Origin of the sequence: Asticcacaulis sp. (genome assembly GCA_024707255.1) — a bacterium.
In the GTDB taxonomy this organism is placed as follows: Bacteria; Pseudomonadota; Alphaproteobacteria; order Caulobacterales; family Caulobacteraceae; genus Asticcacaulis.
In genome coordinates, this window is sequence record JANQAC010000001.1 from 1,830,997 (window position 1) to 1,888,222 (window position 57,226).

The 57,226-nt window shown below is 61.1% G+C and carries 51 protein-coding genes, 1 tRNA gene and 3 pseudogenes (2 of these 55 running past the window's edge); 26 read left to right on the top strand and 29 right to left on the bottom strand.

Annotated features, from left to right (window positions below; translation table 11 throughout):
* Together NVV72_08980 and NVV72_08985 are read left to right on the top strand one after the other, a co-directional pair.
* Positions 1-1,566 carry the 3' portion of a response regulator gene (locus NVV72_08980; protein MCR6659463.1) on the top strand. 66 nt of this gene lie to the left of the window's left edge, so only the last 1,566 of its 1,632 coding nucleotides appear in the window; its start codon lies off the left edge, out of view; the stop codon is at positions 1,564-1,566.
* A gap of 34 nt (positions 1,567-1,600) precedes the next feature.
* Positions 1,601-1,966, top strand: a complete 366-nt coding sequence (locus tag NVV72_08985) for a response regulator (GenBank protein MCR6659464.1) — start codon at positions 1,601-1,603, stop codon at positions 1,964-1,966.
* Between the two features lie 145 nt (positions 1,967-2,111).
* Here NVV72_08985 and NVV72_08990 read toward each other — a convergent pair whose 3' ends face one another.
* Genes NVV72_08990 through NVV72_09000 form a run of 3 tightly spaced genes read right to left on the bottom strand, consistent with a single transcriptional unit; the run spans position 2,112 to position 3,904 of the window.
* Positions 2,112-2,501, bottom strand: a complete 390-nt coding sequence (locus NVV72_08990) for an ATP-binding protein (GenBank protein ID MCR6659465.1) — start codon at positions 2,499-2,501, stop codon at positions 2,112-2,114.
* Positions 2,470-3,357, bottom strand: a complete 888-nt coding sequence (locus NVV72_08995; protein MCR6659466.1) for a hypothetical protein — start codon at positions 3,355-3,357, stop codon at positions 2,470-2,472. The genes NVV72_08990 and NVV72_08995 overlap by 32 nt, the downstream gene beginning before the upstream one ends.
* A complete protein-coding gene (locus NVV72_09000; GenBank protein MCR6659467.1) occupies positions 3,347-3,904 on the bottom strand; it encodes a response regulator in 558 nt (185 codons plus the stop codon). Before NVV72_09000 ends, NVV72_08995 begins: the two co-directional genes overlap by 11 nt.
* Before the next feature lie 117 nt (positions 3,905-4,021).
* Here NVV72_09000 and NVV72_09005 point away from each other — a divergent pair, with 117 nt between their 5' ends.
* Genes NVV72_09005 through NVV72_09015 form a run of 3 tightly spaced genes read left to right on the top strand, consistent with a single transcriptional unit; the run spans position 4,022 to position 8,471 of the window.
* Positions 4,022-5,311 (top strand): efflux RND transporter periplasmic adaptor subunit, encoded by a 1,290-nt coding sequence (locus NVV72_09005; GenBank protein ID MCR6659468.1) that lies wholly within the window; start codon positions 4,022-4,024, stop codon positions 5,309-5,311.
* A 13-nt stretch (positions 5,312-5,324) separates the two neighbouring features.
* Positions 5,325-6,014 carry an ABC transporter ATP-binding protein gene (locus tag NVV72_09010; GenBank protein ID MCR6659469.1) on the top strand — a complete coding sequence of 230 codons (690 nt, stop codon included), beginning with the start codon at positions 5,325-5,327 and terminating at the stop codon, positions 6,012-6,014.
* Positions 6,015-6,026: 12 nt separating this feature from the next.
* The gene (locus NVV72_09015) at positions 6,027-8,471 is read left to right on the top strand and encodes an ABC transporter permease (GenBank protein MCR6659470.1); all 2,445 of its coding nucleotides are present in this window, start codon (positions 6,027-6,029) and stop codon (positions 8,469-8,471) included.
* 6 nt (positions 8,472-8,477) lie between these two features.
* Here NVV72_09015 and NVV72_09020 read toward each other — a convergent pair whose 3' ends face one another.
* Genes NVV72_09020 through NVV72_09040 form a run of 5 tightly spaced genes read right to left on the bottom strand, consistent with a single transcriptional unit; the run spans position 8,478 to position 13,373 of the window.
* Entirely contained in the window at positions 8,478-9,512 is a 1,035-nt protein-coding gene (locus tag NVV72_09020) for a Rieske 2Fe-2S domain-containing protein (GenBank protein ID MCR6659471.1), read from the bottom strand.
* Positions 9,509-10,912 carry an APC family permease gene (locus NVV72_09025; protein ID MCR6659472.1) on the bottom strand — a complete coding sequence of 468 codons (1,404 nt, stop codon included), beginning with the start codon at positions 10,910-10,912 and terminating at the stop codon, positions 9,509-9,511. The genes NVV72_09020 and NVV72_09025 overlap by 4 nt, the downstream gene beginning before the upstream one ends.
* 50 nt (positions 10,913-10,962) lie before the next feature.
* Positions 10,963-11,451, bottom strand: a complete 489-nt coding sequence (locus NVV72_09030; protein ID MCR6659473.1) for an MOSC domain-containing protein — start codon at positions 11,449-11,451, stop codon at positions 10,963-10,965.
* A gap of 30 nt (positions 11,452-11,481) precedes the next feature.
* A complete protein-coding gene (locus NVV72_09035) occupies positions 11,482-12,129 on the bottom strand; it encodes a response regulator (protein ID MCR6659474.1) in 648 nt (215 codons plus the stop codon).
* Positions 12,126-13,373, bottom strand: coding sequence for a Tad domain-containing protein (locus NVV72_09040; protein ID MCR6659475.1), 1,248 nt, complete (start codon positions 13,371-13,373; stop codon positions 12,126-12,128). Before NVV72_09040 ends, NVV72_09035 begins: the two co-directional genes overlap by 4 nt.
* A 223-nt stretch (positions 13,374-13,596) precedes the next feature.
* Between NVV72_09040 and NVV72_09045 the strand changes: the two genes are divergently transcribed.
* The 3 genes from NVV72_09045 to NVV72_09055 all read left to right on the top strand — a co-directional run bounded on the left by NVV72_09045 (position 13,597) and on the right by NVV72_09055 (position 19,167).
* Positions 13,597-16,404 carry an ATP-binding protein gene (locus NVV72_09045; GenBank protein ID MCR6659476.1) on the top strand — a complete coding sequence of 936 codons (2,808 nt, stop codon included), beginning with the start codon at positions 13,597-13,599 and terminating at the stop codon, positions 16,402-16,404.
* Positions 16,344-17,066 (top strand): EAL domain-containing protein, encoded by a 723-nt coding sequence (locus NVV72_09050; protein ID MCR6659477.1) that lies wholly within the window; start codon positions 16,344-16,346, stop codon positions 17,064-17,066. The genes NVV72_09045 and NVV72_09050 overlap by 61 nt, the downstream gene beginning before the upstream one ends.
* Positions 17,067-17,133: 67 nt before the next feature.
* Positions 17,134-19,167, top strand: a complete 2,034-nt coding sequence (locus NVV72_09055) for a TonB-dependent receptor (protein MCR6659478.1) — start codon at positions 17,134-17,136, stop codon at positions 19,165-19,167.
* On the opposite strand, the gene NVV72_09060 is transcribed toward NVV72_09055, so the two are convergent.
* Complete coding sequence (locus NVV72_09060; protein MCR6659479.1) at positions 19,164-20,096, bottom strand: sugar phosphate isomerase/epimerase; 933 nt, start codon at positions 20,094-20,096, stop codon at positions 19,164-19,166. The genes NVV72_09055 and NVV72_09060 overlap by 4 nt on opposite strands.
* Positions 20,097-20,234: 138 nt before the next feature.
* Between NVV72_09060 and NVV72_09065 the strand changes: the two genes are divergently transcribed.
* The 3 genes from NVV72_09065 to NVV72_09075 all read left to right on the top strand — a co-directional run bounded on the left by NVV72_09065 (position 20,235) and on the right by NVV72_09075 (position 23,008).
* Positions 20,235-20,441 carry a hypothetical protein gene (locus tag NVV72_09065; protein MCR6659480.1) on the top strand — a complete coding sequence of 69 codons (207 nt, stop codon included), beginning with the start codon at positions 20,235-20,237 and terminating at the stop codon, positions 20,439-20,441.
* A gap of 46 nt (positions 20,442-20,487) precedes the next feature.
* Positions 20,488-22,410 carry an exonuclease domain-containing protein gene (locus NVV72_09070; GenBank protein MCR6659481.1) on the top strand — a complete coding sequence of 641 codons (1,923 nt, stop codon included), beginning with the start codon at positions 20,488-20,490 and terminating at the stop codon, positions 22,408-22,410.
* A gap of 67 nt (positions 22,411-22,477) precedes the next feature.
* Positions 22,478-23,008 carry a cysteine hydrolase gene (locus NVV72_09075; protein MCR6659482.1) on the top strand — a complete coding sequence of 177 codons (531 nt, stop codon included), beginning with the start codon at positions 22,478-22,480 and terminating at the stop codon, positions 23,006-23,008.
* On the opposite strand, the gene NVV72_09080 is transcribed toward NVV72_09075, so the two are convergent.
* Complete coding sequence (locus NVV72_09080) at positions 23,005-23,235, bottom strand: hypothetical protein (protein MCR6659483.1); 231 nt, start codon at positions 23,233-23,235, stop codon at positions 23,005-23,007. The two genes, NVV72_09075 and NVV72_09080, sit on opposite strands and share 4 nt — an antisense overlap.
* A gap of 366 nt (positions 23,236-23,601) precedes the next feature.
* Positions 23,602-23,889, bottom strand: a complete 288-nt coding sequence (locus NVV72_09085) for a hypothetical protein (GenBank protein MCR6659484.1) — start codon at positions 23,887-23,889, stop codon at positions 23,602-23,604.
* A gap of 286 nt (positions 23,890-24,175) precedes the next feature.
* Between NVV72_09085 and NVV72_09090 the strand changes: the two genes are divergently transcribed.
* Both NVV72_09090 and NVV72_09095 read left to right on the top strand, forming a co-directional pair.
* Entirely contained in the window at positions 24,176-24,475 is a 300-nt protein-coding gene (locus tag NVV72_09090; GenBank protein MCR6659485.1) for an antibiotic biosynthesis monooxygenase, read from the top strand.
* Positions 24,476-24,482: 7 nt separating this feature from the next.
* Positions 24,483-24,779, top strand: a complete 297-nt coding sequence (locus NVV72_09095; GenBank protein ID MCR6659486.1) for a hypothetical protein — start codon at positions 24,483-24,485, stop codon at positions 24,777-24,779.
* Here the strand turns inward: NVV72_09095 and NVV72_09100 are convergent.
* The 3 genes from NVV72_09100 to NVV72_09110 form a co-directional block, all read right to left on the bottom strand.
* A complete protein-coding gene (locus NVV72_09100) occupies positions 24,776-25,102 on the bottom strand; it encodes a hypothetical protein (GenBank protein MCR6659487.1) in 327 nt (108 codons plus the stop codon). The genes NVV72_09095 and NVV72_09100 overlap by 4 nt on opposite strands.
* Positions 25,103-25,253: 151 nt before the next feature.
* Entirely contained in the window at positions 25,254-25,583 is a 330-nt protein-coding gene (locus NVV72_09105) for a RidA family protein (GenBank protein ID MCR6659488.1), read from the bottom strand.
* A gap of 124 nt (positions 25,584-25,707) precedes the next feature.
* On the bottom strand, positions 25,708-28,518 hold the full coding sequence (locus tag NVV72_09110; GenBank protein MCR6659489.1) for a TonB-dependent receptor: 2,811 nt from the start codon (positions 28,516-28,518) through the stop codon (positions 25,708-25,710).
* 259 nt (positions 28,519-28,777) lie between these two features.
* Between NVV72_09110 and agaR the strand changes: the two genes are divergently transcribed.
* Positions 28,778-29,572 carry a transcriptional repressor AgaR gene (gene agaR, locus NVV72_09115; protein MCR6659490.1) on the top strand — a complete coding sequence of 265 codons (795 nt, stop codon included), beginning with the start codon at positions 28,778-28,780 and terminating at the stop codon, positions 29,570-29,572.
* On the opposite strand, the gene NVV72_09120 is transcribed toward agaR, so the two are convergent.
* On the bottom strand, positions 29,569-30,654 hold the full coding sequence (locus NVV72_09120; protein ID MCR6659491.1) for an amidohydrolase: 1,086 nt from the start codon (positions 30,652-30,654) through the stop codon (positions 29,569-29,571). The genes agaR and NVV72_09120 overlap by 4 nt on opposite strands.
* 136 nt (positions 30,655-30,790) lie before the next feature.
* Between NVV72_09120 and NVV72_09125 the strand changes: the two genes are divergently transcribed.
* The 7 genes from NVV72_09125 to NVV72_09155 all read left to right on the top strand — a co-directional run bounded on the left by NVV72_09125 (position 30,791) and on the right by NVV72_09155 (position 39,877).
* Positions 30,791-32,857: an alpha-galactosidase gene (locus tag NVV72_09125; GenBank protein MCR6659492.1), complete on the top strand. Its 2,067-nt coding sequence runs from the start codon at positions 30,791-30,793 to the stop codon at positions 32,855-32,857.
* Between the two features lie 13 nt (positions 32,858-32,870).
* Complete coding sequence (locus NVV72_09130; GenBank protein ID MCR6659493.1) at positions 32,871-33,779, top strand: DMT family transporter; 909 nt, start codon at positions 32,871-32,873, stop codon at positions 33,777-33,779.
* A gap of 197 nt (positions 33,780-33,976) precedes the next feature.
* A complete protein-coding gene (locus tag NVV72_09135) occupies positions 33,977-35,275 on the top strand; it encodes a D-tagatose-bisphosphate aldolase, class II, non-catalytic subunit (GenBank protein MCR6659494.1) in 1,299 nt (432 codons plus the stop codon).
* Positions 35,268-36,431, top strand: coding sequence for an SIS domain-containing protein (locus NVV72_09140; protein MCR6659495.1), 1,164 nt, complete (start codon positions 35,268-35,270; stop codon positions 36,429-36,431). Before NVV72_09135 ends, NVV72_09140 begins: the two co-directional genes overlap by 8 nt.
* Positions 36,432-36,439: 8 nt before the next feature.
* Positions 36,440-37,423, top strand: a complete 984-nt coding sequence (locus NVV72_09145) for an N-acetylglucosamine kinase (protein ID MCR6659496.1) — start codon at positions 36,440-36,442, stop codon at positions 37,421-37,423.
* Positions 37,424-37,558: 135 nt separating this feature from the next.
* Positions 37,559-38,701: a glycoside hydrolase family 88 protein gene (locus NVV72_09150; protein ID MCR6659497.1), complete on the top strand. Its 1,143-nt coding sequence runs from the start codon at positions 37,559-37,561 to the stop codon at positions 38,699-38,701.
* A 9-nt stretch (positions 38,702-38,710) separates the two neighbouring features.
* Positions 38,711-39,877: a DUF4861 domain-containing protein gene (locus NVV72_09155; GenBank protein ID MCR6659498.1), complete on the top strand. Its 1,167-nt coding sequence runs from the start codon at positions 38,711-38,713 to the stop codon at positions 39,875-39,877.
* On the opposite strand, the gene NVV72_09160 is transcribed toward NVV72_09155, so the two are convergent.
* Both NVV72_09160 and NVV72_09165 read right to left on the bottom strand, forming a co-directional pair.
* Positions 39,874-40,821 carry a glucokinase gene (locus tag NVV72_09160; protein MCR6659499.1) on the bottom strand — a complete coding sequence of 316 codons (948 nt, stop codon included), beginning with the start codon at positions 40,819-40,821 and terminating at the stop codon, positions 39,874-39,876. The genes NVV72_09155 and NVV72_09160 overlap by 4 nt on opposite strands.
* Positions 40,822-41,013: 192 nt before the next feature.
* Positions 41,014-41,089: transfer RNA gene (locus tag NVV72_09165), tRNA-Ala, on the bottom strand.
* A 116-nt stretch (positions 41,090-41,205) separates the two neighbouring features.
* Between NVV72_09165 and NVV72_09170 the strand changes: the two genes are divergently transcribed.
* Positions 41,206-41,523 (top strand): YggT family protein, encoded by a 318-nt coding sequence (locus NVV72_09170; GenBank protein ID MCR6659500.1) that lies wholly within the window; start codon positions 41,206-41,208, stop codon positions 41,521-41,523.
* 8 nt (positions 41,524-41,531) lie between these two features.
* Positions 41,532-41,795, top strand: a complete 264-nt coding sequence (locus tag NVV72_09175; protein ID MCR6659501.1) for a DUF167 family protein — start codon at positions 41,532-41,534, stop codon at positions 41,793-41,795.
* Between the two features lie 311 nt (positions 41,796-42,106).
* Here the strand turns inward: NVV72_09175 and leuB are convergent, their stop codons facing one another.
* The 9 genes and pseudogenes from leuB to NVV72_09220 all read right to left on the bottom strand — a co-directional run bounded on the left by leuB (position 42,107) and on the right by NVV72_09220 (position 50,447).
* Positions 42,107-43,174 carry a 3-isopropylmalate dehydrogenase gene (gene leuB, locus NVV72_09180; GenBank protein ID MCR6659502.1) on the bottom strand — a complete coding sequence of 356 codons (1,068 nt, stop codon included), beginning with the start codon at positions 43,172-43,174 and terminating at the stop codon, positions 42,107-42,109.
* On the bottom strand, positions 43,174-43,767 hold the full coding sequence (leuD, locus tag NVV72_09185) for a 3-isopropylmalate dehydratase small subunit (GenBank protein MCR6659503.1): 594 nt from the start codon (positions 43,765-43,767) through the stop codon (positions 43,174-43,176). Before leuD ends, leuB begins: the two co-directional genes overlap by 1 nt.
* A gap of 3 nt (positions 43,768-43,770) precedes the next feature.
* Positions 43,771-45,179, bottom strand: a pseudogene (leuC, locus tag NVV72_09190) (3-isopropylmalate dehydratase large subunit).
* A 208-nt stretch (positions 45,180-45,387) separates the two neighbouring features.
* On the bottom strand, positions 45,388-46,332 hold the full coding sequence (locus NVV72_09195; protein MCR6659504.1) for a branched-chain amino acid transaminase: 945 nt from the start codon (positions 46,330-46,332) through the stop codon (positions 45,388-45,390).
* Between the two features lie 161 nt (positions 46,333-46,493).
* Positions 46,494-46,772, bottom strand: coding sequence for an ACT domain-containing protein (locus NVV72_09200; protein ID MCR6659505.1), 279 nt, complete (start codon positions 46,770-46,772; stop codon positions 46,494-46,496).
* Positions 46,750-48,436 (bottom strand): annotated as a pseudogene (gene ilvG, locus NVV72_09205) (acetolactate synthase 2 catalytic subunit). The gene NVV72_09200 and the pseudogene ilvG overlap by 23 nt, the downstream one beginning before the upstream one ends.
* Before the next feature lie 103 nt (positions 48,437-48,539).
* Positions 48,540-49,547 carry a ketol-acid reductoisomerase gene (gene ilvC / locus NVV72_09210; GenBank protein MCR6659506.1) on the bottom strand — a complete coding sequence of 336 codons (1,008 nt, stop codon included), beginning with the start codon at positions 49,545-49,547 and terminating at the stop codon, positions 48,540-48,542.
* 29 nt (positions 49,548-49,576) lie between these two features.
* Positions 49,577-50,188: a dihydroxy-acid dehydratase gene (locus NVV72_09215; protein ID MCR6659507.1), complete on the bottom strand. Its 612-nt coding sequence runs from the start codon at positions 50,186-50,188 to the stop codon at positions 49,577-49,579.
* Between the two features lie 109 nt (positions 50,189-50,297).
* Positions 50,298-50,447, bottom strand: a complete 150-nt coding sequence (locus NVV72_09220) for a hypothetical protein (GenBank protein MCR6659508.1) — start codon at positions 50,445-50,447, stop codon at positions 50,298-50,300.
* Positions 50,448-50,882: 435 nt separating this feature from the next.
* Between NVV72_09220 and NVV72_09225 the strand changes: the two genes are divergently transcribed.
* Both NVV72_09225 and ilvD read left to right on the top strand, forming a co-directional pair.
* Positions 50,883-51,734: an alpha/beta hydrolase-fold protein gene (locus NVV72_09225; GenBank protein MCR6659509.1), complete on the top strand. Its 852-nt coding sequence runs from the start codon at positions 50,883-50,885 to the stop codon at positions 51,732-51,734.
* A gap of 353 nt (positions 51,735-52,087) precedes the next feature.
* Positions 52,088-53,954, top strand: a pseudogene (ilvD, locus tag NVV72_09230) (dihydroxy-acid dehydratase).
* A gap of 3 nt (positions 53,955-53,957) precedes the next feature.
* Here ilvD and NVV72_09235 read toward each other — a convergent pair.
* Positions 53,958-54,227 carry a hypothetical protein gene (locus NVV72_09235; GenBank protein ID MCR6659510.1) on the bottom strand — a complete coding sequence of 90 codons (270 nt, stop codon included), beginning with the start codon at positions 54,225-54,227 and terminating at the stop codon, positions 53,958-53,960.
* 106 nt (positions 54,228-54,333) lie between these two features.
* Positions 54,334-54,654 carry a hypothetical protein gene (locus NVV72_09240; GenBank protein ID MCR6659511.1) on the bottom strand — a complete coding sequence of 107 codons (321 nt, stop codon included), beginning with the start codon at positions 54,652-54,654 and terminating at the stop codon, positions 54,334-54,336.
* 195 nt (positions 54,655-54,849) lie between these two features.
* Here NVV72_09240 and NVV72_09245 point away from each other — a divergent pair, with 195 nt between their 5' ends.
* A complete protein-coding gene (locus NVV72_09245) occupies positions 54,850-55,527 on the top strand; it encodes a DUF4197 domain-containing protein (GenBank protein MCR6659512.1) in 678 nt (225 codons plus the stop codon).
* Position 55,528: 1 nt separating this feature from the next.
* Here NVV72_09245 and NVV72_09250 read toward each other — a convergent pair whose 3' ends face one another.
* Positions 55,529-57,226 carry the 3' portion of an EAL domain-containing protein gene (locus NVV72_09250; protein ID MCR6659513.1) on the bottom strand. 201 nt of this gene lie beyond the right edge of the window, so 1,698 of the gene's 1,899 nt are visible here — the last part of the coding sequence; the start codon falls outside the window, past its right edge — the gene reads right to left on this strand; it ends in the stop codon at positions 55,529-55,531.

Here is a 57,226-nt window from a genome sequence, read left to right on the forward strand (position 1 = left end):
CTGGAAGCGGTGCTGCGCCGCGATGGACTGGAATTCATCAAGGCGCGGTCCGGCACTGAGGCGCTGGAAATCCTGCTGCGTCAGGAAGTGGCGCTCGCCCTGCTGGATGTCCAGATGCCGGAGATGGATGGCTTCGAACTGGCCGAGACCATGCGCGGGTCCGAACGCACGCGGCGCATCCCGATCATCTTCCTGACGGCGGGTGTCACCGACCGGGCGCGGCGCTTCCGCGGATATGAGGCCGGCGCGGTCGATTTTCTCGAAAAGCCGATCGAGGCCGATATCCTGCGCTCCAAGGTCGCGGTGTTTTCCGAGCTGTACCTGCAACGCCGGCAACTGGCCGTGCAGCGCGACAACCTGAAAGCCTTTGCCGAGGAAAACCTGCGCCTGCTGAAGGAAAGTCGTGATAACGCCCAGGCGCTGAAAGAGGCCGATATCCGCAAGGACGAATTCCTGGCCACCCTGGCGCATGAACTGCGCAATCCGCTGGCGCCGATCCGCAACGGCCTGCAAATCCTGCGCATGGCCCCGGAAGGCCCGCGTGCCGAAGAGGTGCGCGGCATGATGGATCGCCAGCTCACCCACATGGTGCGCCTGATCGACGACTTGCTTGATGTGTCGCGGGTGTCGCGGGGGCGCATCGACCTGCGCAAGGCCAGGATGAGCCTTCAGTCGGCGGTTCAGTCGGCGCTGGAAACCTCGCGGCCATTGATTGAGGATAACAGGCACAAACTGATCCTCGATATTCCGGCAGAACCGCTGTGGGTGGAGGGCGACCTGACGCGCCTGGCGCAGGTGGTTTCCAACCTGCTCAACAATGCCGCCAAATATACGCCGCCCGGCGGTGAAATCCGGCTGACAATGCGGGCGCATGAAGGGCAGGCCGATATCGAGGTCGCCGATAATGGCCCGGGTATCGATCCCGACATGCTGCCGCGGGTCTTCGACCTGTTCACTCAGGCCGACCGCCATCTCGATCGCTCGCAGGGCGGGCTCGGTATCGGCCTGGCGCTGGTCAGCAAGTTGGTGGAAATGCACGGCGGCGCCAGCCGGGCGGTCAGTGAAGGCGCCGGCAAGGGCAGCACCTTTACGATCAGCCTGCCCCTGATGGATACGCAGGAGGAAAGCGCCGATGAGGGGTTGCGGAAAAAACAAACAAAAGAAGCCTCGCCGCTCAAGGTGCTGATCGTCGATGACAATGTCGATTCCGCCCAGACCAGCCTGTGGATGCTTGACCTGATGGGGCACAGGGGTATGGTGGCGCACGAGGGCATCCGCGCCCTTGAGATGGCCCGTGAGCAGACGCCCGATGTCGTGCTGCTGGATATCGGAATGCCGGGCATGGATGGTTATGAGGTCTGCCGGCAACTCCGGCAGATGCCCGAAATGAAAAACAAAACCGTGATCGCCCAGACCGGATGGGGCCAGGAAAGCGATCGCCAGAAGGCGTTTGCGGCCGGTTTTGACCATCACATCACCAAGCCGGTGAGTCTTGACCTGCTGACCCAATTGTTGGCGGATATACGTCTCACCGCAGCAAAAGCCGGAGACCCGCAACATGGCTGACGGACCAGGTAAGGCAAATAACGGGAATGGGCCCATGCGCATCATGATCGTCGAGGACAACGAAGCCCTGGCGCAGACCACCGGCTGGCTGGTCGAAATGATCGGCTATGATTACCGGCTGGCGGCGAACGGCCAGGAGGCCATCGCCACCTATCCGGAGTACAGGCCGGATGTCTTCATGATCGATATCGGCCTGCCGGGCATGAACGGTTACGACCTCTGCCGCGAACTGAAATCACGCACCGATATAGGCAAAGCCGTCTTTATCGCCCAGACCGGCTGGGGTGAGGCCGAGCATCGTCGCATGACGGCGGAGGCCGGTTTCGATCATCACCTGGTCAAGCCACTTTACCTTGAGACATTGGAAGCCGTACTCAGTGAAATCGCCAAAGCCAGGTAGATTTCCATCCTTGGACGATTAGTACGCAGCCTGCGCTTGCGGACCTCGGCGGCCCCGTACAAGTGTACCCGCGTCGCTAGCCGGCTAGCACTGGCCTCAAGGCTGGAAATTTACCGCATCGGCGTGGAATACGGTGCGGAAAATATCAGCCCACCTTAATCTGAAAATGGAAACAGGCGCCGCCCAGCGGATCAGGGCGATGTGCCTGCGGCGGGGCCAGCACAAGCGCGCTCCCGTGGCCGGCGATAATCTGCTTGGCCAGGCTGAGGCCCACGCCGGTGCCAGTCGCCTTGGTGGAATAAAACGGCATGAAGACCTGATCGGCGCTTTCCGCCGGGATGCCCTTACCGGAATCCTCTATCTCGAACAGCACGGTCTCGCCGTCATGTTTCAGCCGCAGGCGGACGCGCGGATCGGGCTTTTCCAGCGCGGCTTGCGCGCCATTGTTGAGCAGATTGCAAACCCCCAGCCACATCTGGTCCTCGTCCATCATCAGCGACAGGTCATTTTCGACGACTTCGGTCTCGAAGCGCACCCCCTTGTCGCTCCACTGCGCCTCGAAACTTTCGCACAGCACTTCGAGCCACAGTTTCAGGCCGCAGGACCGGATGACGGGCGGCGGCAGGCGCGTCAGGGCGCGATAGGCGTTGATGAAATCGGTCAGGCCCTCCGTGCGCGCCACTACGCGTTCCAGCGCCTTCATCGCTGCCGCACGCGAGTCCGGCGTGTCGTCGCCCAGCAGGTCGAGCGCGCTCTTGCTCATCGAGGGCCACGGGCGTCAGGGCGTTCATCAGTTCGTGGTTCAGCACCTTCAGCAGATCGCGCAGGGCATTGGCCTCGGCGGCACGGACATCGGCCGAGATATCGGTCAGGACCGCGAGATGCGACAGGTGATCCGCCTCTTCCATTTCGGCGATATGCACCGCGAAGGTCTGGCCCTTCCATTTGATCTGTGAGGCCATGCCGGCCGTGCCCAGCGGAGCGGCGCCGGAGGTATCGTCCAGAAGCGCCCGGCGCGCCGCCACCGGCAGGGCGTAGGAGACATCGAACAGATTACGAGCGGCCCGGTTGACCGCGATGAGCTGGCCGTTATCCGGTTGCAGCAGGAGCGGGGCAGGTGTCTGGTCCAGCAGCACCTGCAGACGCCGGCGGCTCAGTTCGGCGGTGAAAATCGCGCCCGGCTGGCTGCGTTTCAGCCGGTCGCGGCCAAGCACAAGGGCGCTGTGGCTGAGGCCAAGCCAGGCGAGGGTGACCGCCCCCAGTCCGCAGACCAGCGCGCTGGCATAAAGACCGCGCGTCAGGGCCAGCCAGCCGAAGCCGCCCAGCACGAAGACGCCGGCCTGCGCCATCAGGGGCCAGATAACCGGCGGCATGGCGCGTTTAAAGACCATGCTTTTCCATCCGCCGGTAAAGCGCGGCTCGTGTCACGCCCAGATCCTTCGCTGCCTGCGAGATATTGAACTGATGGCGGTTGAGCGCTTCGCGGATCAGTTCCTTTTCGGAGCGCTCCAGGTTCAGATCCTGCGGGGGCGGCGGGACGGCAACGACGCGTGGCGCCTCCAGCGCGGCCCGGATAGAGGCGATGAAGCGGTCATTGTTCCATGGTTTGACGACGAAATCCTGCGCCCCCATCCGCATGGCCTGGATAGCGATATTCATGCCGGAATGGCCGGTCACGACCACCACGGGCAGGGCGGGGGTCAGCGCCATCTGCTCGGCCAGGAATTTCAGGCCCGCCTCGCCTGAGGTGTCGCCGCGCCGGTAATTGAGATCGAGCAGCAGGATATCGACCGGCGTGGCCGCCAGCTTTTCGCGCGCCTCGTCGGGTGTCTGCGCCTTGACCAAGGTAAATCCGTGACGCAGCAAAACCAGCTCAGCCGCATCGAGAATATCGGCGTCGTCATCGAGAAACAGGGCGGTCAGGGGCGGCTTGGTCATGTTCGGAATCGGACACTTTGGGGCGGGCGATTTCGGGAGTATGGGGTAAAAAATCACGAAAAGTCAAATAAAAATAGTAGTTTATGTCTATTGAAAAACCTGTGTTAGCTTCTTATCATGCCCGATAGACCTCTGAATCCCGCCCGCACTGACCGCATCATCGCCAAACCGTGGTGGCGCCGCCGTCCGTTCCAGCTCGCCCTGGCCGCCGGTATGGTGGTAGTGGTCGCCCTTGGTGCCTTCGTCCTTTTGCCGCCGCCCAATACCGTCACGGTCGCCGCGGACAGCCTCGATACCGGCGAGGTCACCCGCGCGGCGTTCCAGGACTATGTTGCCCTGCGCGCCGCCGTTGAGCCGCTGGATATCACCTATATCACCGCCGAGACCAATGGCCGGGTCATCAGCGTCGCGGCATCGGACGGCGTCATGGTCACGCCCGGTCAGCCTCTGGCCATGCTGGGCAATCCGGACCTGACGCTTCAGGTGTCGTCACGCGAGGCCGATATCTCCGCCCGCCTCAGCGATACCAATAACCAGTTGATGAATCTGCAAACCCAGCAACAGGCGAATGAGCAGGCCGTGGCCGATGTCGCCTACGCCCTGCACAGGGCCGAGGAGGAGCTGTCCAAGCGCCAGATGCTGCGCGAGCATGGCGTATACAACGATGCCGCCGTCCAGACCTATGTCGATGAAGTCGCCTACCAGAAGCAACGCCTCGCTGCCTTGAAGAGCCAGCAGGCGCAGCAGTCGCAATTCTATGTCAGCCAGCGCCAGCAGATCCTCGCCAGCGCCAGTGACCTGCGCCAGAGCCGCGAAGAAGTCCGCCGCGGGCTGAACGCGCTCAATCTCACCGCACCCATTGCAGGGCGCCTGACCGATTTCAACCTCAAGCCGGGTCAGGCCGTGAAGATGGGCGATCCACTGGGTGAGGTCGATTCCGAAGGCACCTACAAGCTGAAGGCCGAGGTTGATGAATTCTACCTCAGCCGTCTGTCGGTCGGGCTGAAGGCCACCGCAAATGTCCACGGCAAGGACTTTGCTGTCCACATTAGCAAGGTATTCCCGCAGGTCAATAATGGCCGGATCACCGTCGAACTCGAATTCGACCGGATGCCCGCCGACCTCAAACGCGGCGAAACTGTCGATGTCCGCCTGTCGCTCGGCGCCACGGAAATAGCGCTCCTGGCGCCTTCCGGCTCGTGGCTGAATGACAGCGGCGGTACTTCGATCTTCGTTCTGAACGCCAGCGGTGACAAGGCCAGCCGCCGCGCCGTCACCGTCGGCCGCCGCAATCCGGAATATGTCGAAATCCTTTCCGGCCTCAAGCCCGGCGAACACGTCGTCACCGGCGGCACGCAAAACCTCACCAAGGCCCAACACCTTCGTCTTACCCATCGCCTTCCCTAAGCAAGAGCGCAAAATGACCAACCTCATCGAACTCCAGGATATCACCCGCCTCTACCGCTCTGATGAGGTCGAGACCACGGCCCTTCACAATATCTCGCTGCACATCAAGCGCGGAGAGTTTGTCGCCATCATGGGGCCTTCCGGCTGCGGAAAATCGACCTTGCTGAATATCCTCGGCACGATCGATCGCCCGACCTCCGGCGCATACCTGTTTGATGGTGCCGACCTGGCGAAGATGAGCGAGAAAAACCTGGCAAAGCATCGCGCCCGCCATCTCGGCTTCATCTTCCAGAGCTTCAATCTGGTCGATGACCTGACCATCTATGAGAATATCGAACTGGGCCTGCTCTATCGCGGCGGCATCAAGGGCGGCCGCCGGCAGGCGATCGAAGGTGCCATGGACAAGGTCGGCATTGCGCATCGCGCCCGCCATTTCCCGCACCAGCTTTCCGGTGGCCAGCAGCAGCGCGCCGCCATCGCCCGCGCCATTGTAGGCGCCCCCGACCTGATCCTGGCGGATGAGCCGACCGGCAATCTCGATACCGAAAACGGCGCGCAGGTGATGGAAATCCTGAAGAGCCTGAACAAGGCGGGCGCTACCATCATCATGGTCACCCACTCGCAGAGCCATGCCGACCAGGCCAGCCGCCAGGTCGATATCCTCGATGGCCAGTTGGTCGCGTCTGTCGCTCAAGTTCTTTAGGAAGGTGCTGTAATGCTGCGCTCCGCCTTCACCGCGTTTTTCCGCTCATTCATCCGCCATCCGCTTTATGCCCTGCTAAACCTGCTGGGCCTGAGCTTCGGCATCGCCGTCTTCATCGCGCTCAGCCTCTTCTATCGCTTCGAGACCAGTTACGAAAGCTGGAGTGCCGAACGACCGCATATCTATGAAATGGGCACGCGCTATCATTTTCCAGGCATGGCTGAAGATATCTTCATGAGCGCCATGGGCGGCCTGACCGAGGAGATCAAGACCGTTTACCCGCAGATCGAGAGCACCCGCGACTGGTCCAATGGCGCGATCGTCCATAAGGGGGCCGACGTCTATAACGAACAGATCGAACTGGTTGACGGCAATTTCCTGGCCTTCTTCCGCGTGCCCATGCTGTACGGCGATGCGGCCACGGCGCTCAGCGATCCGTCGAAAGTGGTGCTCAGTGCAGGCATGGCGCGCAAGTATTTCGGTACGGTCAACGCCATCGGGCGCACCATGACGCTGAACGACGAGGAGGGGCTAAAGACCTATACGGTCAGCGCCATCATTGCCGACCTGCCGAAAAATACCGACACCAAGCTGGACATGCTGCGCCTCCTGACGCCGCAGCGCACGGCGATGGAGCCCTATACCTGGCATAACTGGGGATCAGGGCAACTGGAAGCCTATTTCAAGTTCAAAACGCCTGCGCAGGCCAGTGCCTTTGCGCGGCAGTTGCCGGCCTTTACCGACCGTCAGATTGGTCAGAAATTCGGTACCGATGTCACGCCGCACAAGATTCTCGAACTGGTACTGGTGCCATGGGCCGATAAGCACCTGGTCGATCCAAAGCTGAAAGCGGCCATTATCTCGCTGGGCGTGGTCGGCATTGTGGCGCTGGTTCTGGCTTTGATCAACTATGTCAACCTGGCAACGGCGCGGGCGGGTCTGCGGGCACGCGAGGTGGCGGTGCGCAAGACCCTGGGCGCGCCGCCCACGAGCCTGCGCCTGCAATTCCTTGTCGAGGCTCTGTTGACCATGCTTCTGGCCTTTCTTGTGGCGCTGTCGCTCGTCGAACTGAGCCTGCCGCTGATCAACAGCGCCGGTGGCCTTTTTCTCAAGCTCGATTATCAGACAGATATCACCTGGCTCATGAGCGTGCTGGGCGTCGTGCTGGCGGCAGGTCTGGTGGCGGCCCTCTATCCGGCCTTTGCCCTGGCGGCTTTCAAGCCGGCCCAGGTCCTGGCGTCGAGCCGAACACCAGGCGGCGGCCGCATGGCGGGATTTCTTCGTGTCGGCCTGGCCATGGTGCAGTTCGCCGCCGTGGCCGTCGCCTTTGTCCTGATCATGGGTTTCATGCTGCAAATTCAGCATATTCAGAATGCCGATATCGGCTTCCAGCGCGACAACCTGATGATCGTCAATTCGGTGCGTGACAATGCCGTCAGCCAGGCGCAACGTGACAGCTTCATCGCCGCAACCCGCACCTTGCCCGGTGTCAGCCACGCCGCCATCGCCAATGCGATTCCCGGTGACGGCAGCACGAGCAACAGTTCGAATATAGTGCGCCCCGGTCAGGTCGATAGCCCGACCCTGTCGCCAACGGTGAACTGGTCGATTGTGGGTGAGGATTATTTCCAGATGCTTGGCGCCAAGGTGCTGGCCGGGCGTGTCTTTGATGCGCAGCGCGGCGAGGACCAGAAGTGGGCCGACGGTGCGGATGACAAAAGCCGCGTTTACAATGTTGTCATCAGTCGGCGAGCCGCCAATGACATGGGCTTTGCCTCTCCGCAGGCCGCGCTGAACCAGACGGCCAAGTTCAACGATCGTCAGGTGCGTATCATCGGCGTGGTCGAGGACATGCGCTTCTATAATCCGAACGAGCGCATCCCGCCGAAGCTCTACCTGTTCGATATCCATGCTTCCTACGCCGTGGTAGGCATGGTGCGTTATCAGGGCCTGTCCGAGCCGAAGATGCGTGACCAATTGCGCAAGCTGTGGCGCCAGATCGCACCTGACGTGCCGTTCGATGCCACAAGCGCGGTCGAGAACCTCGACAAATATTACAAACCCGAACGCGACCGCACGCACCTGTTCACCATCGGCGCCGGGATCGCCGCCCTGATCGGCTGTATCGGCCTCTATGGCATGGCGGCCTTCAATACCGGACGGCGGGTGCGCGAGATCGGCGTGCGCAAGGTGCTGGGCGCCTCCGCCGGCCAGGTGGTGGGCCTGCTGCTGGTGCAGTTCCTGCTGCCGGTGGCCCTGGCCAGCCTGATCGCCTGGCCGCTGGGCTGGCTGGCCCTGCAACGCTGGCTGATGCAGTTCGATGACGCCATCGCCATGCCGCTGTGGATCTTCCCGGTGGCCTCAGTGGCGGCCCTGCTGATCGCCCTGGTGACGGTGGCCGGCGTGGCCTTTGGCGCCGCCCGGACCGAACCGGGCAAAGCCCTTAGGCATGAGTAATAATAGTCAGTCTATCAGCGTCCCGACCCAATTCTGGAACGCCGCAACGGCCGTCTCATGCTTCGGCGAGAGACGGCCAGTGTCGTAGACCCCGGCATCGAGATTTTGCTGCACCTTCTCGGCGATCCATTTGTCCTCGGCCGTCACCTGATCGGACATGGCGATAGTGGCGTCCGGCACGGGCTCGCCATCGGGCGTCAGGTAGAGATAGTCGAGTTGGGTCTGTTTGTGCCCCACAGGCGACATGCGTTCGATCATCAAGCCGCGATTATAGACATTTATGCCGATATTGGGCCACAGCCAGCCCCACAGGCCATCATAGACCGCGCCTGATTTCGGCGGGGCGTCGTGCAGCACGACCCGGCCATCGACCGTCACTCTGTATTGCTCGGAGACAATCTCGGCATCGAGCGAAGGGTGCATGGAAGGGACATGATAGCCTTCGAGATAGTTCTCGACATAGGTCTTCCAGTTGCAGTCCAGCAGGTGCGTGCGGCGCAGAGCCACCTTGAGGCTCGACCAGTCGGTCTCACCCAGACGGGCATCGAGCGGCGCCATCTGCATGGCCAGATCGGGCAAATTCTCGCCGATGCCGGCAAAGACGAGCCCGCGCCAAACCTGCAACCGGATCGGATAGAGGCCGTATTCGCGCGGGTCGAAATCCGACGCCGCGCCGAAATCGCGGGCGGTGCGCAGCCGGCCATCCAGCGTATAGCGCCAGCCGTGGTACTGGCAGGTCAGGTAGCCGTCACAGGTGCCGGAGTCTTCGCGGGTCAGCGGTCCGGCGCGATGGCGGCAGACATTGTGAAAGGCGCGTAAAGTCCCGTCATCACCGCGAACGATGACTACAGGATAGCCAGCCAGCACATCGGCACGCCAGTCCCGCGGGTTGGCCAGGGCACTTTCATGCGTCAGGAACTGCCAATTATCGGCGAAGATCCGCTGGCGCTCGACCGGCCAGTACGTCGGATCGACATACCATTTCGCCGGGGCCGTCACAGGGGAACGGGTCTTCGCGGGGCTGTCTGCCGTATCCATCATTTTTTTCCTTTTGCGCGCAATATGTGCGCACCATAGATCAGGGCGCCGACGGCGATCATCACCGCAGACGCCACCAGCAGCTTCAGGAAGGCCATCACCGGGTGCGGATCTTCCGGACTTGGCACCAGGCTGCCGAAGATGGCGCTCAGCACCATGACAATGCCCAGCATCGCCAGAAGCATCGCCCAGGGCTTTCCCCCCGGCGTGCGGAAATCCAGCCCCGTCGCATCACGCTTTTGCACGATCATATAGGCGGCGAACATCCACAGATAGGGGATCATGAAGGTGATCACGCCCATGGCGACCACAAAGTCATAGGCGCCGGCGACTGTCGAGCCCAAGGCGCTGAGGGCCAGCACGGCGATGGTCAGCAGGGCCTGTATCCAGATGGCGATTACAGGCGCGCCGGTCTTCGGGTCGAGCCGCCCAACCGCCGCGGGCAGCATCCGGTCGACGCCGACAGCGAAAGGCAGGCGGGCCGCCGCACCGAACCAGGCGCTTAAGCCGCCCAGCAGGGACAGGCCGACAATGACCAGAAACAGAGGCTGGGCCGCCGCCAGGTGCAGTTTAGCCAGCGCCACGCCGATCGCTTCGGGAAGGCCGCCCAGCCGCGAGGCCAGGGCTTGCGGCACGATCATCAGCATGGCGCCGGTGCCGATGGCGTATCCCAGTGTCTGCAATATGGCCAGCAGGCCCAGAGCGCGCACAACAGTCCTTACCCCGCCCTTTACCTCATTGCGCATCAGGGCCACGCCTTCGACGCCGGCATAGGCGAACAACATGCTCGACCATAGTATGGCGCCGTTGGCATTGAGCGGCGGCAGATAGCTGGCTGCGGCGAAATCGGTGGCGGCGCCGTCGCGGCCGCTGAGGTAAAATCCGGTGGCGATGATGAAGACAAGCAGCGAAATCGACATGGCGGCGCCGATCACCGGCAGCCACTTGCCGACGCCGAAGCCGCGCGCGTGCATCAGCGCCACGATAATGACCAGCAGAGATGTCGCGGCGAAAGCGCCCGCCGGTTGCGCGAGGACGAGGCCCAGAGGCGCCCCCCACCCGGTGGCGACCAGCGCACGTCCGAACAGGTTGACGATGAAGAACAGCAGGCTGGCAAAATAGGGCAGATTACACGCCCAGTAGAGCCAGCCGCACAGAAAGCCGGCGAACGGGCCCTGGGTTTCGCGCGTCCAGGCGTAGATGGCGCCCTCTTCGGGAAAACGGGCGGAAAGCTCCAGTGTGGCCGTAACGAGTGGAATGAGGAACAGCACGGCGGCGGCGATCCATATCGGCAGGGCCACCGGGCCGGTCGCCGCGCCGGTGGCCAGCCATCGGATGCTGAAGTTCATCGCGGCGGCATAAAGCGTGATACCGAGGAGACCTGTTTTTTTCGCCGCCGTCATGATGCCATTCCCCGTGCCTCAGGGATGATTGCGCCGGTAACCGGAAATCGTCAAGCCACCGTCAGGGGATCGCCCAGGCGGACCATGCCGCCCTCAAGCACCCGCGCGGTAATGCCGCCATGACTGCGCACCGCGTTGTAACCGCCGGGGCCGAAGGTTTCCTCCATGCGTGAACAGGGGTGGCATTCGCCGGTCATTTCGAGCAGGGCCTCGCCGAGCCGGAATTGCCTGTCCTTCAGGGCCAGCAGATTGAGGCCGCGAATGACGATATTGCGCCGCAGTTGTTCGGGGGTCACGTCCTGGCTGAGATAGCTGGCAATGGCGGCGAGGTCCTCGCGCTGGATGAGCGTGACGTGGCGCGTACCGCGTTTCGGGTTGTTATAGTGGTCGCCGATGATGCCGGCCTGCGTATCCAGACCCACGCTATCCACCACCGTCATCGCGCCGCGCCGCTGCGGGCGCACGCCGATCCACTCCACCACGCCCGGCCGCATCTGGGCGTTCAGCAGGTCTGCCAGAGGGGATTTCGGATTGAACATGACGCAGACTATCCGGACGCTGATAAGACATCAATCCTTTGCGGATAGCTTTTCCGCTTCGCCCATATCGGCATGAACGCGCGTCAGGACCACCGAGGCCGTCGCGATACGGTTCAGGCTTTCGCTGATCTGGGGCGCGTCGCTGTGCGTTTCAATAACCTGCGCCGACGCCAGAATATCGTTGAGTGGGCCGGTGATTTTCTGGCGCGACAGGCGCAAGATTCGATCCTTGAGATCATTGACCTTCTGCAGTGCATCAAGCTGTCCGCGCACCTGGCCTTCGGCGCGGGCATTGCGCAGCACATAGGCCAGTTGATGCGACAGCAACCGCCAGTTCAGTGGCTTGACGACGAACGATGTGGCCCCCAGCGCAAAGGCGCGATCGACGGCCACCATGTCCTCGCGGCCGGTCACCACCACGATCGGCAGGTGCTTCAGTTGCTCGTCCCAGCGGATGCGTTCGATCAGTTCAAAACCATCCAGGCGCGGCATGTCGAGATCGACCAGGGCGATATCGATGCCGCCCTTTTGCAGGCGTTCCAACGCCACAAGGCCATCTTCCGCCACCTCGACCTCGACCGTCGGTGTCGCCAGGTGAACGATGGCGAATTCCCGCAGGATGGGATCATCGTCGGCCACCAGCACGCGGGCCGTCTCAAACTCGACAAAATGGGTCATGAGGATAACTTCGGTGCGGATTTCATCGGCCCTACGCCTTCGGGGACGGGCACGCCGGAATCGGTATAGTTGCTGTTGATGGTCAGGACAGGATTTTGTCTTAAGGTCAGGGTCTTGGCGACGATGACGCTCCAGGCGGAATCCTGCGCCACATTGCCCGGCGTATCGACAACCAGGTTGGCGTTGGGAATATAGATGGTGCCGAGCAACTGGCTGACATTGCCCGAGGCGATGCTGAAGGTGCCGAAATTGTCGCGCGAGGTGGCGATGAGGAAGCCGGCATTGGGGCCGCTCTTGCGCGCCGTCAGACGCACCGTGGCGTTCTTCGAGAAGTTGAACACATTGCCGACCCCGAAAACCAGCGACACATCGTCGCCACGCAGGGTGGAGTTGTCGGTCATGATCAGAGGGGCCAGGAAATAGTGATCGCCGGGCTGTAAAAAGAGTGTGCCATTGCCGATGACGGTGATCGGCAGGCAGTGCAGGCCGGGCGGCAGGCTCATGGTGCCGGAACCGAGCTGGATGGGTAGCAGGGGGCCTTTGAGCAGGTTGCACGGCGTCTTGCTGCCCAGGTCCATGGCGGCAAACGGATCATCTATGGGCAGGGCGCCGGAATGGCCGGCCGGCTCCACCGGACCGGAGACAGAGCCCACCGCCTGGGCGGCCTCGGCCTGGATTAGGGCGCTGCTGGCCACCCTGATATCGGCATTGGCGTGAACGGCGCAGCCGGTGGCGCGGATGCGCGCCTGGCCCTGCACCTGAATGCCGCCGCTCTTCGCCGTTTGCAGGATGCACAGGGGTACGCGCTGCACATTTTCAGCCGTGGCGGTGGCGGCCAGGGCCTGATCGCCGAAATTCATGAAGCCTATCAGCGGCTTGTGTTCGGCGGTTCCGGTGACCGTCACCGTACCGGCGCGCATGTCGACCGTTGCGGTGAAGGCGGGCGTCGTGGTCTTGCCGCCGGTGCCGCTGGTTTCGATCGATTGCCGAGCGACGGTTATGGCCGTCTGTATGACCTGGGTGGAACCGACCGTGGCAACCGCAAGCTGCCCCGCGCCGGCCAGGGCGCCGGTATCGGCGGCCGTCTGAAGGCCGGAGCGGGCGCTGGTCATGTCGGTGATCTCAATCACGCCGGTCACGGCCATCACCACGGGCACGGCCGAAAGGGCCGCGATGACACTGACATTGCCGCCGATTTGCCGGCAGGCCCAGGTCAGACAGGTTTGAAGTTTCAGCCGGCCCATGGATTTGTCCTTAGCCTAGACCATGGCAGTGAGATTTTAAGATTTGCTTATTAGACTTGGTTACGACGCAATGTAGATAAGACTACCGCAGGGGTTGAGCGCGCTTAAGCTCGTTTCGTTTTATGTATAGAGGGTGAATAAACGCGCAATGCCGGCAGATATCCAAAACAGTCGCAGTAAATCCTCTATTTCCACACGTTTAAACTGGCTGGTTATTGGATCGGTGCTGTTTTCCACCCTGCCGGTTGCCGGTCTGTTTGTCGTCCGCGAAACCACGCGCCAGGCCGAATCACGCTGGTCGGTGATGAAGACCGCGGCCGATGTCCTGGCCTCAAGCGCGGAAGACGCGGTCGCGGTCAATGACCGCAGCCGCGCCTATACAGCCCTGCGCGCCGTTACGCGCACGCCCGGCATCACCTATGCCCGCGTCGAGGCACATGATGGCTCGGCCCTGGCCGAAATGGGCGCCGGCGCCCGCCTGAAAAGCGACGTCACGCTTGATGCTGAAAATCGCCATCCCGATATCATGGCCCTGGTCTCTACACGCACCATCGAGGTTCATGCCCCGGTGATGAGCAGCGGCCACCAGATCGGACAGGTGGTCGTGGTCCACAAATCGGAGGATTTTGCCCGCACCCTGTTGCAGGCGCTGGCGGGGATTTTCGGACTGGCGACCATCGCCCTGGGCCTGGCGCTTTTCGTGGCGCGCCGCCTGCAAAAAGCGATGATCCGTCCCCTGACCGATTTGACCGGCTCCATCGAGGCCATCACCCGGCAGGGCGATTTTACCCGCCGGGTCGAGACGAAAAGCCGGGATGAACTGGGTGTTCTGGTCAATGGCTTCAATACCATGATCGACGCCATCCGGGTGCGCGACAAAAAGCTGGAAGCCCACCTGATCGGGCTGGAGCAGGAGGTCGAGGACCGCACAGCCGATTATCTGAAGGCGCGTGACGAGGCCCTTTCCGCCAATGCCGCCAAGTCCGATTTCCTCGCCACCATGAGCCACGAAATCCGTACGCCGATGAACGGTGTCATGGTCATGGCCGAACTGCTGGCCGCCGAAAGCCTGCCGGCGCGCGCCAAACGCCATGCCCGCACCATCGCCAGATCGGGCCGGTCACTGCTGGCGGTGATCAATGACATACTCGATTTTTCCAAGATCGAGGCCGGCAAGCTGGAGGTCGAAATCTGCGAGGTCGATATCCTTGATTGCGTCGATGACACCCTGGCCCTGTTTCAGGCGAAGGCGCGCGAAAAAGGCATCGAACTGGTGGCACACGCTCATCCGGAAGCGCCGCGCCTGGTGCCGGCCGATCCGGTCCGGCTGGGGCAGGTGGTATCGAACCTCGTTTCCAATGCCCTGAAATTTACCGAAAAAGGCCATGTGCTGGTGTCCATTGAGCCTGATAAAAAGCCCGGTTTCTGGCGCCTTGTGGTCAGGGATACCGGTATCGGCATTGCGCGCGACAAGCTGGGCGCGATCTTCTCCGCCTTCACCCAGGAAGACCAGACGACGACGCGGCGCTTCGGCGGCACCGGCCTGGGGCTGAGCATCTCCAAACGACTGGTCGAGGCCATGGGCGGCGCCATCGCCGTGACCAGCGAGCAGGGAAAAGGCACGCAGTTTCATGTGCGGATGCCGGCGCTGGACTATGCGTCACCCTGCGCGCCGCCGGTGATTCATGACCTGGTGCGGCCGGTCGTCAATGTCCATATCCGCGGCGATGTCGAAAACGAAGTCCTGGCCGAGCGGCTGAAAGAGGCGAATATCCGCTTCGGTCCGGACAGGCCGCGTCTGGTCCTGGCGGATGCCGCCAGCCGCGATCACCTGGATGTCAAACCGGAAACCCTGGTTCTGCTGGCCTATCCTGATGATGCCGATGCCGAACAGTGGGTGCGCGATGGCCGCGCCGCCGCTGTGCTTTCGCGGCCCCTGCGCCACCGCGATATCGATACCCTGATCGAACGCCTGCGCGATGGCGGCGATTTCGTGCTTTATGATACCGATGCTGATCCCGAAGGCGTCGATACCGCCTGGCCGCAGGCGCGCGTTTTGGTGGTCGATGACGGCGAGGTCAACCGCGAAGTCGCCATCGAGGCGCTGGCTCGCTTCGGCATTGCCGCGTCTGTTGCGGCCGATGGTGCCGATGCCCTGGAAAAGATGCAGGAGCAAGATTTCGACCTCGTGCTGATGGATGGTTCCATGCCGGTGATGGATGGTTTCGAGGCGACTCGGCAGTGGAGACTCCAGGAGGTAGACACGCATCTGCCGATTGTCGCCCTGACCGCCCATGTGGTTGGCCATGCCGCCCAGGCGTGGAAGGACGCCGGCATGGACGACGTGCTGCACAAGCCCTTCACCCTGCGCGATATGGCCGGCATATTGCGCACACACCTGCGGGAAGACCTGCGCACAGCCGCCCTGCCGCGCGTGGCCGAAATCGAGGTGCCGGCGCCCGTCCTGCCGGACGCGGATGGTGATCTGTTCGACACAGCGGTGATCACCGGACTGGTCGCAGGGTTGCACAATGGCCGGGGTGATTTCGTCCGCCGCGTCGTCGGGCTCTATCGCAGCCATGCGCCAGAAGCGGTGGCCACTGTGCAGGCCGCCCATACCGAGGGCGACGAAGACCGCCTGGCGCGCGCCGCCCACGCGCTGAAATCGATGAGCCTTAACATCGGCGCCAAAACCGTGGCCGGCGTGGCGGCGGGTATCGAACGCGCCATTCGGGTCGAGCACCGTGCCATCGCTTCCGATGAAATTGCCATGGCCGCGACCTGGGTGGAACGCACGCTCGCCGGACTGGAGCAGATGATCGGCGATGAGCCGGCCACGCCGGAAAACCCAAAAGCCGCTGCGAAACCCAAAAAGAAAAAAAGCCGCGCCGGTGGCGGCCGTGAAGACGGACCCGGAGGCCGCCACTGGTCCGCGAGATCGAGGCCGATATCGAGGCGGGCGCCTTCGAGATGGAATACCAGCCGATCTATGACCGGACCGGCGCTGAAGTCGTCAGCGCCGAGGCCCTGATGCGCTGGCGCCGCGGCGACCGCGCGCCCATCGGTCCGGCGGTGTTTATTCCGGTGGCCGAGCGTTCGGGCCTGATCACGCGGCTTGGCACCTTTGCCCGTAAGCGCGTGCTGGAAACTACCGCCGATTGGAATATCCCCGTGGCGATCAATGTATCGCCGATCGAACTCGACAAGCCGGGCTTCGTGGCCGGGGTGCGCGCCCTGCTCGACGAGACCAGTTTCGATCCGAAGCGCCTGGTGCTGGAAGTGACAGAAACCGCCTTCCTCGGTGATCCCGACCGCGTGCGGCAGTTATTCAACGACCTGCGCAGCCTTGGCATCAAGCTGGCGCTCGATGATTTCGGCGTCGGCTATTCGTCGCTGACGGCGCTCCATCGTTTCCCGTTCGACAAGATCAAGATCGACAGGGAATTCGTCATGGCGCTTGATGGCGAACCGCGCGCGGCCCTGGAGGCCCTGGCGATCATCCAGGCGGTCACCGGCATCGGTCGTGCCTTCGGAATGCGTGTGACGGCGGAAGGCATCGAGACCACCAGCCAGCACAGCCACCTGAAGGCGGCGGGTGTCCATACCATGCAGGGTTATCTGTTCGGCAAGGCCATGCCGGCGGAGACATTTGGACGGCTGATCAACACATCGCCCGTGCTGAAACGGGTCTGACGTTTTTAGCTGGATTTCTTATTTTATTCCCGCAAAAGAGTACCGGTGCTTTTGCGGGAGATGGATAGTGGCGGTTCGATATCTGGGGGTGAGCCTGCTGGCAATGGTGGCGGTGTCGGCCCATGCGGAGCCGCCGACCGAAGTCATCGTCCAAGGGCAGCGTTTCGCCCCCTATAGCGGGGACGCCGTCTTCAGCCGTGTTGATCTCGATGCCGATGACATCAAGCAGGGCGCCTCGCTTGACCAGGTTCTGAAACAATCGGCACAGGCATCCCTGTTCCGCCGTTCCTCCAGCCTGACCGCCAACCCGACCGTGCAGGGCATGAGCCTGCGCGCCATCGCGCCTTCCGGCGCCGGCCGGGCGCTGGTGACGCTCGACGGCATTCCACAGAATGATCCCTTTGGCGGCTGGGTCATCTGGGCCGGCATTCCTTCGGAAGGATTGGCCAGCGCCCATGTGGTGCGCGGCGCCGGCGGCGGCGCCTATGGCGCAGGGGCGCTGACCGGCGTTGTCGATCTGTCGCTTACGCCGCCGCAGGCTTTGCGGCCCTATGTCGAGGCGAGTGTCGATGACCAGGGCGGTGGCGCGCTTCAGGCCGGTTTCGCCATGGGGCAGCATGTCGGCGTCCATCTCACCGATCAGGCGCTCGAAGGCGATGTGCCGGTACGCGGCAGCCAGCGTGGCGCTGCAGATGTGGCCACCCATGGCCGCGACCGCAGCCTGTTGCTCAATGGTCAGTGGGCAGTGGCCGAGGGCGAGCTGTCACTGCTGGCCGGGGGCTATGACAGTGTGCGCGAGACCGGGCTGAAGGGGGCAACGGCGCGATCGAAAGGTGATCAGCTCAGCCTGGCCTGGACGCGCCAGCCGACCGATGAGGCGCTCGGTTATCGCCTGCAAATCTGGCACAGGGACTCAAACCTCGCCAATCGGTCAGTGTCGGTCCTGCCGGGCCGCAGCGGCACCTCACTGGCCAATGACCAGGTCAAGACGCCGGCCACCGGCAACGGCTTCAACGCCGCCATACGCCGCCAGACCTCCCACTCCGAATGGGAAATCGGCATCGATGCCCGTACCGGCGAAGGCGAGTCGCGTGAATATTACCGCTATATGTCCGGCGCGGCGACGCGCTATCGCGTTGCCGGCGGCGAGAATACACTGGCGGGAATCTATATGCTGGGCACATACGCCATCGACCGCTGGACCCTGACCGGTGCGGTGCGCATCGATGAATGGAAGACCTCCGGCGCCCATCGTTTCGAGCGCGACCTGACCACGGGCTTGCCGGTGCTCGATCTGGATCTGCCGTCGAAGCAACAGACGGTCGGTTCCGGTCGGCTGGGAGTGGCCTATCAGGTCACGCCTGCAAATGCCCTGCGCGCGGCTATCTACAGCGGCTTCCGCCCGCCCAGCCTGAACGAACTCTATCGGCCATTTCGCGTTGGCAATGATGTCACAGAGGCCAATGCCGATCTCAAGCCGGAAACCCTGACCGGGGCGGAAATCGGCTGGCGGCGCACCGGTCAGCGCCTGCATTTTGATGCGGGTATCTTCTCCAATGTGGTCAGCGATCCGATCACCAATGTCACGCTCGGTATCGGGCCAGGCACCTTCCCGATAGCCGGGTTCATCCCCGCTGGCGGCGCCTACCGCCAGCGCCGGAATGTCGGTGAAATCCGCGCCTATGGGCTGGAAGCGCAGGCGCAGTATACGGTCAGCGATGCCCTGGCGCTGAATGCCGCGCTCACGGTCACCCATGCCCGCGTCGGCCAGACGAACGTTACAGTCAACGGCAAACGGCCCGCCCAGGCACCGGCATACAGCGCCTCCATCGGTGCCGAAGGGCAGATGGCGCAGATCGGCTGGCGTGCCGACTGGCTGTTCGAGGGGCAAAGCTTCGAGGACGATCTCAACGCCCTGCCGCTGAAAGCCTACAGCAAGTTAAATCTGGCGCTCGACTATCCGTTTACCCCTCAGGTCAGCCTGGGCCTGCGCGTTGATAATGCGCTTGATGCGGCGATCCAGATTCAGCGCAGCAATGACGGCACGGTCAGTTTCGACAGCAGCCGGATGGTCACGCTGAACCTGACGTATCGGCGTTAAAGCGTGGCGATATAGGCGCGGCTTTCCTTGAGCGACTCGATCACCGGCTTGAGATAGGGCGGTTCCTGCTCGATGAAGTAGTTCTTCACGCCCAGTTCCCGCGCGGCGGCGAAGACCGGCTTCCAGTCAATCATGCCCTTGCCGATTTCGGTCGAACGGAAGCCGGCCGGGATAGTGGCATCCTTGATCATGTCCTTGACGTGCAGCAGGTCGAGGCGGTCGGCATATTTCTTCATCATGGCCACCGGATCGGCGCCGGCCACCGCTACCCAGCCGAGGTCGAGTTCGGCGCGCAATTGATCGGCCGGGGCGGCGGCCATCAGGATATCGTAACCGGTGTGGCCATTGCCGAGATCGGTGAATTCCATCGGGTGATTATGCCAGGCGAGTTTCAGGCCGGCCTTGTTGATGGCCGGCGCTATGGCTGCCAGGTGTTCGGCATTCATTTTCCACGCATCCAGAGTCATGGCCTTGATCATGCCGGTGATCCAGTCAGTGCCAGCGGGCAGGGGCGCGGGTGTCTTCGGTGACGAACAGACCAGCCATTCGGCGCCAAGCGCCAGGGCCTCGGCTATTTCCTTGTCGAGATTGTCGATCAGCTTTGGCATGTTGGAATGGGCGCTGCGGATTTTCAGCCCCGCCGCCTCGATCAGCGCCTTGTATTCGGCGGCGGTCTTGCCTTGCGTGCCGGCCGTCTCGACCACATCGTAACCGGCGTCTTTCAAGGCCTTGAGCGTGCCGGGGATGTCCTTCGCCAGTTCGGCATTGACGGTATAGAGCTGGACCCCGACCGGCCAGGTTTCCAGAACGCTTTTGGCCTTGGCTTCAGGTGCAGGCGTCTGTGCGGGTTTGCAGCCGGCGAGCGCGGCCATGCCGAGCGCACCAGCGCCGAACAGCGTATGACGGCGCGAGGGAATAAAATTCATCATGATATCTTCCAGCCTGTAAAAAGCACGGTCTGCGCCGCGATCACCGGCAGATAAGCACGAATTGTAATCGAATACAATCGCCGCGCTTGCGGCGTGCCCTTGTGGATTGTTTCTGGAACATATATAGAACTTGTGATCATGCCCCGCGAATTCATCACTCTGCCACCGCTCTATTACCGCGATCATTTCCGCGAAATGATCGGCTTTATCACATCCGTCTACGGCACAATGCTGGGCGCGGAAGAGCAGGCTTTCATCGCGCATTTCGAGTCGCTCGATGAGTGGGCGCAGTGCCTCTATATCCGCATGAGCAACCGCAAGAAGGCGGTCTTTTTCGCCGCGTGACCTGGCCTATCAGGAGATCGGCGACCTGTGGGGCGGGCTCGATCAGTTGCGTGCACACGGTTTTATCCGTGAAATCGACGCGCGCGACTATCGCGCCTGCCTGGACGACCGGCCGAAGCCGGACCTGATCGACCTGGCGCGCACTCACCAACTTGAGGTGAAGAGCGGCTGGAGCAAGCCGAAACTGGTCGGCTTCCTGCATGAACACCTGCCGTATGAACGCTTCTCCGCCGGTTTTCTGCGCTCGGATCATTTCGTGCCGGAACACAAGGAGACGCTGGGTTTCCTGCTCTATCTCTATTTCGGCAAACTCAGCGACAACATGACAAGCTTTGCCCTGCGTGACCTGGGTGTGGTGTCGGTGAAGGCGCGTGACAGTTACCAGGCGCGGTTCGAGACTCTGGAAGAGGCGCGGGCCGGGTATTTCTACACGCGGCAGCTCCGTGCCCTGAAGGACGGGGCTGATTTTCGCGGGCTGGCCGAAACGCTTGACGACTGGCCGATACCCCTGGTGGAACCCGCGGTCGGCCTGCGCGATACCCTGCTGCACCAGATCGGCCTGGCGTTTGAGAAGCAGAGGGATACTGCGGCGGCGTTGGCCGTCTATGCCCGGTCCGGCGCTTTCGAAAGTCACGAGCGCAGTGTGCGCCTGCTGTATAATATCGGTGCGGCCGAAGAGGCGAAGGGCCGGCTGGAAGCCATGCTGGAAAGCCCGGCGCATGACGAGGAATATATCTTCGCCAGCGATTTCTATGCCCGCAAGTTCGGTCAGCAGCGCACAGGCGTCTACACGCAATTGCTGCGTTCGGTGGAAACGATCGAGGTCGATGAGCTTTATCGCGGCGACGCTGAATTCGCCGCCATGCAGGTCTATGCCCGGCAGGGCTGGACGGCGCATCACACCGAAAACGGTCTGTGGCCGGTGCTGTTCGGGCTTATCTTCTGGGAGGAGCTGTTCGGCAGCGGCGCCGGATTTGCCTCCGAATTCGATCACCGCCCGCAAAGCCTGAAGGACAAGACCTTCCATATGCGCTTTGCCAGTGAGATCGCGGAAAAACTGGCGCGCGTGCGGTCCGGCACGGCGCTGAAAATGCTGCGCGAAACGATCCGGCAAAGACAGGGCGAACCCAATGGCCTGTTTTACTGGTTTGATGGCCTGGAGGCGTTGGTCACCTCGTTTTTGACCGCGGCACCACCCGAAGCCGTGGCGGCATTGCTGCAAAAAATGGCCGAAGATTTCCATGCCCTGCGCGATGGTTTCCCCGATCTGGTGCTGATGCGTGATGAACAGGTGCGCTTTGTCGAGATCAAGGGCGAAGGCGACCAAATTCGTCGTCATCAGTTGGCGCGGCTGAATTTGCTGCGCAGCATAGGCTTTGAGGCCGATATCTGCCGCGTGGCCTACCGCACCGATCCGGACCAGCTGTATGTCGTGGTCGATGTTGAAACCACCGGCGGGCGGCCGCCGAATGACCGGGTCACCGAAATCGGCGCGGTCAAGGTCAGGAATGGTGACATTATCGGCGAGTGGTCGTCCCTGATCAACCCGGAAAAGCGCATACCCCATTTCATCACCCAACTGACGGGGATCAGCAACGAGATGGTGCGCGATGCGCCGAAATTCGCCGATATCGCCGATGACTTCGCCGGTTTTATCGAGGGCGCCATTTTTGTGGCGCATAATGCGACATTCGATCATGGATTCATCGCCAGCGAGTTCCGCCGGATCGAACGACGCTTCCGTCACCCGAAGCTGTGTACCTGCGCGGCGATGCGCAAACACTATCCTGGCCAGGCGTCCTATGGCCTGGCAAACCTGTGCCGCGCCTTCGATATCGAGCTGCTAAACCACCACAGGGCGCTGGCCGATGCGCGGGCGGCGGCGGCCCTGCTGAACCTGGTGAACGAAAAGCGGTTGAAAATGCACCTGCCAGAGGCCAAAAATCGCAAAAATATCACAGTAGACTAAAAATACTGATCCACTCTGGCGTCAGATCCTTATAAACAGGCACTATAGTGCCGGCTTTGGAGGGAAGATGTCGGAAGAATTGCCGCAGGTGCTGATCGTGATCGATGTCCAGGAAGGCTTCATCACGCCGCATTCGCAGCATGTGATAACCCCGCTGGAAAACCTTCAGTATGAGTTCGATCATGTCGTTTTCACCCGGTTCTATAATCCGGAGCCTTCTCCGTTCCGGAAGATACTCGGTTATGACAAAATGCCGCCGAAAAGCCCGGAAACCGAACTGGCGCTTCTGCCGCGCGATGACGCCGTGGTCATCAGCCGGCCGATCTATAGCTGCGTTACCGAAACTCTGCTCGTTCGCCTGAAAACCTGGGGTGTGCGCGAGGTTTTTATCGCCGGTATCGCCACCGAAGCCTGTATTCTCAAAAGCGTGCTTGATCTGTTTGAGCTGAATATCCGGCCGTGGGTTTTGGAAGACCTGTGCGCCAGCGACAAGGGAGCGGAGTTCCACGACCCCGCCATCAAGCTTATGGCCAAGCTGATCGGACCGCAGCACATCATCAAGAGCAGCGGCCCGGAAGCCTCTGCCGGCCGCGTCTAGTCTTCACAATCCGCGACGTGGGCCGCGACGTGGTGCGGGAAAAGCTTGTTTTTCCCCATCCACAGGCCGCCGAGGATAGCCAGCACGCCTACCCCGGCCAGTCCGGCCAGGGCCAGGCTCGTTTTCGGAAGGTTGCGATAATTCTCCAAGAGACGCTCAGCTTTCATGCTCAGCGTGTCCCTGGCTGGAATGGCAGCGTAGGTGTTGGGGGCGTCGATATAGTCCATGGTGGCACCTCATTTCTGTCCGGCCGATCTAACCGCAAAAACCATCAGAAAGCACAGCGGAACCGTTTTCGCGGCATAAGGATTTGGTGAACAGCATACGCCCCGTTCTTGCGCGTATCTGTACGACGGCGGGATGCCCTACCATGTCACTTACGGCTTTTTTACGAAATGATCCGCCTTTCTGCTTTTTTCCTTATGGGCGATTTGAGATATTGAGAATGTCAAAGAGGCAAACTCAATGACAATAAAAAAGCCAGAGAGACGAAGCGTTTGACACATGTCAACCCATTCACCTCTCTGGTTTTTTATTGCGCGAACTGCAAGAAAAACGGCCCAACTTTCGGGCCCGTTTCCTGTTTGAGCGCATTAGTAGCTGCTGGGCGGATCACTGGCCGGAAAGCTGTCATCGATCATGGAATCGATCTGACCTTCATCAAGATTATCGCGCAATTTTTTATCGCGGCGCAATTGCGTGCGGTGGGGCGTGGTGCGGAAAAAGCCCGTCAGGAAGCCCGTTACAAAGGTCGTGACTATGTCGATCATTCCGGCCTTGTGGCTGGTGTCCATACCGAGCGCGGTCTTGGTCGCCTTGAGGCTGTCCGCCTCGCTGATGGCGTCCTCGCCGGTCTTGACCGGTGAGATGATTTTTTTCATCCGTGCCTTCCGGCGGGAAGGGGTCGTTTTGGCCCGACCCGCGCGCCACATCGGACGGGTGCGTGCCGTTGCCGGAATGGCGCCTCCGGGCGTCCGCGTTCTGATCGGTCCTGATATCGAAATCGGCCATGGAATCCTCCTGTGAAGGCTTAAGTTTAGGCGCAGGCGGATAAAGTCACGCTGGCGATCATCCCTTGTCAAAATAAGGCTGTAATAAGCATCTTGAGATCGGTCGCGCGGCGTGACATAGAAGCCGCACCGGACGCCAGACCGCCAAGGAACCGACATGATCACCGAAATCGCCACCCTGACCATCGATCCCGCCAGAGCCGCTGACTTTGAAGCCGCAGTGGCGGCTGCCGCGCCGCACTTCAAAAGCGCCGAAGGCTGTCACGGTATGTCGCTGGAAAAGGTGATCGAGACGCCGGGCCTGTATAATCTGCGCGTTCTGTGGGAAACGGTCGATCATCACATGGTCACCTTCCGCAACAGCGATAATTTCCAGCAATGGCGCGCGCTGGCCGGTCCCTTCTTTACCGAAGCGCCGAAAGTGGTGCATGGTGAAACCATTGGCCAATATTTCTGAGTTTGACATGACCGAACCGACAAAGCCCGCCCGCGAGACGCGCAAGTCACTGCTGACTCCGCTCGAATTCGCCCGTATCGCCGATCTGGCCTGGCGGACCGATCCGCGCGGGTCTCTGGCGCGTCAGATTTCCGAAGCGACCGGTGTGTCGGAAAGCTCGATCGAGCGCTGGCTGAAGGATGAGCGCCATCCGGCGCCGGCGGAACGCATAGCCGAAGCCCTGCGCCTGGCCGACAAGCGGATGCACGAAAACAGCGACTTCCTCTATAATGTCGCCATGACCCCGGCGAAAAATCCGAGCTAATTTCGCGGCAGGATTACCCGCAAGATCGTGGTGACGACCACGCCGAGGCTTAAGCCCGCGATCACGGTCAGGGCCACGTTCAGCAAATCATTGGTATCAGGCTGGGTTTCGGGAATGCCTTCCGAACCGCCGAGCGGGCGCCGGGCCTTCAGCGGGGCATTACGCGCTTCGGCGGCCTGCCATACGGCATCCGCGCGTGGCGTCCAGTCCCAGATGCCGGGGTACTCGCTTTCCGGCTCCAGAACGTTCGGATGAAACGGCGGCTGAAAAGGGGCATGTTTTGTTAAAGGGGTTTGCCGGGCGGGAACTGTGAGTTCTGTCATGACGGGCTCCTTATGCGGATCGTCACCATAACCCATCGGGCATAAAAATGGACATCACGCTTCCGGCACGGCCCATCAACAGCGCGTAAGCAAAAAAAGCGCGCGGCCAAAACCGCGCGCTTCAGATCCAATAATTAGGAAAGCGCTGCCGTCACGATGATTTCGACGCGGTATTCCGGCGCGGCCAGTTTGACCTCGCCGGTGGCGCGAGCGGGGGATTGGCCGGATCGACCCAGGCGTCCCAGACGGCGTTCATGGCGGCGAAATCGGCCATGTCGGCCAGCCAGATGGTGGCGGTAAGCAGGCGCGACTTGTTCGTACCGGCCTCGGCCAGCAGGGCGTCGATCTGGGCCAGCACGGCGGTGGTCTGTTCGGTGAGCGAGGTGCCGGGTTCGCCGACCTGGCCGGCCAGATAGACAATGCCGTTATGGATGACGGCCTGGCTCATGCGCTTGCCGGGTTCAAGTCTTTTGATGGTCATGTAAAGCTCCTTCTTGACCGCGAAGCCATGCCGGGGATTGGTGCGCCTGGCAACAGCCACAGACAAAAAAATGCCCGTCCGGTCATTCCGGACGGGCATTAAGTCATGGGAACGGTCAGCCAGTCTAGAAGCGGTAGCTCATGCCGAGCTTGTATGACGCGCCATAGCGGTAATAGCCCTGCGGCAGCAATGGATTGCCATTGATGCTGTAGGTATTGGCCTCGTCGAGCAGATTCTGGCCTTCCAGGGTGATGTCGAGATGCTCGTTGATCTTGTAGGAGGCGTGGGCCGTCACCCAGGTGATCGGGTCGGCCTGTTCGTTGTAACCGGCGCCAAGCACATTGGTGGCCGTGACGAAGCCGTCCGTGTGGTCGCCGGTCAGGCTGAGCGAGATCGGGCCGTGGTCATAGAAAAGACCAAGGGAGTAGACGGACGGCGCGATACCTTCGAGCGGACGCTCTTCGTCACCAACAAAGCTCGTGGACCAGTTGCGGGTATATTGCGCACGGACGCCCAGGCCGTTTTCCAGGAAGTGCTGGAGGCCGATTTCAATGCCGCTGACCTTGGCGTAGTCGCCATTGATCGGGCGGCTGACATTGAACAGATAGCCCGGCACGCCGATATCCTGTCCCGGCTCCCAGCTACTGGTGATCTGGTCCTTGATATGCTTGTGGAAGGCGGCAAAATTGAAGATCGAGTTCTTGCCGAAATACCATTCCAGAGAGGCGTCGACCTGATCGGCCGAATAGGGCCGCAGGTTGGCATTACCGCCGTAGATCTGGGTGAACTCGCCCCAGGAGACGCTTTCCGTGGTATTGGTCGGCGCCAGCATTTCAACCGACGGACGCGCCATGGTGCGGGCGGCGCCCAGGCGGAGGCGCAGGGTTTCGGTAATTCGGTAGTTGAGGTTGGCCGAGGGCAGCCAATAGGTATACTCGCTGTCCTGCGTCACCGAGGTCGGGTCGGCATAGACGGCGGTATAGTTGAAGGCACCGTTTTCGATGATGTCGAGGATCTTTGCATCCCACGCCTGGGCGGTCGTCTGGGTCTGCACCACGCGCAGGCCGACATTGCCGGTCCAGCGCTCGCCGGCGAGATTGGCCTGCACAAAACCGGACCAGGTCTTTTCTCCGACGCGATAGCTTTGCAGCGGGTTCCAGACCGGGGCGGCGTCGGCGTAAGTGTAGGGTTCACCATCCGGGCGCAGGTGGCCGTCATAGGCGGCGAGGGCCTGCTCATAGGCCGGCACGTCAAACGCCAGGAAAGTGCGCGGGAAGTTGCCGGGCACCTCGCTCATGAAGTTGGGCAGGGTGAAGCTGTGCGAAATCACATTGCTGCCGAGATCGCCGACATTGATCGCGCTGTCACCGGAATAGTAGTCGGCGCCGCCGGTCAGGGAGTTATTGATCAGATCGCGCGACTTCTTACGGTCGGTATAGGTGACACCGAATTGCAGGCTTTCAAGCCATCCCTTGCTGGCCGCCCACTGGCCGGCGAACGAGGCGCCGTTGATTTCATCGTCGATATTGTCGCCTTCCAGCGAGAAATAGTGGGTGTTGAAGTCGGAATCGGTGAAGGCACCGCTGGCCAGCCCGCTGGAAAGGTCACGGCCGTCGTCGAAATTGACGGTGACGCTGGGCACATAGGCGCCGGTTAGTTCTATATGGGCCGAATTGGGCTGGTTCATGCGCAGCACGACATAGCTGTCCTGGCCGCCGGAATGACGTGATGAGGTCGAGCGATAGACATCGCCGGTCAGGGTCAGGGTGTCGCTGACGCGCCACTCGGCATTGGCGCCGAACAGGTCGGTCTCAACAACGCGGTAAGAGGTCTGGTTGAGCAGTTCCGGATTGAGACGCATTTCCGGATCAGGATTGGTCATGTCGAAGCTGGTGACGATACCGTTCTCGATCACCATGTTGGACCAGCGGCCGGGCGCATACAGCGGATAGAAGGACTGCTGGTAACCGACCTGCGGGGAATCGAGTTTCGTCGTCAGGCCGTCCACCACCAGGCGGAAATTATCATTCGGCCGCCACTCCACCTTGGCGGTGAAGGCGCTGCGCTTCTTCTGCTCCAGGATGGAGCCGACGCGGAACTGGCCCGGACCGATAAGACCATACTCCTCCGGATCGAGCACGCCATTGTTGTTCGGGTCGATATTGCCGCCCCAGGCATTGCCCCACAGCCAGCTTTCGTCAGTGGGGTCGGGGTTGCGCGTCCAGCCGCCGTCATTGCCGGCCACGTCGGTGCGGTCATCGCGCTTTTCGAGGACGACGCCGAACAGGACGCCCAGCTTGTCATCGGCGAAGGTGTTGCTGTAGACGCCGGAAAGCTTTTGCCCGTCGAGTTCGGACATCTGGTTGCGGTCACCTTCGAGACGCAGGATGCCGTGCTGTCCGCGCTTGTCGAACGGGCTTGCCGAGCGCAGGTTGATCAGGCCGCCGATGGCGCCTTCGGTAAGGGAGGCTTCGGCGCCCTTGATGACATCTGCGCCGCTGATGACATCGGAGGGCAGGACGTCATAGGCGAAGTCGCGGCCGGCGCCGTCCGTGGCGGGGATGCGGCCATTAAAGGTGGAGAGCGTGTATTCCGGCCCGAGGCCGCGAACGCTGACCTTCTGGCCTTCGCCGCCGGCCGTGCGTGAAATCGAAACACCGGTAATATGGCTGAGCGAGTCAGCGACGTTATCGTCAGGGAACATGCCGAGTTCGAGGGCGCTGATCGAATCCTGCACGGTGGTGGCATCCCGCTTCAGCTTGACGGCGCGCGCGACGCTGGCGCGGACGCCGACAACAATGACTTCCTGCGGTGCCTCGGTGGTGGCCGGGTCGGCAGCCGGGGTTTCCTGGGCGCTGACGTGGGGCGCTGTCGCCAGCGCGATCAGTGCGGCGCCCGAAGCAAGCCATTTGCGTTTCATTCCTATGGTCGGCATTTTTAGTCTCCATATATAATGGCGCGTGGCAGCGCTCATTCCCTTATGTTGCGATTTATGTACGCTTTTGTTCTTATGTCTACATTATCTTTCGTTTTATATGTCAATCGCAACAAAAAAGAAGCAAATTTGACACATATTTGATCAGGCTGCCCGGTTTTGCCAGCCTGAAACCGATTGCCGATGTTGAATTCCGGACAGGTTTGAGGGATAAGCGGCATATCGAAACGAAACCTGTGAGTCCGGGGACCGAAACAAAATGGCCGAAGGTGCGGTAAAACTGACGCGCGATACCTCAGAGCGCCGGCGCGAGATCACCGCTATGCTCAAATCAAGGGGCAGCGTGCAGGTCGTGGCCCTGTCGGAACAGTTTGGCGTCTCCATGCAGACCATTCGCAAGGATTTGCATTATCTGGAAGAGCACGGCATCGCCACGCGCGCCTATGGCGGCGCCATTTCCTCGGAAGTGGTGACGGTCAATGCCGAGCCGCCGATCGAGGCCAAGCGCACCAGCCACCCGGAAGAAAAGGAACGCATCGGGCGGCTGGCGGCCTCCATGGTGCAGCCGGGCGATTCGATCATGCTCGATTCGGGCACCACGGCGCTCCAGATCGCCCGTTTTCTGCCGGATGACGAGGATGTCACGGTCGTCACCAATGATTTCGAGGTGCTGTCGGCCCTGGCGCAAAAACGAAAGATAAAGATCGTCATGCTGGGCGGCGAGTTGCGCCGCAAGAACATGGCCTTTTATGGTGCCCAGACCGTGGCGGCGCTCGATGACCTGTTGCTCGACAAGCTGTTCCTCGGCGTCGATGGCTTCGATGTCGAGCGCGGCATCACCACGCACCATGAACCGGAAGCGCAACTGAACCGCAAGATGGTCGAGACGGCGCGGCAGGTGATCGCCATCACCGACTCATCGAAGTTCGGCAAGGTTTGCCTGCATCGCATCATCGACATCAGTGAAATCGATACCCTGATCACCGACGCCGACGCGCCCGACTTCATTCGGGACGCCGCCGATCGCCTCGGTTTCAAGCTGCATCTGGCCTAATTCGGATTTGAATATTCGCGCTCGGCATTGGTGTAGTAAATCTTGTCAATGACGCTTTTCGGCAGGGCCAGGCCCTTGGCGTCGGCGTGGATGTCGTTGACGTGCTGGGTTCCGTTGGTCGCCAGATAGGTCCAGTCCGACAGCCAGTAGTCATGCGCCACCTGCTTGAATTCCGCCGGGTCTTCCCCCGGATTGAGCGTCAGGTCGGTGCCGTACAGGATGCGGTCCTGATATTTGATGAAGAAGGTTCGCACCTTGTCGTAATCCTGCACGGACTGAGCTTGGATCTGCGTAATGCGCGCCGCCAGTTCGATATTGGCGTTGGGATAGGCGTCGAGGAACTTCGCGGCCTCATCGACGCTCCATTCCAGACTGGCGAAATGCGCGCCGACGAATTTCAGATCGGGATGGCGGGCCACGAAGCGGTCGCGCGTCGCCATCAGCGCTTCGTAGCGCGGCATTTCCGGATGCAGGTACATGTAATATTCCGGATGCGCCTTGAAGTAGGAGCGGTCATTGTCGGTGCTCATCTCGTCCATCGGCAGCCAGCAGTTTTTCGGCTCGCCTTGGTGATTTATCAGCACCTTGCCGGCGGTGATGATGTGCGCCACCACCGGATCGAAGCGCGGATCGTCGATAAAGATCAACTGTCCCTTTTCATCGCGCTCGATCAGGCCGACATTCTTCCAGATCTTGACCGCCACGGCGCCCTGTTTGAATTCGGAATCGAGCCAGGCATTGGTCTTTTCTGCCCAGCCCGGCGCGGTAAAGCCCTTCATGGTGAAGGCGGTGGCGAAATGGAAATGCGCCGGATCGCCCGAGTGGAAATGATGCGCCACGGCAGCCTGGTCGGTGAGGGTCGGAAATTCCGGATAATCGACATTGATGCTCAAGAGCTCGAAGCCATCGGCCTTCGCCTGATCGACAAAGGCCGGATCGGTGACATTGACATGGACGTGGGAGTCGAACTTTTTCACCCTGGTGAAATCGGCCACCGTATAGCCCGGATCGGCGGCGCAGGCGCCTGTGGCGAGCAATGAAGCCGTGGTGAGAAGGCTCAAAAACAGGCGGCGTCTGGTCATATTCCGGCTCCCAAATTTTGAAAAGAAAGAAAACGAAATTTAATGTTGCGTTTTCATGTCTTTTTGTTTGCCTTTTTAATTTGACTTATGCAAGATCAAAAATGAACCATGCGCAACAGCGGGGAGGTAGTCGACCATGATAACGCAGAACATGACCAGCCGGCGCGGTATGCTCAAGCTGCTGTCGGGCACAGTTATGGCTTCGGGGCTTATGGCCACGGCCGGCCGCGCGCAAAGCGCTTCAGTGGCGACCGTTTCTGATGCCGCCATCGCCATAGATTTCGATCTTGGCCTGAATAGCCGCATCATTGCCCGGCAGAACGGCAAGGCGGTCGAACTGACCGACTTCGCGCCATCGGAAACGGTGACCCTGGCAGACAGTAAGGTGATCGATCGCTTCACTTTCGCCGATAAAAACCAAAAACCGATCAATGGTATTCACGGCAAGGGCATTCTGTACGCCGTGCGCGGCGTGTCCTCGGATGGGCTGGAAAAGACGATCGAGATCGCGCTTTATGATCGCTATCCAGGCTTCGCTGTCACCAAGGTCACCTATCGCAATAAAGGTCCGGCCGATCTCGAAATCGCCGCCTGGACCTCGCACAGCCACATGCTGAAAGGCACCGCCTTCTGGTCCTTCTCCGGTTCGTCGCATGACGACCGCCGCGACTGGGTGCAGCCGGTCAAGGCCGGTTTCGACCAGCCGAACTTCATGGGCATGAATGCCTCCGACTATGGCAGCGGTACGCCGATCGTCGATGTCTGGCGGCCCGATGCCGGTCTGGCCGTCGGTCATATCGAAACGGCGCCGAAGCTGATCTCCCTGCCACTGATCGCCACGGCGGCCGGTGCGGGCGTGGGCATTCGGTATGAGCACGCAACAACCCTGAAAGCCGGCGACAGCCTGACCACGCTCGATACCTTTGTCAGCGTCCACCAGCGCGACCACTATGCCACGCTCGATACCTACCGCCGGGTGATGGCCGACCGCGGCCTGGCGGCGCCGAAACCGCCGGCGGAATCCTACGAACCCGTCTGGTGCGCCTGGGGCTATCAGCGTAATTTCACCGTCGAGGAAATCGAGAGCACATTTGCCAAGGCCAAGGATGTCGGACTGGATTGGGCCGTGCTCGATGACGGCTGGCAGACCTCCGAGGGCGACTGGTATCTCGATACGAAAAAGTTCCCGCGCAAGGACGAAGATATGATCGCTTTCGTCCAGTCGATCAAAAAAGCGGGTTTGCGGCCGCGTCTGTGGCTGGCGCCTTTGGCGGTCGATCCGGGCACAGACCTGTTGCACGATCACACCGACATGCTGCTGCTCAATCAGGATGGCGCGGTGCAGAATGTCACCTGGTGGAACGCCTTTTATCTCTGCCCGGCCTACCAGCCGACGCGTGAATATTACCGCCAGCTTATCCGGAAAATCATCGGCGAGTGGGGCTTCGAGGGCCTGAAACTCGACGGCCAGCACATGAATGGCGTAGCGCCCTGTTATAATCCGTCGCACAACCATGCCAAACCGGAAGACTCGGTCGAGCACCTCCAGGATTTCTGGAAGCTGATCTATGACACGGCGCGCGAGATCAATCCGAATGCCGTGGTTGAATTTTGTCCGTGCGGCACGTCCTACGCCTTCCATAACCTGCCCTATACCAATCATGTGCCGGCCTCCGATCCGCTCAGTTCGTGGCAGGTGCGCCTGAAGGGCAAGTCGCTGAAAGCCCTGATGGGGCGGGATGCCGCCTATGCCGGAGACCATGTCGAGCTTTCCGATGGCGGTGACGATTTCGCCTCGACCGTCGGGATTGGCGGCATCGTTTCGACCAAGTTCACCTGGCCGGGACCGGGCCACGAGAAGGGTGAGAACTTCCAGTTGACGCCGGAACGCGAAGTGATGTGGCGCAAATGGGTGGGGCTCTACAAAAAGCACATGCTTTCCACTGGCCAGTACCGGGGCGAGCTCTACGATATCGGTTTCGATAAGCCGGAAGCCCATGCGGTCGAAAAGGACGGCAGGCTCTATTACGCCTTCTATGCCGACAAATGGGATGGCGAGGTGGAACTGCGCGGATTGACGAAGAAACGTTACCGCCTGCGCGACTATTTCAACGACGCCTCGCTCGGCGATATCACGCCGGCCAAAAACCGCATTCCGGCAAAATTCGAGCGCTTCCTGCTGATCGAAGCCACGCCGGTTTAAAAGGGGGAATGACATGAATGAACCGATGCCGGAAGGCACACCTGGGGCGGCGACGGGCAAGCGCTGGCTGATTTTCGCGCTTGCCGTTGTGGCTCTTTGGGGCGTCTGGGGCGCCTTTACCGGCCTCTCGGCGCAGAAGGGCTTCCCCGAAACCCTGACCTATTGCGTTTGGGCGCTGACCATGATCGTGCCGGCGCTGTTTGTGCTGGCCAAGGCCGGCTGGAAACTCGACCGCGATCCAAGATCCATCCTCTATGGCCTGATCATCGGTCTGCTCGGCGCCGGCGGGCAGATGGTGCTGTTCTATACGGTTAATACCGGCCCGGCCTATCTGATTTTTCCGGTCATTTCGCTGTCACCCCTGGTCACCATCCTGATGTCGGCGGCTTTCCTGAAAGAGCGCACGACGAAGCTCGGCCTGCTTGGCGTGGTGCTGGCCCTGGTGGCGCTGCCGATGTTCGATTTCTCGCCGGACAAGGGCTTCTCCTTCATGAATGGCGGGGTGTGGTTTCCGCTCGCCCTGGTCATTATGGCGTGCTGGGGCGTCCAGGCCTATTTCATGAAGCTCTCCAACAACTCGATGAGCGCCGAGAGTATCTTTTTTTACATGATGGTGACCGGCCTGATGCTGGTGCCGGTGGCGTTGATGATGACCGACTTCTCCAAACCGATTAACTGGGGGCTGGACGGGCCGTATCTCGCTGCCGCCATCCAGGTTCTGAACGCCATCGGCGCCCTGTGCCTGGTCTATGCCTTCCGCCATGGCAAGGCGATCGTGGTGGCGCCGCTGACCAATGCCGGCGGACCGCTGGTGACGGCGGTGATTTCGCTGGTCGTGGCCAATGCCATTCCCGGTGAACTGAAGATCGTCGGCCTGGTTCTGGCGGTGATCGCCTCGGCCCTGCTGGCCCTGGCCGCCTGACCCTGTTCTGTCTCAACTCTGGCCGGTCCTGATTTTTCCCGCGGGATCGGCTTTTTTTGTTTCGAATTATACGGTCGATTCGTCAAAAATTTGCAAAATCGCAATTTTATATGTTTCGTTTTCATTGTTTTGGTTGCGTTGTTGCTTGTGTTGCGGTAAGAGTCGCTTTAACAAACCTGCCATGAAAAGGACAAGCCATGAAGGCCATGCTCGATCTGGTCGCCCGCCACAAGGCCGGCCAGGCGGTCGGTATCACCTCGGTCTGCTCGGCGCATCCGCTGGTCGTGGAAGCGACCTTTGCTCATGCCTTGAAGAGGAAATCCGACGTTACCCTGATCGAGGCCACCTGCAATCAGGTCAATCAGGATGGCGGCTATACCGGCATGAAGCCGGCCGATTTCGTTGCCTTCGTGTACGCCATCGCCGATAAGGCAGGCCTTGACCGCAAGCGCATCCTGCTGGGCGGCGATCACCTCGGTCCCAATCCATGGACCGATCTCAGCGCTGATGAAGCCATGCAAAAGGCCGAGGTGCTGATTGAGCAGTATGTCGCCGCCGGCTTCCGCAAGATCCACGCCGATTGCTCGATGTCGTGCGCCGATGATCCGGTTCCCCTGCCGGAAGACACCATCGCCCGCCGTACCGCGCGTCTGATAGCCATCGCCGAAGCGACCCACGTCAGGGTTGGCGGCGAACCCCCGGTCTATGTCATCGGCACCGAAGTGCCGGTGCCCGGTGGCGCCCACGAAGACCTGCCGGAACTGGAAGTGACCACGCCCGAAGCGGCGCTGGCCACTATCGAGACGCACAAGGCGATCTTCGCCGAACTGGGCCTGTCTGCTGCCCGGCCGCGAGTCATCGCCACGGTCGTCCAGCCCGGCGTCGAGTTCGACCATCACAAGGTCATCGACTATGACCGCGCCAAGGCCGTGCGCCTCAGCCGCGCTATCGATGACCTGCCGACGATTGTTTTCGAGGCCCACTCGACCGACTACCAGACGCCCAAGGCGCTGAAACAACTGGTCGAGGATCACTTCGCCATCCTCAAGGTCGGTCCCGGCGTCACCTTCGCCCTGCGCGAGGCCCTGTGGGCGCTCGACGCCATCGAAGGCGAATGGATCGCGCCCGACAGACAATCCGGCTTCCGCGAAGTGGTGATCGATCGCATGACCGCCGAGCCGAAGAACTGGGCGAAATATTATCATGCCACCGGCGCAGCCCTGCAGTTCGACCTGCAATACAGCCTGTCGGATCGCATCCGCTATTACTGGCCGGATAGTCAGATTCAGGCGGCGCAAGGCAAGTTGTTCGCCAATCTCACGCAGTCGCCGCCGCCGCTCGCCCTGGTCAGCCAGTACCTGCCGGACGCCTATGCGCTCATTCGTGACGGCGGCCTGAAATTGACGCCAGAAAACCTGGTGATCGCCCATATCGGCGCCACCCTCGATGCCTATCTGGCCGCCTGTACGCCTATATTGGAGTTGATTGATGCCTGACCCTGTAACTCAACTTGGTATCGATGAGGCGGAGCTGCAAAGGCTGGGCGCCTTATGGACGGCGCGCGAAATCGAGCAGCAGCCGGAAATGCTGCGCCAGACGCAAGCGATCCTGTTCGCACAAAAAGCCGCGGTCGAAGCCTTTCTCAAGCCGCTGCTTGATCGCAAGGCGCGCATTATTCTGACGGGCGCCGGCACCTCGGCCTTTATTGGCGAATGTCTCGCGCCGGCACTTTCGGCACGGCTGAAGGCGCGCGTCGAGGCCATCCCGACCACCGATCTGGCCTGCGCCCCGCAGCTCTATTTCGAGACGGATACGCCGACCCTGCTGGTCTCCTTCGGACGCTCGGGTAACAGCCCCGAAAGCGTCGCCGCCGCGCAACTGGCCGATCGCTTCGTCACCGATCTGCATCATTTGGTCATTACCTGTAATGCCGAGGGGGCGCTTGCGGCCTATGGGCAAGGCGCCAGAGGCCTGACCATTCTGCTGCCGGAAGCGACGCACGATCGTAGCTTCGCCATGACCTCCAGCTTTTCGTGCATGACCTATGCGGCGCTGGCGGCCTTTACCGGCATCGAGCAAATGCAGGGCCGCATTGAGGCGATTGCCACGGCGACGCAAAGCGTACTGACCGACTACACCGCCGCCATGAAGCAGACGGCCTCTGAAGGCTATGAACGCATCGTCTATCTTGGCAGTCATATTTTCCAGGGGCTGGCGCGTGAATCGGGCCTTAAGCTGCTGGAACTGACCAATGGCGGGCTGGTGACCATGTTCGATTCGCCGCTCGGTTTTCGTCATGGTCCGAAGACCATCGTCAACAGCAAGACCCTGGTCGTCGTTTTCTTCTCCAACAATGCCTATACGCGCGGCTATGACGGCGACCTGCTCGATGAACTGCGCAGGGATAATGACGCCGCCCGTGTCATCGCCATTACCTCGCAGGATGGCGTCGGTGTCGAAGCCGCCGATACGGTGCGCATTAAGGGGCTGGAAACGGCCGACGACACCGACCTGCTTTTCCCCTATATCATTTGCCCGCAGGTTTTCGCCTTTTACAGATCCCTGCACCATGGCCTGACGCCCGACAAGCCGAACGCTTCGGGCACGGTCAATCGCGTCGTGCAGGGCGTGCGCATCCATGAACTGGGGTAGATCGGATAATGGGGTATCTGTTAGGCGTCGATGGCGGCGGCACCAAGACCGAATTCGTCTTGGTCGATGCCGAAGGCCATGTCAGGGCCACCCATCAGGGCGGTTCGTGCTACTATATCCAGATCGGCGTCGATGGCCTGCATGAACTGCTGGCCGAAGGTGTCCAGGCCGTGCTTTCGCAGGTTTCCGGAAAGCCGGAAGATATCGATTTCGCCTTTTTCGGTCTGCCGGCGCATGGCGAGGATTCCATCGCCGAACCCATGCTCGATGTCGTGCCGGAAGCGGTGCTCGGCCACAGGCGTTATGCCTGCGGCAATGACATGATCTGCGGCTGGGCCGGATCGCTCGCCGGTGCCGACGGCATCAATATCGTCGCCGGCACGGGCTCGATCGGTTATGGCGAACATGGTGGCCTGTCGGCGCGCGGCGGTGGCTGGGGCGAGGTTTTTTCCGACGAAGGCTCGGCCCACTGGATCGCCATTTCCGGCCTTAATGCCTTCTCGCGCATGGCCGATGGCCGGCTGGCCAAAGGGCCGCTCTATGATGTGTTCATGCAGGCGCTGGAGCTGAAAAACGACCTGGATATCTGCGGATATGTCTTCGGCCGCGAAGCGCCCTCGCGTGACAGGATCGCCGCCATGTCGAAGCTGGTCTCGCAATCGGCCGAGGCGGGCGATCGCGTGGCGTTGAAAATTTTCGATTCGGCGGGCTATGAACTGGCGGCCATAGTCGATGCCATTCGCATGAAGCTGAACTACGCACCGGATGAATCGGTGGCCCTGTCCTATTCCGGCGGTGTTTTCAAATGCGGCGAGTTGATCCTTGAGCCGTTCCAAAAGTACCTCAACCAGTTTTCGATGATGCCAGATAGCCCCCGCTACGACCTGCGCAAACCGCTCCATGCGCCGAGCATCGGATCGGCGCTTTATGCGGCCAGGCGGCTGGGACGGCCGTTCAGTGCCGATGTGCTGGCTACCCTGCCGCGCCTGTAAAAGGCTGGCGTAACGCATCTGCCTGTTTGACAAAAGCCCATCTGCCATTGATGTTTGTCGGATACAAAAAAGGCAGGAAGCGGCATGGATATCTTCAGGATCAAAATAGCCCGGATCTGGATGATTTGCGGTCTCATGTGTGTGCTGCCGGTGCCGATGATGGCGCAGGCGCAGGCCGCAGCGGCGCCTGTCAGCGCCAGCTCGATAAAGGTATCGTTCGCGCCGGCGGATGTTATCGCCCTGACCGAAAAGGTGGCCGATTATCAGATCGCCACGCTGGCCGCCGGCTGGATACCGCCCAACGCCTCCTGGGATACGCCGGACCCGAAGGGCTGGGTGCAGGGCGCGCTGTTCGTCGGCCTGACCGACATGGCCGATCACAGCCAAAACCCGATCTACAAAGACCTGATCCTGGCGCGCGGCGAGGCCAATAAATGGGAACTCGGCAAGCGCGTCTATCATGCCGATGACCATGTCATCGGCCAGTCCTATCTGTGGGCCGCGAAACACGGCGCTCCCGCCGATGTACTGAAGCCGATGCAGGCGCGTTTCGACGAGATCCTGGCCAAGCCGGCCGACGTCACCCTGATCTATCCGGCGGAAGGCGATGCCAACTGTACCGATCGCTGGTGCTGGTGCGACGCCCTGTTCATGGCCCCGGCTACCTGGATCGGGCTTTCCGCTGCCACCGGTGATCCGCGCTATGCCGAATTCGCCAAAAAGGAATTCTGGGCCACCTATGACGTGCTTTACGACAAGGACGAGAAGCTTTTCTACCGAGATGCCCGTTTCTTCGACCGCCGCGGTCCGAACGGCGAAAAGGTCTTCTGGAGCCGAGGCGATGGCTGGGTCTTTGCCGGACTGGCACGCATCTTGGAAGTTCTGCCGGCCAGCGATCCCGACCGCCCACGCTTCATCGCACTTTACAGGGAAATGGCAGCGAAGATCAAATCGATCCAACTCGATACCGGCTACTGGGCGCCCTCCCTGCTGGCAGACCCGAAGACCGCGCTGCCGGAGACCAGCGGCACCGCCTTCTATACCTACGGCCTGGCCTGGGGTGTGCGGAATGGCACGCTCGACCGCGCCGAATACGAACCGGCCATCCGCAAGGGCTGGGCGGCTTTGGTGGCGGCGGTTCATCCAGATGGCAAGCTGGGCTATGTCCAGCCGGTCAGCGATCGTCCGGATAATGTCGGTTATGACGACACCCAGTTCTACGGCGTCGGCGCCTTCCTTCTGGCCGGCACCGCCGTGGCCGATCTCAAGCTGCAATAGGAGAATGTGATGCGCCTGATATCCGTTGTTGCTCTTGCGCTCATGGCCACGGGTGCAAATGCGCAAAGTCTAACCGTGCATAATCCCGGTCTGGCGCGCGATAATGCCGTGATCGATCTGCCCGCACCGATGGATGCGAGAGTGCAATCTGTCAGAATCGGTGACGCAATCTATCCGGTGCAGGCGCTTAATGCGAAATTCCGCCTGGTAGCGCCGCTGAAAGCCGGTGACACGACCGTGACCTTTTCGCCAGATCCCGCGCCCGAACAGCCCCGGCGTGTGTTGGTGACGCTCAATATCCAGGATGGCGGTCATCTTGAAGGCGAGCCGAATAAAGGCGGTGCCATCACCGGCGGCACCTTTCATCTGCGCGACACCTTCACCTCGCCGCCGGACCATTTCATACACGACGGCCTGATCGCCTTCGAAGGCATCGGTTGGGAATCCGACAAGGTGGCCTATCGCCTCTATCTCGATGAGCGCAATGTCACCGATATCTTCGGCAAATATGGCTCAGGCATGATCTTTCCCAAGGTTGGCCATGGCTTTGATGACTACCAGTATCCGGTGGCCTGGGGTGGCGATATCTTCAAGGTTGGGGCGTCCCTGGGCGTCGGCGGTATCGGGCTGCTGCGTGATGGCAAGGCGACCCAGATCGGCCCTTCGACCATTACCGGCAAGGTGATCGCCAATGGACCGGTGACGGCCATCGCTGGCGTCGATGCCGATGCCATCGGTGGTGGCAAGGGCAGCATCCACGCCACCTATGCCATCACCGCCGGCAGCGTTATCACCGAAGTGACCATAAAGGCCGATCAGGTGTCAGAGCCACTTGTCACCGGCCTGACTGTCCATCCCGGCGACCAGGCATTCACCCCGCAAGCCGGTGGTGACTGGACCTATATCGCCGCCTGGGGGCCGCAGGAGCACGGCCCCGATCCCATCGGCTGGGCGGTGTTCTATCGGGCTGCGGATGTCACGGGCGCACCGGTCAATGACGGCCAGACCCTGTTTGTGCAGTTCAAATCGACAACCGATGCGAACTACCGTTTTGGCGCCCGCTGGACCCAGGAAGGCAAGGACGCCGTGCCCGGCATCCGCGACCTCGCGGGCTTCAAGGCGTGGCTGGAGCAGACGACCGATGAATTAAACCATCCGCTGACAATCGGCTATTAATCGAACAGCGTCGCCAGTCCGATCAGTTCCATATCGGTGACGACGGTGCGCCAGACCGGAATCCGGCCAAGAAAACTACTGAAGGATGGGTTGTTGGTAAAGCGCGCGGCGAAAACATCCGCGTCGAAGGTGTCGCCGATAACATCCATCAGGGCGCCGGCCAGATATATACCGCTGGTGGCGCTCATGATCAGGGCGATATCGGCGGCCATGTCGGCCAGCCAGACCGTGGTCAGGTGGATAACCTCCCGCGCGATGGGATCGCCTGAGCGGGCGCGTTCGACGATTTCCGCGGGCGACAGTTCGGGCGCGGTCTGGTCATCGAGAGCATGGAGAATGGTCCACAGATCGCGGAAGCCCTGTTGCGACATCGCCGTTTCGCGCACCACGCCGCCGCGCAGGTCGCGCAGGCCATTGATGACCTGCCATTCGCGCTCGGTTTTGGCCGCCAGACTGGAATGTCCGCCCTCGCCGGGCAGGGCCGTCCAGCCGCCGGCGCCATCGGAGAGCAGGGCGGCATTGCCCAGGCCGTAATTGGGGCCAAGCACCAGCATGACAGTCTCTTCGCCCGGTTGGCCTTCCTGGACGCTGATTCGTTCGCCGCGGCGCAGTTTGGGCATGGCCAGGGCGCGGGCGACAAAGCAATTGACCAGGTTGACGCGCTGGATATCGAGCGCCGTCCGCAAGTCTTCACGCGTGATCTCCATGCCGTCTTCCAGGCGCGTCAGCCGGCCGTTCTCTTCGGAACGGCGGGCGGAAACGGCGGCGCCTTTCAGTTTCGGATGGCCATGAGCGTCCAGGAAATGCGCCAGCGCCACATCGAAATCGGCCCGGCTGGTGCAGATGAAGGTGGCGGCTTCGCCGGGGCGCCGCCCGATCTCCGCCAGCGCAAAGCTAACGCGCGCACCCTTGGAAAAGTCACAAACCAGCACCTGTTCAGTCACTGGACACTCCCCGAATTACTCTGTTGCGGCTTTTCCGCCGCTTATTATCGGAGCTTACGCGCCCACTGTTAAGGCAAGCTGAATCCTGCAAAGTGCAGATTTAAAGGTCGAGTAACAGGGCCTTCCCAGACCGGCATGAAGTGGGCTGGATTGCATTTGTCGATGGACGGGGAAAACCGGGAAGGGGCACGGTGGTGGAGCTAAGCGGATTCGAACCGCTGGCCTCCTCATTGCGAACGAGGCGCTCTACCAACTGAGCTATAGCCCCGTGCCGTTCGGTGGGTGTCTTATTAAGGCAAGTTTGCCGCCTGTCAAGCGGTCCTTAACTTGTAACCGATAGGGAATACCCTATATTCACAGACGTAGTCAGATCAGGGGTTCTATATGCCAGTCGGTATCGCCGGTTTTCTTTATTTTGTGGTCAATGGCCTGTTCGATATTATCATTCTGGCCCTGGTACTTACCGCAATCCTGAGCTGGCTGGTGGCTTTCAATATCATCAATACGCGCAATCGTGGCGTCTACATGATACTCGATGTGCTTGACCGCATCACCACGCCCGTCCTGGCACCTTTTCGCGCCATCATCCCGCCGATGGGTGGGCTCGACATCAGCTTTATCGTCGCCTTTCTCGTCATTCGGGGCATTCAGGGTTTTCTGCTGAAACCGGCTTTCATCACGCTGTACCAACTCATTGGTTAGCCCCAGCCATGCGGCTGTTTGTCCGCCTGACGCCTAAGTCGTCGGTCGAGCGTATCGATGGTTGGGATATGGACGATAAGGGCCGCCGGTTCCTGAAAGTTCGTGTGCGCGCCTCGCCGATCGAAGGGCGCGCCAATGAGGCCCTGATCATTTTCCTTGCCAAGTCCCTCAAACTGCCGAAATCGCGCCTGACACTGGTGGCCGGCGATACGTCGCGCCTCAAGCAGATCGAGATAGACGGATTGGACGAGACCGAACTGGACAGTTTTTAAGTTTTGAACCACGAACCACACGATTCAATGGGGTTCTGTCTGGCTGTGATTAAGAGGATCACGGACAAGCACGGAAGGAGACGGAACCACACGGAAATATGAGATATCTCTAATCTCTGCGCCCGAAGGGCTTTCAAATGCGCGCGCCGAAGCAATAATGACATGAAAGCGCTTTGCGCAGAAGACGTCACACAAAGAATTCCGTGTGGTTCCGTCTCCTTCCGTGTTTGTCCGTGATCCACTTTCCTTTACAAGAAAAAGGCCCCGATGCTTGCGCACCGAGGCCAGTTCACCTTTGCGAGGTGGCTCTGTTACGCGGCAACCGTGGCGGCAGCGCGAATCTGGTCATTGATGGCGGCCGAGACCTGGCTGCCCGAAGCGGTACCGCCGAGATCGCGCGTCAGCACGCCCTTTTCAACGATGGTATCAATAGCCGCATCCAGTGCGTCAGCTTCTGTCAGCAGGTTGAGCGAGAAGCGCAGCAGCATGGCGACCGACTTCAGCGTGCCGATCGGGTTGGCGAGGTCCTTGCCGGCGATATCCGGTGCGGAGCCATGGATCGGCTCATAGAGACCCTTGCCGGAGGTGCCCAGCGAAGCCGAGCCCAGCAGGCCGATCGAGCCCGGCAGGACCGAGGCGAGGTCGGAGAGGATGTCGCCGAACATGTTCTCGGTCACGATCACATCGAACGCCGTCGGGCGGGTGACGAGGTGCATGGCCATCGAATCGACGAGGTTGTGTTCCAGCTCGACGTCGGAATATTCAGCCTTGTGCAGCTTCATGACGGTTTCGCGCCACAGGCGGCTGGTTTCGATGACATTGGCCTTGTCGACCGAGGTCACCTTGTTGCGGCGCTTGCGGGCGGCTTCAAACGCCACGCGGGCGACGCGTTCGACTTCTTCCACCGTATAGACGCATTCGTCCGTGGCTGAGGTCTCGGTGCGGGTCTGCTTGCCGAAGTAAAGACCGCCTGTCAGTTCACGGACGATCAGCATGTCAGCGCCTTCGACCACTTCGCGCTTCAGCGGCGAACGGTGTACCTGCGAGGCCTTGACCTCCATCGGGCGGAGATTGGCGAACAGGCCCATCGACTTGCGCACGGCCAGCAGACCCTGTTCCGGGCGCATCTTGCCTAAGTCCCACTTCGGACCACCGACGGCGCCGAGCAGGACGGCATCGGCTGCCAGACAGGCCTTGTCGGTTTCTTCCGGGTACGGATTATTGTCCATATCGATGGCAATGCCGCCAATGCGTTTTTCATCGAAATTGAAGGTGTGGCCATAAACCTCGCCGATCACCTTCAGGGCCGATACGCCGGCGCTAGCCACTTCGGGGCCGATGCCATCACCCGGCAGGACGACGATATTAAAAGTGCCCATTACGCTGCGGCCTTTCCGTTTGATTTTTCGTAAGCTTCGATTTGCGGCAGACGCTTTTGCAGCCAGCCCATGGCGTCCACGCCTTCCAGCAGGCACTGGCGGGCGAATTCCTCGACCTGGAAAGTGAAGACGGTGCCGTCTTCCAGGGTCAGGGCGCAGGATTCGAGATCGACAGTGACGCGCTGCTGCGGATCCTTGAGCAGCTTATCATAGGTCGTCTGGTCGACCACTATCGGCAACAGGCCGTTCTTGAGCGAGTTCGACTTGAAGATGTCGGCGATCTCGGTCGAGATGACGGCCTTGAAGCCGTAATCCATCAGTGCCCAGGGCGCGTGTTCGCGCGACGAACCGCAGCCGAGATTATTGCCGGCCACCAGCACGCGATGCTCATTGGCGTCGATGGTGTTGAGGATGAAATCCTTGTTCGAGCCATCGGCATTGTAGCGCCAGTCATTGAAGGCCACCTTGCCGAGACCGGCCTTGGTGGTGGTCGTCAGGAAGCGGGCGGGAATGATCTGGTCGGTATCGATATTGGCTTCCGGCAGAACGACGATGCGCGACGAGAAGCTGTTTACGGGTTCCTGGTTGGACATGGATTAAGCCTCCTCAAGAGCCATGAATTGACGGGGATCGGCCACGTGGCCGGCGATGGCGGAGGCGGCAGCGGTGGCCGGCGAAGCGAGCACGGTGCGCGAACCAGGGCCCTGACGGCCTTCGAAGTTACGGTTCGAGGTCGAGACGGCCAGTTGCCCCGGCAGGACGAAGTCACCGTTCATGGCGATGCACATCGAGCAGCCCGGCAGACGCCATTCGGCGCCGGCGTCGGTGAAGATCTTGTCCAGGCCTTCCTTTTCGGCCTCGACGCGGACCCATTCAGACCCCGGCACAACGAGGGCGCGCACGCCTTCGGCGACCTTGCGGCCCTTGAAAATTTCCGCGGCGGCGCGCAGATCGGCCATGCGGCCGTTGGTGCAGGAGCCGATGAAGACAACATCGACCTTGGCGACATCGCGGCTGTCGCCGCCATGCAGGCCCATATATTTCAGGGCGCGTTCCTGATCTTCGTTGGTGGCGACAGGGACGCCCTTGACGATCGGCGCGCCCTGGTCAGGCGAGGTGCCCCGGGTGGCCATCGGCTCAATGGCCGAACCATCGATACGGATTTCCTTGTCGAAGGTGGCGCCTTCGTCGGAGGCCAGCTTCAGCCACTCAGCGGCGGCGGCATCATAGTCTGCGCCTTGCGGCACATATTGACGGCCGCGCAGCCACTCAACCGTCTTGGCGTCGGGGGCGATCATGCCGCAGCGGGCGCCGGCTTCGATGGAGAGGTTGCAGACCGTCATGCGGCCTTCCATGTCCAGCGCTTCAATAACCGGGCCGGCATATTCCAGCGCGTAGCCGGTGCCGCCGGAGAAGCCCAAGGTGGCGATGACCGTCAGGGCGACGTCCTTGCCGGTGACGCCGGGTTGGAGCTTGCCGTCGATGGTGATGCGCATGGTCTTGGGCTTGCGCTGAGCCGGCACTGGGTGGCGAGGACGTGGCCGACTTCCGAGGTGCCGATGCCGAAGGCGATGCAGCCGAAGGCGCCGTGGGTCGAGGTGTGCGAGTCGCCGCAGACGACCGTGTAGCCCGGCTGGGTCAGGCCCATTTCCGGCCCGATGACGTGGACGACGCCGCGGTTTTCGGCGTCATAGCCGAAGAGGCGAACGCCGTTTTTGGCGGCATTCTGTTCGAGCGTATGGACCTGGATCTCGGCCTGCTTGGTGACGTATGGGCGGTTGCCCTGCGCGTCGGGGCGCAGGGTGGGAATCGAGTGGTCCAGGGTGGCAAAGGTGCGATCCGGGCGGCGGACCTTCAGGCCGCGCGCTTCCAGTTCGGAAAATGCCTGCGGGCTCGTGACTTCGTGGACCAGGTGCAGGTCGATATAGAGCACGGCAGGGCTGTTGGCGCCCTCCGGCTCGACGACGTGCGCGTCCCATACTTTTTCAAACAGCGATTTAGCCATGGTTTCGTCTCTTGTTTAAAGGAAGTAAGAACCCCCACCACCACGAGCCATTCGTTGCGTGTCTTCCGAAGAGCCGGCTCGCGGTCCCCCTCCCCGATGAGTTGGGGAGGTACGATAACGAGCCTTCTTTTCTTATACCTCCCCGGCTTGCCGGGGAGGGGGACCACAAGCGAAGCGCAGTGGTGGTGGGGGTTCTTACTTTACAAATTTACTCGGCCGGGACGGGCGCCTGGATCGGGTCCAGCCAGCCGAAGCGGTCTTCCGTGGTGCCGTTGAACAGGCCGTGGAACAGGGTCATCAAACGCTTGGTGACCTTGCCGGGACCGGCGGCGCGGGTGGGGATATCGTCGACCGAACGGATCGGGGTAATTTCCGCCGCCGTGCCGCACATGAAGATTTCATCGGCCAGGTACATCATCTCGCGCGGCAGGGCCTGTTCGATGACTTCGATGCCATCGGCCTTGGCCAGCTTGATGATCGAATCGCGCGTGATGCCGCCGAGGATGGAGGCCGCGACCGGCGGGGTGTGGATCTTGCCGTTCATGATCAGGAACAGGTTTTCACCGGCGCCTTCTGACAGACGACCATCGGTGCCCAAACCAATACCCTCAGCATAGCCACGGCCGCGCGCTTCCTTGCCGATCAGGTAGGACGACAGGTAGTTGCCGCCCATCTTGGCCGCAGTCGGGATGGTGTTCGGCGCGGCGCGCTGCCACGACGAGATGCAGACATCGACACCCTTTTGCAGGCCCTCTTCACCGAGATAGGCGCCCCACGGGAAGGCGGCGACGGCGAAATCGACCTTGATGTTGTCGCCCTTCGGCGTGACACCGAGGCCGTTTTCACCGAGGAAGGCGACCGGACGCCAGTAGGCGCTTTTCAGGCCGTTGGCGGTCAGCGTGTCCTTACAGGCGGCGATCATCTGATCGAGCGTGTAGGGAATCTTGATGCCGTAGATGCGGGCGGAATCTTCCAGGCGGACCAGGTGGTCGCGCAGGCGGAAACCGACGGAACCGTTCGGCGTGTCATAGGCACGGATGCCTTCGAAGACGGAGGTGCCATAGTGCAGGGCGTGGGTCAGGACGTGGACCTTGGCGTCTTCCCAGGCAACCATTTGACCGTTCAGCCAGATTTTGTCAGCGAGTTTTGTCATGTTCAGCAATCTTGATATGTTCGTATTGGGGAGTTCTGTACGCCTTTTCACAGGCGCCAAAAAGAGGGGTTTTGCCTAAAACAACCCAAATACTTGGCCGGGGCCGCGACCACGGCCCCGATGTCCCACATCCTCAATCCTTATTGTCTTCGCCTGAATGCTCATGCACTGACCTTGCTCTTTGCTGCCGGCGCCGAAGCACCCCGCGGATCACCGGCCAGACGCCTGATGCCGTAAAGGCGATCGATCTGCAGGCCCAGTATATCCGTGTTGCGGGAGGGATCACGCGGACGCACTGTCAGCGACAGGCCGCGCTTGTCCTCGCCGAGATCGTAGAGTTCAGCCCCATCGATGTTGAACCCCCGTCGCTCGACGAGGCCCAGAATTCGCAGGAGGCTGCCTTCGAGGCGATCCAGCTCAATATGAATCAAGTGGCTCATCCCAACGCTCCTCCATCATTTCCGCATTCGAGGCGCCTGGGGGAACCAGGGGCCAGACGTTTTCGCGCGGATCAATTAACACATGCAACAGGGTCGGACCCTCGGCGGCCAGCAGCTTGTCCAGCGCCCCCTCGACCTCATGGCGATGGGTGATGCGGAAGGCGGACAGGCCAAAGGCGCGGGCGACCTCGACGAAGTCGGGATTATCCGACAGATCGATTTCACTGTAGTTTTCCTGGTAGAACAGTTCCTGCCACTGGCGCACCAGGCCAAGCGAGGAATTGTCCAGAAGAACGATCTTCAGGGGGATGTTGTAGCGATTGAGCGTCGCCATCTCCTGAATGTTCATCATGAAAGAGCCGTCGCCGGAAATAGTGACGACGTGATGGTCAGGCCGGGCCAGCTTGGCGCCGACACCGGCCGGCAAGCCATAGCCCATGGCGCCGGAACCGCCCGAGGTCAGGTGGCCGCGGTTGTGGGCGAATTCGCAGTGCTGTGCCACCCACATCTGGTGCTGACCAACGTCACAGGCGGCGACGAACTTATCACCGGCCTTTTCCGAAAGCGATTTCAGCAGGCCCGGCGCATAGATGCCCTTGCCCGGTGCATTGTACTTGAAGCGGTATTCCCACTTGTCGGCCTTGCACTTCTCGACCCACTTCTGGATACCCTGAACCTTGGGATTCAGGTTTTCGATAGTGGTCTTCAGGTTGCCGACAATGGCAACGTCGGCCTTGCGCAGCTTGTTGATCTCGGCCGGATCGATGTCGGCATGGATGATCTTCGCATTGGGTGCGAAGGCGTTCAGCTTGCCGGTGGCGCGGTCATCGAAACGCGCGCCGAGCACGATCAGCAGGTCCGAATCCTGGACAGCGATATTGGCGGCGCGGGTGCCGTGCATCCCCAGCATACCGAGGAACAGGTCGTCGGTGGTCGGGATCGTGCCCAGGCCTTTCAGGGTCGAAACCGCCGGGATGCCGGTGCGGGCGACCAGGGCGCGCAGTTCGGCCGAAGCATGGGCCATTTCAACCCCACCGCCGATATAGAACAGCGGGTGCCTGGCCTGCTCGATCAGCTTGTCCGCGGCCTTGATGGCGGCGGCGTCCGGTTCGGGCGCGGTCCATTCCGGGAAGGTAGCGGCGCCGGAAACGGCGACGAAGCTGGAGGCGACGTCCTTGGGGATATCGACCAGAACCGGGCCCGGACGGCCTTCGGCGGCGATGGCGAAGGCTTCGGACAGAATGGCCGGGATATCGGCGGCGTTGCGCACCAGCCAGGAATGCTTCACGATCGGCAGGGTCAGGCCAAGGATATCGACTTCACTGGAAGCCGTCGGTGCCCATCAGGTGCGTGGCGACCTGGCCGGTGATGCAGACCAGCGGAACACTGTCCATATAGGCATTGGCGATGCCGGTGATCAGGTTGGTGGCGCCGGGGCCGGAGGTGGCCATGCAGACGCCGGTCTTGCCCGTGGCGCGCGCATAGGCGTCTGCGGCAAACGCCGCGCCCTGCTCATGGCGCACCAGGATATGCTGCAAACCAGAACCGGCCAAAGCATCATAGATGGGCATGATGGCGCCGCCCGGATAACCGAACACGGTCTCGACCCCCAGCGCCTTCAGCGTGGAGATGACCAGTTGTGCGCCTGTCGGTTGGTTGCTCATCGGTAAAAACTCGGAAAATCTTGAAAGGGTGCGGCGGACCCGCCTAGGTCCGCCGCCGCCACTGGATTGAACCCGTCCAATCCAGGGTAACGTTTATCGATGCTTATGCGTCGACATTGGCCTTGTTCTGCAGCCAGCTCATGCGGCCGCGCAGATCCTTGCCGACCTTTTCGATCGGGTGGTTCAGGTCGGTGTTCATCAGCGAGTTGTAGCGCGGACGGCCGGCCTGGTTTTCCAGGATCCATTCACGGGCGAAGGTGGCGTCCTGAATGTCCTTCAGAACTTCGCGCATACGCTCGCGGGTTTCGGAATTGATGATGCGCGGGCCGGAGACCAGGTCGCCGTACTTGCAGGTTTCCGAAACGAAGGAGTGCATCTTGGCGAAGCCGCCTTCATACAGCAGGTCGACGATCAGCTTCAGCTCGTGCAGAACTTCGAAATAGGCGATTTCCGGACGGTAGCCGGCCTCAACCAGGGTTTCGAAGCCCATCAGGACCAGCTCGGTGGTGCCGCCGCACAAAACGGCCTGTTCGCCGAACAGGTCGGTTTCGGTTTCTTCGCGGAAGGTCGTCTCGATGACGCCGCCGACGGTGCCGCCGATGCCGCGGGCATAGCCCAGGGCCTTGCGGGCGGCCGTGCCGGTGACATCGCGGTCAACGGCGAACAGCGACGGCACGCCGCGGCCGCGCTGGTATTCGCGGCGGACGAGATCGCCGGGGCCCTTCGGGGCAACCAGGATGACATCCATGTCGGCGCGCGGCACGACGCGGCCATAGAGGACCGAGAAGCCGTGGGCGAACAGCAGGGCCGCGCCCTTGGGGGCGAAGGGCTCGATGATGTCCTTGTAGATATCGGCGTGCGACATGTCCGGGGTCAGGATGGCGATGATGGTGGCGTCGGCAATCGCGTCCTTGATTTCGGCGGTCTGCAGGCCATCATGGGTGGCCTTTTCGTAGCCGGAACCGCCCTTGCGGACGCCGACGATGACGTCGGCGCCGGAATCGCGGAGGTTCTGGGCATGGGCGCGGCCCTGGCTGCCGTAACCGATGATGGCGATGCGTTCGCCCTTCAGGCTGTCCGGCGAAACGTCGTCATTGGTGTAGATCTTCACAGTCGTCTCCAAGGTATGGGTATTGAGGATTAAAAGGAACCGTCGCGGGTGACCGAGGTCACCATGCGGGCATATTTTTCCAGGGCGCCGGCGCCGAAGGTCTTTTGACCCGGCTTTTGCATCCTGGCGGCACGGCGCATGTCGATATCGGCGAGGATATCGATGCGGCGCGCCGCGATGTCGATGTGGATGATGTCGTCGTCATTGACATAGGCGATGGGCCCGCGCGCCGAGGCGGACGGTGCGACCTGGCCGATGATGGCGCCCGAACAGGCGCCGATATGGCCGTCCGTGATGAGGGTGACGCGCTCGATGCCGGTGCCTTCCAGGGCGGCACTGATGTCGCCGAGATCGTCGGCGCGATAGGCCCTGTCGCCTTCGTGACGGATGATGACGATGTCGCAATCGTGTATGCGGCCGGCATGAACCGCGGCCAGGGCGTCGCCGGCGGATTCAAAGACGCGGGCGCGGCCGTCATAGGCTTCGGTCGTGAAACCATCGAGGCGGATGACGCAGCCGGCAGGGGCCAGCGAACCATGAAGAATGGCGAATTCCCCCATTTTCGTGGCTTGCGAGGCGCGTACCACAGCAGCCGAACCGTTAAAACGGGTGGCGCTCTGCGTGTTGATCTGGCTCTGCATGGTCACGATAAAATCTCTTCTGGTTCAGATATTGAGATGTGCGAAAAAATCCCGCTCAGGTCTGGAGCGGGAGGATGTATCCTCTTTAGTGCGGGTGTTTAAACCTGCGCTACCACTCCGAAAGCATGGGGCGTACGACGCCCCCAATAAGCAGCGATACGATGTCGAGTACAATGACAACCATGACGAACGAAGTCGCCAGAGCGCGAAGCTCTTGCGTCTTGTTCTTTGCAATGGCGATGGCCGAAGCCTTGGTCATAACTCAACTCCGCGCTACCCCGGATGGGTGCGTTATCCACATATAGCCAGAACTCTTTTCAAATTGCAAAGGGAAATTTGGAAAAATTTTTCGGCAATTCAAGATATTACGGCGATGCAGCAAAAAATTTTTTCTTCATTTTTTAAATTTCGGGTAAAATTATTCAAAAATGGGGGTAAAATCACGAAAAAGGGCAGGGCGGAAGGCTAAAAAACGCAACAATCTGTCCCCTGTATAATCGCATTCTTCCCTTACGGCAGAGCGGTGTCTTGTCATGCGCCATTTCCAGCCTATCATGGAGATTATAATGAGGGGAACCGCCATGAAGATATTCGCCGCCGCTGCCATCGCGCTCTGCCTGGCCCTGCCGGCTTTTGCGGATGACGTCCGGAAACCGGGTGATTATCCGCTTGGTCCCGATTCCAGGTCCAGGCGGTGCCGCACGGACAGGTGATCGGGCCGGTGGAGTTTCACTCGAAAGCGATTCCCGGCACAGTGCGGCGCTACTGGGTCTATGTGCCGGCGGGCTACAGCGCCACCACACCTCCCAACCTGCTGGTGTTTCAGGACGGCCAGCGCGCGCTCAATCCGGGCGGGCCGCTGCGCATCAATACGGTGCTGGATAATCTGATTGCGAAAGGTGATATCCCGCCGACGCTCGGTGTCTTCGTCACGCCCGGCAATGTCAGCGAGCACTATCCCGATAATCTTGGCATGAACAATCCGGACCACCGCGCCGAGGAATATGACGCCCTGAGCGACGATTATGGAAAGATGCTGCTCGATGAGCTGCTGCCGGAAGTGGCGAAGACCTACGCCTTTTCCAGTGATCCGAAAAAACGCATTATCGGCGGCACGTCATCCGGGGCCATCGCGGCCTTTACCGTGGCCTGGAATCATCCGGACGCCTTCGGCAATGTCATCAGCATGATCGGCAGTTTCACCTCGATCGGTATGCATCCGGCGACCGCGACCACACCGTTCATCCCCGGCGGCGACACCTATCCCGGCCTTATTCGTAAATCGAAGATCCGGCCTTTACGCATATTCATGCAGGACGGCTCGAACGATCTCGACAACGAACACGGCAACTGGTTCCTCTCCAGTCAGCAGATGGTCAAGTCTTTCGAATGGGCCAATGCCAATGCCAATGCCGATCAGTGGAAACTTGGTCCGGCGCGTTATGATCTCAAATATGTCTGGGGTGACGGCAGCCATTCCGACCAGCACGGCGGCTCGATGCTGCCGGATATCCTGCGCTGGATATGGCGGGATGAGGGGAAGTGAGTAAAGTAAGAAAGCCCACCACCACGCCTTTCAGGCGTGCTCCCCGGCACCGGCCGCCCGGCTCCCCGACAAGTCGGGGAGGTATAATAAGAGTATATTTGCTTACTTATACCTCCCCAATTTATTGGGGAGGGGGACCGCACGACGCGCGTTAGCGCTAGATGCGGTGGTGGGGTTTCTTACTTTCTTGCCCCCGATACAAAATCATTGCCTAAAATCGGATGAGGACTATATAGACCCCCATCCCGCAAAGCCTTGCTGTGCTTATATTTGCTTACGCAGGTAACGAGTTTTTGTTTTACCGCACTTTTTAGCCCAAAAAGTGCGTCACACTTTTTGGAAAGTGCTCTGTCATGCCCGCCTTACGTTCCCGCACCACCACCTTCGGCCGCAACATGGCGGGCGCGCGGGCGCTCTGGCGGGCCACCGGCATGAAGAACGAGGACTTCTCCAAGCCGATCATAGCGGTCGTCAACTCTTTCACCCAGTTCGTGCCGGGTCATGTCCACCTGAAGGATCTCGGCCAGCTTGTAGCGCGCGAGATCGAGAAGGCCGGCGGCGTCGCCAAGGAATTCAACACCATCGCGGTCGATGATGGTATCGCCATGGGACACGGCGGGATGCTCTATTCGCTGCCGTCGCGCGACATCATCGCCGACAGTGTGGAATACATGGTCAATGCCCACTGCGCCGACGCCATGGTCTGCATCTCCAACTGCGACAAGATCACGCCGGGGATGCTGAACGCCGCCCTGCGCATCAATATCCCCGTCATCTTCGTGTCCGGTGGCCCGATGGAAGCCGGCAAGGTGGTTTGGCCCGACGAAACCGGCAAGGCCAAGACCCATGTGCTTGACCTCGTTGACGCCATGATGCAGGCCGGTGACGACCGCATTTCCGATGCTCAGGTTCAGGCCGTCGAAGAAGCCGCCTGTCCGACCTGTGGCTCGTGCTCGGGCATGTTCACCGCCAATTCGATGAACTGCCTGACCGAAGCGCTTGGCCTCTCCCTGCCCGGCAACGGCACGACCCTGGCCACCCACTCCGATCGCCAGCGCCTGTTCTGCGAAGCCGGCCGCACCATCGTTGATCTGTGCGAGCGCTGGTACGGCGAGGACGACGCCTCGGTCCTGCCGCGCTCGATCGCCACCAAGGAAGCGTTTGAGAACGCCATGACGCTTGACGTCGCCATGGGCGGCTCGACCAATACGGTGCTGCACATCCTCGCCGCCGCCCAGGAGGCCGGCGTCGATTTCACCATGCAGGACATCGACCGCATTTCGCGCAAGACACCGTGCATCTGCAAAGTGGCACCGGCCTCGTCAGAAGTACATATCGAGGATGTTCACCGTGCCGGCGGCATTGTCGGGATCTTGGGGGAACTGCATCGCGGCGGCCTGATCCATGGTGAACAGCCGACCGTCCACAGCCCGTCCATGGCCGCAGCCTTGGCCCACTGGGACATCAAGTCCTCCAACGACTCTTCAGTGGCCGAATTCTTCAAGGCGGCGCCGGGCGGCGTGCGCACCACCCAGTGCCTTCTCGCAATCGAAGCGCTGGGACGAACTCGACACCAACCGCCAGACCGGCGTGATCCGCTCGGTCGAGAACGCCTTCACTAAGGATGGCGGCCTGGCCGTGCTTTACGGCAATATCGCCGAAAAGGGCTGCATCGTGAAAACCGCCGGGGTCGATGAATCGATCTGGAAATTCACCGGCAAGGCGCGCGTGTTTGAATCGCAGGACTCGGCGACGACGGCAATCCTGAATAACCAGATTGTCGAAGGCGATGTCGTGGTCATCCGTTATGAAGGCCCCAAGGGCGGACCGGGGATGCAGGAAATGCTGTATCCGACCACCTATCTGAAATCCAAGGGCCTGGGCAAGGCCTGCGCCCTGCTGACCGACGGCCGTTTCTCCGGCGGCACCTCCGGTCTCTCCATCGGCCACGCCTCGCCGGAAGCGGCGGCGGGCGGCCTGATCGCCCTGGTGGAAGACGGTGACTCCATCGAGATCGATATCCCCAACCGCACCATCCATTTGGTGCTGTCCGACCGCGAGATCGCCGAACGTCGCGCCGCCGAAGAGCATCGTGGCGCGGAGGCCTACACGCCGAAGAACCGCGAACGTTATGTTTCCAAGGCGCTGCAAGCCTATGCGGCGCTCGTTACCTCGGCCGATACCGGCGCCGTGCGTGACCTGGGGCAGTTGAAGAAGTAAGTTCTAAAGGCGCCCCTGCTCATCCGTCTGCAATGGCCGTGATACGGTGGTGTGGCCGAAGGTGGAAACCGGATAGGTCAGGGCCGGAGCGGGTTCCGGCGCTGGCGTTTCTGATGGCGCGGCGCTGGTTATCATCCCCAGAAGGCGCTCGGTTTCCTGTCGCGGCCGCCTCAGGCGGTCGCGGAGCCCGCGTGCCAGCCAGTCGCCGATCGGCAGGCCGATCACAAAGGCGGCCAGCAGAATGAGAAAGCCCTGTAGCATCAGGAGAATCATGAGCGCCGGCGCCTTTTCCGGCTGATCCAGCGTTCGGCGAAGCCGCAGGCAATGCCGAGACACAAGGCGATGACTATGGCGCCGCGCAGTTCATAGATCAGGTAGATCATGGGGCTATCCTGATCCGGGTCACCGGCCCCCGAACCGGGCCATAGCCGCCCGGCAGGGTTTTGACGGCCTCAATGGCCGGCTTGAGGTCCTGGGCCAGGCAGGGGGCTGCCACATCACCGGACTGGGGGCGGCAGGCAAAGGTCACCGTTTGGCCATCCACCTGGGCTTCGATATCAGTCAGGCCCCGGTCGGCCAGGGCCAGATCCATTTCCGATTGCAGGCGCGTCTCGACGGTCCGGCCGGCACGGGGCAGAACCAGGGCGGAGAGAACAACCAGCGCCACAAAACCCGAAAAATAGATTGCCCCCCGCTTCACTCAACGCCCCCGAAGCTTTCTGCCGCGAAATTAACAGCCACTAAGCGAAAGGTTAATGCTTTACGCCAGGTTGCACAACGGCAGTGCGGCATAAATACGCCTGGTGTCACCTAAATACCTCGCATATGCACTGAAAAGGCACGCGACAGGCCGCCGATTTGCTGTAGATTTGGCACCAGAACAGCGGAGGGCGGAATGGACAGGCGGTTTTTACTGACGGGCATTGTGAGCCTGGGGGCGATGGGTTTTGCGAAGGATGCCCTGGCAAAACTGTCCAATGCGGATGCGCAAGCCGGATTGCGCGCGGCCCTGAAACAGGGCGCGGATACGGCCGTGACGCATCTCTCTCAGACCAATGGCTACTGGGGCGATCCCCAGATCCGCATTCCCCTGCCGAAGCCGCTGGCCAGCGCGCAAAAGCTGCTGAAACCGCTCGGCCAGTCCGGCCTGCTCGATGACCTGCATCTGCGTATGAACCGCGCCGCCGAAAGTGCCGCCCCGGTGGCGCGCAGCCTGTTCGTCAATGCCATCCAGACCCTGACCATCAATGATGCGGTGGGCATCATCAGGGGCGGCAATACGGCCGGCACACTCTACCTGCAAAAGAAGACGACGCCGGCCCTGACAGCCGCCTTCACCCCGCCAATGGAAAACGCCATGCAGGCCAGCGGCGCGGTTGACTATTTCGACCGGGCGATCAAGCGCAATAACCTGAAAAGCTATTTCCAGACCGATGCCAAAACCTATCTTGGCCAGTACGCCACCGGTCTTGCCCTGCAGGGCCTGTTTATCTTTGTCGGGCGTGAGGAAACCGCCATCCGCCGTGATCCGGCCAAGCGGACCGCGCAGATTCTGAAGACGGTCTTCGGCTGATTCAGGCGCGCTTTTCTTCCGCCGCCGCCAGCCAGGCCGGCACATCCGCGTCCGTCATCGGCTCGGCGAAGTAATAGCCCTGCACCATCCGGCAGCCGAGTTCGCGTAAGATGGCCAGTTGCGCCGCCGTTTCCACGCCCTCGATGATGCAGTCCAGTTCCATATCGGTGCAAAGCGCGGTCAGTGACTTGACGATCTTGAGGCTGACGGGATTTGAGTCGATGTCGGTGATGAAACTGCGGTCGACCTTGATCTTGTCGAGCGGCAGGCGGTGAACATGGCTCAGGCTCGAATATCCCGTACCGAAATCATCGAGTGAAATGCCGGCGCCCAGCGCCTTGAAGGTCTGAATGGCCGCCTGCGCCTGCTTGAAATCATGCGACACGGCGGTCTCGGTAATTTCGAAATCGATGCGCTTCGGATCGACCCGGCTACGGTTGATAATGGCTATGATCTGCACCACGGTTTCCGAATCCGCCAGGTCGTGCGCTGACAGGTTGAATGACATGCGGATATCCGCCGGCCATTGCGCCAGCGCCGCCAGCGCCTTTTTCAGCAGGGTCTTGGTAACGCCGCGCACCAGCCCGGCGCGTTCGGCCACGGGGATAAAGCGATCGGGGCTGACATGGCCGAGCGTCGGGCTGTGCCAGCGCGCCAGAGCCTCGAAGGCCCGAACCCGGCCTGTGGTGATATCGACGATCGGCTGAAAAACCATGGACAGTTCGCTGTCGAGATCGGCATTTTGCAGGGCCTGCTCGATGACACTGTGATTGCGGATCTGTTCCTCGTGTTCCGTGGAAAAGATAACCATCTGTCCGCGCTGATGACGCTTGGCGTGGTAAAGCGCATAGTCGGCGCGTTCAAACAGCGCCTGCGGATCGGCGGCCGATTGCGGATAGCCGGCCACGCCAATGGACGAGCCTAAAAGCGCCTGCGAACTGCCGACGGCATAGGGCAGGCGGATGATGTCGCTGATCGCCGTGCCCAGCCAGCGCAGTTCATCGCGCGTGGGGCTGCCGGAGACGATAAAGCCGAATTCGTCGCCGCCCAGCCGCGCCAGGATGATATCGTCACCGCAGGCTTCCTTCAGGCGCTGCGCTGCCTCGGTCAGGACGCGGTCGCCGGTCATGTGGCCATAGGTGTCGTTGACCGGCTTGAAGCCGTCGAGATCGATAATGCCGATGGCGAAGGCGCCGCCTGTGGTTTGGGCCCGCTCGTGCTGCTTCGTAAGTTCGGCGAAGAACCAGCGGCGGTTGGCGAGGCCCGTCAGGCTGTCGAGATTGGCGATACGGAAATTTTCGTCGCCAAGCCGGCGCGTTTCGCTGCGCGATTCCACCAGCCGGGCGAAATCACGCGAATAGATCAGCAGGACGATGATCATGGCGGCCGAAACGAAGACCAGGTTGAGCGCCATGGCCTTCAGGCTCGTCTGCGGTTGCAGCAGGAAGAAGATAATAAAGGGGATGTTGACGATCAGGGTCACGATAATCGCCGCTGAGCGCATGTGCATCAGGCAGAAGATGCAGCCGATAACGGTCACCGCCATGTAAAAGGCGACATGGCCGTGCGCATAGGCATCGCCGTAACCATACAGGGTAAGTCCCCAGGCCGTGAAGGCAGTGGATATGATGACGGCCAGGCGGTTGGTCTGGCGCAACTGCTTGAGGACCATCTCGTCCGTCGGCTGCCTGCGCGAACG

What these genes read in the sequence shown, in the direction of transcription:
- NVV72_09025 (MCR6659472.1), bottom strand. Translation starts at nt 10,912, where the DNA reads ATGACGGCGGCGAAAAAAACAGGTCTCCTCGGTATCACGCTTTATGCC.
- NVV72_09120 (MCR6659491.1), bottom strand. Translation starts at nt 30,654, where the DNA reads ATGACCAGACGCCGCCTGTTTTTGAGCCTTCTCACCACGGCTTCATTG.
- NVV72_09090 (MCR6659485.1), top strand. Translation starts at nt 24,176, where the DNA reads ATGATCACCGAAATCGCCACCCTGACCATCGATCCCGCCAGAGCCGCT.
- NVV72_09075 (MCR6659482.1), top strand. Translation starts at nt 22,478, where the DNA reads ATGTCGGAAGAATTGCCGCAGGTGCTGATCGTGATCGATGTCCAGGAA.
- NVV72_09235 (MCR6659510.1), bottom strand. Translation starts at nt 54,227, where the DNA reads ATGATTCTCCTGATGCTACAGGGCTTTCTCATTCTGCTGGCCGCCTTT.
- NVV72_09130 (MCR6659493.1), top strand. Translation starts at nt 32,871, where the DNA reads ATGAATGAACCGATGCCGGAAGGCACACCTGGGGCGGCGACGGGCAAG.
- NVV72_09155 (MCR6659498.1), top strand. Translation starts at nt 38,711, where the DNA reads ATGCGCCTGATATCCGTTGTTGCTCTTGCGCTCATGGCCACGGGTGCA.
- NVV72_09135 (MCR6659494.1), top strand. Translation starts at nt 33,977, where the DNA reads ATGAAGGCCATGCTCGATCTGGTCGCCCGCCACAAGGCCGGCCAGGCG.
- NVV72_09105 (MCR6659488.1), bottom strand. Translation starts at nt 25,583, where the DNA reads ATGACCATCAAAAGACTTGAACCCGGCAAGCGCATGAGCCAGGCCGTC.
- NVV72_09195 (MCR6659504.1), bottom strand. Translation starts at nt 46,332, where the DNA reads ATGACAAAACTCGCTGACAAAATCTGGCTGAACGGTCAAATGGTTGCC.
- NVV72_09145 (MCR6659496.1), top strand. Translation starts at nt 36,440, where the DNA reads ATGGGGTATCTGTTAGGCGTCGATGGCGGCGGCACCAAGACCGAATTC.
- NVV72_09140 (MCR6659495.1), top strand. Translation starts at nt 35,268, where the DNA reads ATGCCTGACCCTGTAACTCAACTTGGTATCGATGAGGCGGAGCTGCAA.
- NVV72_09050 (MCR6659477.1), top strand. Translation starts at nt 16,344, where the DNA reads ATGGAATACCAGCCGATCTATGACCGGACCGGCGCTGAAGTCGTCAGC.
- leuD (MCR6659503.1), bottom strand. Translation starts at nt 43,767, where the DNA reads ATGTCCAACCAGGAACCCGTAAACAGCTTCTCGTCGCGCATCGTCGTT.
- NVV72_09065 (MCR6659480.1), top strand. Translation starts at nt 20,235, where the DNA reads ATGCCCCGCGAATTCATCACTCTGCCACCGCTCTATTACCGCGATCAT.
- NVV72_09015 (MCR6659470.1), top strand. Translation starts at nt 6,027, where the DNA reads ATGCTGCGCTCCGCCTTCACCGCGTTTTTCCGCTCATTCATCCGCCAT.
- NVV72_09110 (MCR6659489.1), bottom strand. Translation starts at nt 28,518, where the DNA reads ATGCCGACCATAGGAATGAAACGCAAATGGCTTGCTTCGGGCGCCGCA.
- NVV72_09035 (MCR6659474.1), bottom strand. Translation starts at nt 12,129, where the DNA reads ATGACCCATTTTGTCGAGTTTGAGACGGCCCGCGTGCTGGTGGCCGAC.
- NVV72_09200 (MCR6659505.1), bottom strand. Translation starts at nt 46,772, where the DNA reads ATGAGCCACTTGATTCATATTGAGCTGGATCGCCTCGAAGGCAGCCTC.
- NVV72_09040 (MCR6659475.1), bottom strand. Translation starts at nt 13,373, where the DNA reads ATGGGCCGGCTGAAACTTCAAACCTGTCTGACCTGGGCCTGCCGGCAA.
- NVV72_09095 (MCR6659486.1), top strand. Translation starts at nt 24,483, where the DNA reads ATGACCGAACCGACAAAGCCCGCCCGCGAGACGCGCAAGTCACTGCTG.
- NVV72_08995 (MCR6659466.1), bottom strand. Translation starts at nt 3,357, where the DNA reads ATGGTCTTTAAACGCGCCATGCCGCCGGTTATCTGGCCCCTGATGGCG.
- NVV72_09060 (MCR6659479.1), bottom strand. Translation starts at nt 20,096, where the DNA reads ATGATGAATTTTATTCCCTCGCGCCGTCATACGCTGTTCGGCGCTGGT.
- NVV72_09085 (MCR6659484.1), bottom strand. Translation starts at nt 23,889, where the DNA reads ATGAAAAAAATCATCTCACCGGTCAAGACCGGCGAGGACGCCATCAGC.
- NVV72_09215 (MCR6659507.1), bottom strand. Translation starts at nt 50,188, where the DNA reads ATGCAGAGCCAGATCAACACGCAGAGCGCCACCCGTTTTAACGGTTCG.
- leuB (MCR6659502.1), bottom strand. Translation starts at nt 43,174, where the DNA reads ATGGGCACTTTTAATATCGTCGTCCTGCCGGGTGATGGCATCGGCCCC.
- NVV72_09030 (MCR6659473.1), bottom strand. Translation starts at nt 11,451, where the DNA reads ATGTTCAATCCGAAATCCCCTCTGGCAGACCTGCTGAACGCCCAGATG.
- NVV72_09010 (MCR6659469.1), top strand. Translation starts at nt 5,325, where the DNA reads ATGACCAACCTCATCGAACTCCAGGATATCACCCGCCTCTACCGCTCT.
- NVV72_09005 (MCR6659468.1), top strand. Translation starts at nt 4,022, where the DNA reads ATGCCCGATAGACCTCTGAATCCCGCCCGCACTGACCGCATCATCGCC.
- NVV72_09150 (MCR6659497.1), top strand. Translation starts at nt 37,559, where the DNA reads ATGTGTGTGCTGCCGGTGCCGATGATGGCGCAGGCGCAGGCCGCAGCG.
- NVV72_09000 (MCR6659467.1), bottom strand. Translation starts at nt 3,904, where the DNA reads ATGACCAAGCCGCCCCTGACCGCCCTGTTTCTCGATGACGACGCCGAT.
- NVV72_09020 (MCR6659471.1), bottom strand. Translation starts at nt 9,512, where the DNA reads ATGATGGATACGGCAGACAGCCCCGCGAAGACCCGTTCCCCTGTGACG.
- NVV72_08985 (MCR6659464.1), top strand. Translation starts at nt 1,601, where the DNA reads ATGCGCATCATGATCGTCGAGGACAACGAAGCCCTGGCGCAGACCACC.
- NVV72_09080 (MCR6659483.1), bottom strand. Translation starts at nt 23,235, where the DNA reads ATGGACTATATCGACGCCCCCAACACCTACGCTGCCATTCCAGCCAGG.
- NVV72_09125 (MCR6659492.1), top strand. Translation starts at nt 30,791, where the DNA reads ATGATAACGCAGAACATGACCAGCCGGCGCGGTATGCTCAAGCTGCTG.
- agaR (MCR6659490.1), top strand. Translation starts at nt 28,778, where the DNA reads ATGGCCGAAGGTGCGGTAAAACTGACGCGCGATACCTCAGAGCGCCGG.
- NVV72_09170 (MCR6659500.1), top strand. Translation starts at nt 41,206, where the DNA reads ATGCCAGTCGGTATCGCCGGTTTTCTTTATTTTGTGGTCAATGGCCTG.
- NVV72_09175 (MCR6659501.1), top strand. Translation starts at nt 41,532, where the DNA reads ATGCGGCTGTTTGTCCGCCTGACGCCTAAGTCGTCGGTCGAGCGTATC.
- NVV72_09100 (MCR6659487.1), bottom strand. Translation starts at nt 25,102, where the DNA reads ATGACAGAACTCACAGTTCCCGCCCGGCAAACCCCTTTAACAAAACAT.
- NVV72_09220 (MCR6659508.1), bottom strand. Translation starts at nt 50,447, where the DNA reads ATGACCAAGGCTTCGGCCATCGCCATTGCAAAGAACAAGACGCAAGAG.
- NVV72_09245 (MCR6659512.1), top strand. Translation starts at nt 54,850, where the DNA reads ATGGACAGGCGGTTTTTACTGACGGGCATTGTGAGCCTGGGGGCGATG.